The 56,289-nt window shown below is 64.2% G+C and carries 54 protein-coding genes (1 of these 54 only partly in view); 28 read left to right on the forward strand and 26 right to left on the reverse strand.

Translation table 11 applies throughout. From position 1 onward, the window contains the following. Positions 1-365, reverse strand: partial view of a DHA2 family efflux MFS transporter permease subunit gene (locus M2267_RS12230; RefSeq protein ID WP_156134123.1) — the beginning only. 1,225 nt of this gene lie to the left of the window's left edge; 365 of the gene's 1,590 nt are visible here — the first part of the coding sequence; its start codon is at positions 363-365; the stop codon falls past the left edge of the window. Between the two features lie 149 nt (positions 366-514). After that, complete coding sequence (locus tag M2267_RS12235) at positions 515-1,726, reverse strand: HlyD family secretion protein (RefSeq protein WP_043618475.1); 1,212 nt, start codon at positions 1,724-1,726, stop codon at positions 515-517. Between the two features lie 191 nt (positions 1,727-1,917). On the opposite strand from M2267_RS12235, the gene M2267_RS12240 reads away from it, so the two are divergent. The 3 genes from M2267_RS12240 to M2267_RS12250 all read left to right on the forward strand — a co-directional run bounded on the left by M2267_RS12240 (position 1,918) and on the right by M2267_RS12250 (position 4,454). Further along, positions 1,918-2,598 carry a TetR/AcrR family transcriptional regulator gene (locus M2267_RS12240; RefSeq protein WP_429114815.1) on the forward strand — a complete coding sequence of 227 codons (681 nt, stop codon included), beginning with the start codon at positions 1,918-1,920 and terminating at the stop codon, positions 2,596-2,598. A 95-nt stretch (positions 2,599-2,693) separates the two neighbouring features. Further along, positions 2,694-3,533 carry an AraC family transcriptional regulator gene (locus M2267_RS12245; protein ID WP_429114769.1) on the forward strand — a complete coding sequence of 280 codons (840 nt, stop codon included), beginning with the start codon at positions 2,694-2,696 and terminating at the stop codon, positions 3,531-3,533. Between the two features lie 171 nt (positions 3,534-3,704). Continuing rightward, on the forward strand, positions 3,705-4,454 hold the full coding sequence (locus tag M2267_RS12250; RefSeq protein ID WP_043618480.1) for a TerC family protein: 750 nt from the start codon (positions 3,705-3,707) through the stop codon (positions 4,452-4,454). A 236-nt stretch (positions 4,455-4,690) separates the two neighbouring features. Here M2267_RS12250 and M2267_RS12255 read toward each other — a convergent pair whose 3' ends face one another. Both M2267_RS12255 and M2267_RS12260 read right to left on the reverse strand, forming a co-directional pair. Next, a complete protein-coding gene (locus tag M2267_RS12255) occupies positions 4,691-5,071 on the reverse strand; it encodes a VOC family protein (RefSeq protein ID WP_429114770.1) in 381 nt (126 codons plus the stop codon). Between the two features lie 224 nt (positions 5,072-5,295). Continuing rightward, entirely contained in the window at positions 5,296-5,643 is a 348-nt protein-coding gene (locus M2267_RS12260) for an ArsR/SmtB family transcription factor (RefSeq protein WP_043618487.1), read from the reverse strand. A 257-nt stretch (positions 5,644-5,900) separates the two neighbouring features. Between M2267_RS12260 and gltX the strand changes: the two genes are divergently transcribed. Both gltX and lysS read left to right on the forward strand, forming a co-directional pair. Beyond that, complete coding sequence (gene gltX, locus M2267_RS12265) at positions 5,901-7,358, forward strand: glutamate--tRNA ligase (protein WP_429114771.1); 1,458 nt, start codon at positions 5,901-5,903, stop codon at positions 7,356-7,358. Positions 7,359-7,368: 10 nt separating this feature from the next. After that, positions 7,369-8,865: a lysine--tRNA ligase gene (lysS, locus tag M2267_RS12270; protein WP_429114772.1), complete on the forward strand. Its 1,497-nt coding sequence runs from the start codon at positions 7,369-7,371 to the stop codon at positions 8,863-8,865. Between the two features lie 95 nt (positions 8,866-8,960). On the opposite strand, the gene M2267_RS12275 is transcribed toward lysS, so the two are convergent. Together M2267_RS12275 and M2267_RS12280 are read right to left on the reverse strand one after the other, a co-directional pair. After that, the gene (locus M2267_RS12275) at positions 8,961-9,620 is read right to left on the reverse strand and encodes a hypothetical protein (protein ID WP_429114773.1); all 660 of its coding nucleotides are present in this window, start codon (positions 9,618-9,620) and stop codon (positions 8,961-8,963) included. A 199-nt stretch (positions 9,621-9,819) separates the two neighbouring features. Next, positions 9,820-10,143, reverse strand: a complete 324-nt coding sequence (locus tag M2267_RS12280; RefSeq protein ID WP_429114774.1) for a hypothetical protein — start codon at positions 10,141-10,143, stop codon at positions 9,820-9,822. Between the two features lie 205 nt (positions 10,144-10,348). Here M2267_RS12280 and M2267_RS12285 point away from each other — a divergent pair, with 205 nt between their 5' ends. From M2267_RS12285 to mnhG, 11 genes are all read left to right on the forward strand, one after another. After that, the gene (locus M2267_RS12285; protein WP_402325633.1) at positions 10,349-11,302 is read left to right on the forward strand and encodes a nucleoside hydrolase; all 954 of its coding nucleotides are present in this window, start codon (positions 10,349-10,351) and stop codon (positions 11,300-11,302) included. A gap of 88 nt (positions 11,303-11,390) precedes the next feature. Continuing rightward, on the forward strand, positions 11,391-12,401 hold the full coding sequence (locus tag M2267_RS12290; RefSeq protein WP_429114775.1) for a ligase-associated DNA damage response exonuclease: 1,011 nt from the start codon (positions 11,391-11,393) through the stop codon (positions 12,399-12,401). 3 nt (positions 12,402-12,404) lie between these two features. Then, positions 12,405-14,024: a cisplatin damage response ATP-dependent DNA ligase gene (locus M2267_RS12295; protein WP_429114776.1), complete on the forward strand. Its 1,620-nt coding sequence runs from the start codon at positions 12,405-12,407 to the stop codon at positions 14,022-14,024. Positions 14,025-14,087: 63 nt separating this feature from the next. Further along, positions 14,088-14,273, forward strand: coding sequence for a DUF3008 family protein (locus M2267_RS12300; protein WP_043618506.1), 186 nt, complete (start codon positions 14,088-14,090; stop codon positions 14,271-14,273). A 132-nt stretch (positions 14,274-14,405) separates the two neighbouring features. Then, a complete protein-coding gene (locus tag M2267_RS12305) occupies positions 14,406-17,045 on the forward strand; it encodes a bifunctional diguanylate cyclase/phosphodiesterase (RefSeq protein ID WP_429114816.1) in 2,640 nt (879 codons plus the stop codon). A gap of 284 nt (positions 17,046-17,329) precedes the next feature. After that, positions 17,330-20,275, forward strand: coding sequence for a monovalent cation/H+ antiporter subunit A (locus tag M2267_RS12310; RefSeq protein WP_429114777.1), 2,946 nt, complete (start codon positions 17,330-17,332; stop codon positions 20,273-20,275). Continuing rightward, complete coding sequence (locus M2267_RS12315; RefSeq protein ID WP_034787081.1) at positions 20,275-20,622, forward strand: Na+/H+ antiporter subunit C; 348 nt, start codon at positions 20,275-20,277, stop codon at positions 20,620-20,622. Before M2267_RS12310 ends, M2267_RS12315 begins: the two co-directional genes overlap by 1 nt. Further along, positions 20,615-22,231: a monovalent cation/H+ antiporter subunit D gene (locus M2267_RS12320; protein WP_429114778.1), complete on the forward strand. Its 1,617-nt coding sequence runs from the start codon at positions 20,615-20,617 to the stop codon at positions 22,229-22,231. Before M2267_RS12315 ends, M2267_RS12320 begins: the two co-directional genes overlap by 8 nt. A 3-nt stretch (positions 22,232-22,234) precedes the next feature. Next, positions 22,235-22,720 carry a Na+/H+ antiporter subunit E gene (locus tag M2267_RS12325; protein ID WP_043618515.1) on the forward strand — a complete coding sequence of 162 codons (486 nt, stop codon included), beginning with the start codon at positions 22,235-22,237 and terminating at the stop codon, positions 22,718-22,720. After that, positions 22,717-22,998, forward strand: coding sequence for a K+/H+ antiporter subunit F (locus M2267_RS12330; protein ID WP_034787089.1), 282 nt, complete (start codon positions 22,717-22,719; stop codon positions 22,996-22,998). Before M2267_RS12325 ends, M2267_RS12330 begins: the two co-directional genes overlap by 4 nt. Beyond that, positions 22,995-23,366, forward strand: coding sequence for a monovalent cation/H(+) antiporter subunit G (gene mnhG / locus M2267_RS12335; protein WP_043618517.1), 372 nt, complete (start codon positions 22,995-22,997; stop codon positions 23,364-23,366). The genes M2267_RS12330 and mnhG overlap by 4 nt, the downstream gene beginning before the upstream one ends. Before the next feature lie 53 nt (positions 23,367-23,419). Here mnhG and cobM read toward each other — a convergent pair whose 3' ends face one another. Further along, a complete protein-coding gene (cobM, locus tag M2267_RS12340) occupies positions 23,420-24,181 on the reverse strand; it encodes a precorrin-4 C(11)-methyltransferase (protein WP_429114779.1) in 762 nt (253 codons plus the stop codon). Positions 24,182-24,243: 62 nt separating this feature from the next. Beyond that, positions 24,244-25,485 (reverse strand): precorrin-6y C5,15-methyltransferase (decarboxylating) subunit CbiE, encoded by a 1,242-nt coding sequence (cbiE, locus tag M2267_RS12345; RefSeq protein ID WP_429114780.1) that lies wholly within the window; start codon positions 25,483-25,485, stop codon positions 24,244-24,246. Here cbiE and M2267_RS12350 point away from each other — a divergent pair. Then, complete coding sequence (locus M2267_RS12350) at positions 25,454-26,239, forward strand: cobalt-precorrin-6A reductase (protein WP_429114781.1); 786 nt, start codon at positions 25,454-25,456, stop codon at positions 26,237-26,239. The two genes, cbiE and M2267_RS12350, sit on opposite strands and share 32 nt — an antisense overlap. Here the strand turns inward: M2267_RS12350 and M2267_RS12355 are convergent. From M2267_RS12355 to ung, 6 genes are all read right to left on the reverse strand, one after another. Then, positions 26,218-26,982 (reverse strand): precorrin-3B C(17)-methyltransferase, encoded by a 765-nt coding sequence (locus tag M2267_RS12355; RefSeq protein WP_043618525.1) that lies wholly within the window; start codon positions 26,980-26,982, stop codon positions 26,218-26,220. The genes M2267_RS12350 and M2267_RS12355 overlap by 22 nt on opposite strands. Beyond that, the gene (locus M2267_RS12360) at positions 26,979-27,716 is read right to left on the reverse strand and encodes a precorrin-2 C(20)-methyltransferase (RefSeq protein ID WP_043618528.1); all 738 of its coding nucleotides are present in this window, start codon (positions 27,714-27,716) and stop codon (positions 26,979-26,981) included. The genes M2267_RS12355 and M2267_RS12360 overlap by 4 nt, the downstream gene beginning before the upstream one ends. Then, positions 27,713-28,345, reverse strand: a complete 633-nt coding sequence (locus M2267_RS12365; RefSeq protein WP_192450839.1) for a precorrin-8X methylmutase — start codon at positions 28,343-28,345, stop codon at positions 27,713-27,715. Before M2267_RS12365 ends, M2267_RS12360 begins: the two co-directional genes overlap by 4 nt. 2 nt (positions 28,346-28,347) lie before the next feature. Further along, complete coding sequence (gene cobG, locus M2267_RS12370) at positions 28,348-29,715, reverse strand: precorrin-3B synthase (RefSeq protein ID WP_429114817.1); 1,368 nt, start codon at positions 29,713-29,715, stop codon at positions 28,348-28,350. Between the two features lie 110 nt (positions 29,716-29,825). After that, positions 29,826-30,596 carry a precorrin-6A synthase (deacetylating) gene (gene cobF / locus M2267_RS12375; RefSeq protein ID WP_429114782.1) on the reverse strand — a complete coding sequence of 257 codons (771 nt, stop codon included), beginning with the start codon at positions 30,594-30,596 and terminating at the stop codon, positions 29,826-29,828. Positions 30,597-30,693: 97 nt separating this feature from the next. Further along, positions 30,694-31,398, reverse strand: coding sequence for a uracil-DNA glycosylase (gene ung, locus M2267_RS12380; protein WP_429114783.1), 705 nt, complete (start codon positions 31,396-31,398; stop codon positions 30,694-30,696). A 235-nt stretch (positions 31,399-31,633) separates the two neighbouring features. Here ung and modA point away from each other — a divergent pair, with 235 nt between their 5' ends. The 3 genes from modA (at position 31,634) to modC (ending at position 34,364) form a co-directional block, all read left to right on the forward strand. Further along, positions 31,634-32,425, forward strand: a complete 792-nt coding sequence (gene modA / locus M2267_RS12385) for a molybdate ABC transporter substrate-binding protein (RefSeq protein WP_402325650.1) — start codon at positions 31,634-31,636, stop codon at positions 32,423-32,425. 167 nt (positions 32,426-32,592) lie between these two features. Continuing rightward, on the forward strand, positions 32,593-33,294 hold the full coding sequence (modB, locus tag M2267_RS12390) for a molybdate ABC transporter permease subunit (protein ID WP_043618540.1): 702 nt from the start codon (positions 32,593-32,595) through the stop codon (positions 33,292-33,294). Beyond that, complete coding sequence (gene modC / locus M2267_RS12395) at positions 33,291-34,364, forward strand: molybdenum ABC transporter ATP-binding protein (protein ID WP_429114784.1); 1,074 nt, start codon at positions 33,291-33,293, stop codon at positions 34,362-34,364. Before modB ends, modC begins: the two co-directional genes overlap by 4 nt. Before the next feature lie 36 nt (positions 34,365-34,400). Here the strand turns inward: modC and M2267_RS12400 are convergent, their stop codons facing one another. After that, a complete protein-coding gene (locus M2267_RS12400; RefSeq protein ID WP_429114818.1) occupies positions 34,401-34,802 on the reverse strand; it encodes a winged helix-turn-helix domain-containing protein in 402 nt (133 codons plus the stop codon). Positions 34,803-34,988: 186 nt separating this feature from the next. On the opposite strand from M2267_RS12400, the gene M2267_RS12405 reads away from it, so the two are divergent. The 6 genes from M2267_RS12405 to M2267_RS12430 all read left to right on the forward strand — a co-directional run bounded on the left by M2267_RS12405 (position 34,989) and on the right by M2267_RS12430 (position 43,019). Beyond that, positions 34,989-36,320, forward strand: a complete 1,332-nt coding sequence (locus tag M2267_RS12405) for an NAD(P)/FAD-dependent oxidoreductase (protein WP_429114785.1) — start codon at positions 34,989-34,991, stop codon at positions 36,318-36,320. A 419-nt stretch (positions 36,321-36,739) separates the two neighbouring features. Beyond that, positions 36,740-37,972 (forward strand): 3-methyl-2-oxobutanoate dehydrogenase (2-methylpropanoyl-transferring) subunit alpha, encoded by a 1,233-nt coding sequence (locus M2267_RS12410; RefSeq protein WP_043618549.1) that lies wholly within the window; start codon positions 36,740-36,742, stop codon positions 37,970-37,972. Position 37,973: 1 nt separating this feature from the next. After that, a complete protein-coding gene (locus M2267_RS12415) occupies positions 37,974-38,987 on the forward strand; it encodes an alpha-ketoacid dehydrogenase subunit beta (RefSeq protein WP_043618552.1) in 1,014 nt (337 codons plus the stop codon). Position 38,988: 1 nt separating this feature from the next. Next, on the forward strand, positions 38,989-40,287 hold the full coding sequence (locus M2267_RS12420; protein WP_429114786.1) for a dihydrolipoamide acetyltransferase family protein: 1,299 nt from the start codon (positions 38,989-38,991) through the stop codon (positions 40,285-40,287). A 7-nt stretch (positions 40,288-40,294) separates the two neighbouring features. After that, a complete protein-coding gene (lpdA, locus tag M2267_RS12425) occupies positions 40,295-41,689 on the forward strand; it encodes a dihydrolipoyl dehydrogenase (protein WP_429114787.1) in 1,395 nt (464 codons plus the stop codon). 148 nt (positions 41,690-41,837) lie between these two features. Continuing rightward, positions 41,838-43,019, forward strand: coding sequence for an acetyl-CoA C-acyltransferase (locus M2267_RS12430; RefSeq protein ID WP_429114788.1), 1,182 nt, complete (start codon positions 41,838-41,840; stop codon positions 43,017-43,019). A 101-nt stretch (positions 43,020-43,120) separates the two neighbouring features. Here M2267_RS12430 and purU read toward each other — a convergent pair whose 3' ends face one another. From purU to hmgA, 5 genes are all read right to left on the reverse strand, one after another. Next, the gene (gene purU / locus M2267_RS12435; protein WP_043618564.1) at positions 43,121-44,005 is read right to left on the reverse strand and encodes a formyltetrahydrofolate deformylase; all 885 of its coding nucleotides are present in this window, start codon (positions 44,003-44,005) and stop codon (positions 43,121-43,123) included. 195 nt (positions 44,006-44,200) lie between these two features. After that, positions 44,201-44,839, reverse strand: a complete 639-nt coding sequence (maiA, locus tag M2267_RS12440) for a maleylacetoacetate isomerase (protein WP_429114789.1) — start codon at positions 44,837-44,839, stop codon at positions 44,201-44,203. Positions 44,840-44,875: 36 nt separating this feature from the next. Continuing rightward, a complete protein-coding gene (locus M2267_RS12445; RefSeq protein ID WP_429114790.1) occupies positions 44,876-45,892 on the reverse strand; it encodes a fumarylacetoacetate hydrolase family protein in 1,017 nt (338 codons plus the stop codon). Positions 45,893-45,947: 55 nt separating this feature from the next. Further along, positions 45,948-46,817, reverse strand: coding sequence for an MBL fold metallo-hydrolase (locus M2267_RS12450; protein ID WP_429114791.1), 870 nt, complete (start codon positions 46,815-46,817; stop codon positions 45,948-45,950). Continuing rightward, positions 46,814-48,181 carry a homogentisate 1,2-dioxygenase gene (hmgA, locus tag M2267_RS12455; protein WP_043618576.1) on the reverse strand — a complete coding sequence of 456 codons (1,368 nt, stop codon included), beginning with the start codon at positions 48,179-48,181 and terminating at the stop codon, positions 46,814-46,816. The genes M2267_RS12450 and hmgA overlap by 4 nt, the downstream gene beginning before the upstream one ends. A gap of 175 nt (positions 48,182-48,356) precedes the next feature. On the opposite strand from hmgA, the gene M2267_RS12460 reads away from it, so the two are divergent. Next, complete coding sequence (locus M2267_RS12460; protein WP_429114792.1) at positions 48,357-48,821, forward strand: MarR family winged helix-turn-helix transcriptional regulator; 465 nt, start codon at positions 48,357-48,359, stop codon at positions 48,819-48,821. A 4-nt stretch (positions 48,822-48,825) separates the two neighbouring features. On the opposite strand, the gene M2267_RS12465 is transcribed toward M2267_RS12460, so the two are convergent. After that, complete coding sequence (locus M2267_RS12465) at positions 48,826-49,305, reverse strand: Lrp/AsnC family transcriptional regulator (protein WP_034787199.1); 480 nt, start codon at positions 49,303-49,305, stop codon at positions 48,826-48,828. A gap of 131 nt (positions 49,306-49,436) precedes the next feature. On the opposite strand from M2267_RS12465, the gene hppD reads away from it, so the two are divergent. Beyond that, positions 49,437-50,549 carry a 4-hydroxyphenylpyruvate dioxygenase gene (gene hppD / locus M2267_RS12470; protein ID WP_043618583.1) on the forward strand — a complete coding sequence of 371 codons (1,113 nt, stop codon included), beginning with the start codon at positions 49,437-49,439 and terminating at the stop codon, positions 50,547-50,549. 171 nt (positions 50,550-50,720) lie between these two features. Here the strand turns inward: hppD and M2267_RS12475 are convergent, their stop codons facing one another. The 5 genes from M2267_RS12475 to M2267_RS12495 form a co-directional block, all read right to left on the reverse strand. After that, the gene (locus M2267_RS12475) at positions 50,721-51,677 is read right to left on the reverse strand and encodes a glycoside hydrolase family 26 protein (RefSeq protein ID WP_429114793.1); all 957 of its coding nucleotides are present in this window, start codon (positions 51,675-51,677) and stop codon (positions 50,721-50,723) included. Positions 51,678-51,700: 23 nt separating this feature from the next. Then, positions 51,701-52,204, reverse strand: coding sequence for a DUF995 domain-containing protein (locus M2267_RS12480; protein WP_429114794.1), 504 nt, complete (start codon positions 52,202-52,204; stop codon positions 51,701-51,703). A gap of 62 nt (positions 52,205-52,266) precedes the next feature. Further along, positions 52,267-54,231, reverse strand: a complete 1,965-nt coding sequence (locus M2267_RS12485; protein WP_429114795.1) for a glycosyltransferase family 2 protein — start codon at positions 54,229-54,231, stop codon at positions 52,267-52,269. Next, positions 54,228-55,211, reverse strand: coding sequence for a UDP-glucose 4-epimerase GalE (gene galE / locus M2267_RS12490; protein WP_429114796.1), 984 nt, complete (start codon positions 55,209-55,211; stop codon positions 54,228-54,230). The genes M2267_RS12485 and galE overlap by 4 nt, the downstream gene beginning before the upstream one ends. Before the next feature lies 1 nt (position 55,212). Beyond that, positions 55,213-56,253: a UDP-glucuronic acid decarboxylase family protein gene (locus tag M2267_RS12495; RefSeq protein ID WP_429114797.1), complete on the reverse strand. Its 1,041-nt coding sequence runs from the start codon at positions 56,251-56,253 to the stop codon at positions 55,213-55,215. Between the last annotated feature and the right edge of the window lie 36 nt (positions 56,254-56,289).

Consider the following 56,289-nt stretch of genomic DNA (forward strand, 5'->3'; position numbering starts at 1 on the left):
CGGTAGACGATCATCTGGTCGATGTTCGTCGCGGTCGCCGCCAGCGCGCTTGCCGCAGTGAAGCCGGCCGCCGAAACCGAGAACAGCACGCGCGTCGAGACGATGCGCGCAAGCGTGCCCGAGAGCGGGATCATGATGACTTCGGCAATGAGGTAGGATGTCTGCACCCAGCCGATCTCGTCCGAACCGGCGGAAAGGCCGGCCTGGATTTCAGCAAGGGAGGCCGAGACGATCTGGATGTCGAGGATGGCCATGAACATGCCGACGACCATGGCGAAGAAGGCGATCAGCCTCTTCGGGTCCATATGTTCCTCGACCTTCGGTGCGGCGGCCGCCACCGAGCCTGCTGTTGCCGTTGCGGCCATCTCAGCCACTCCTTGCATGGGCGCGCTTGGGCGCCAGCGTTCTGGACATGCGCATTTCGCCGCGCCGGCGTTCCGGACTTCACCCGCGCTCCATGGCGCCGGGGTCTCGGCAAAAGGCGCGCCCAAGGGCGCGCCGGCATTGCGTCCGCTTACTTGGTCGCGGCAACCTTGGTCTGGTCCGGCGCCGTGCGCGTGTCGACATCGACGACGACGCTCAAGCCCGCGCGCAGGTGCCCTTCGGCCAGCACGTCAGCCGGCAGGGTGATGCGCACCGGCACGCGCTGGATCACCTTTGTGAAGTTGCCGGTGGCGTTTTCCGCCGGCAGCAGCGAGAAGACCGAACCGGAAGCCGGCGAGATCGAGGCGACCGTGCCTTCGATCGCGTGGTCCTCATAGGCGTCGACATGCACCTTCACCTTGGAGCCCGGCACCAGATGGGCGATCTGGGTCTCCTTGAAGTTGGCGTCGATATAGAGCTGATCGACCGGAACAAGGGCGGCAAGCCGCTGGCCGGCCGACACGAGATCGCCGACCTGGACTGCGACGTTGCCGACGATGCCGTCATAGGGCGCCTTCAGCACGGTGAAGCCGAGGTCGCGGTTGGCCTTGTCGCGCGCAAGCTCCAGTGAACGGATCTCGCTTTCGGCTTCCGTGCGCTGCGCTTCGAGAACAGTGATGCTGGCATTGGCAGCGGCAATGTTGGCGTCCGCTCCGGCAAGGTTTGCCCGTGCCTGGTCGAGCGCCACATCGGCGTTGTCGAGCGAAGCGACGGTGCCAACGGCCTTGGACTGGAGGTCGCTCGCGCGCTTCTGCGCGAGTTCGGCGCCGCGCACCGTCGCTTCGAGAGCCTTCTTCTGCGCTTCGGTCTGGGCAAGGCTCGCCTTGGCGCCGGCAATCTGCGCATCGAAGCGGCTGAGCGCCAGCTTCTGGGTGGCGATCTTCGCCTCGGCCTGCTCGGCGGCTATGCGATAGTCGCCATCGTCCAGCGTGACCAGTGGATCGCCGGCCTTCACCTTCTGGTTGGCGACAGCGTCGACCTTGGCGACATAGCCGGAAACCTTCGGCGAGATCGTCGCGATGTCGCCTTCGATATAGGCGTCGTCGGTGGAGATCATGAAGCGGCCATTGGTCCACCAGTCGTAGCCATACCAGCCGCCGGCAGCCAGGAGCGCCAAGCCGAGCACCGGAAGGATGGGCTTGCGCGCCTTCTTCTGCGGCGCGGCGGCTTCCTTTGCCGGAGCCGGCGCGACCGCCTGCTCTGCAGCGGGGGCCTTCGCCTCGAGCGCGGTTTCCTGCTGCACTTCGAAAGTCTCGTCGACGGGACGGACGCGGGCAGCGCTGGACGTGTTGGATGCGGACATTGGGCACCGGCCTGGTTAAAGATTGCTGAACGAACTGAACCGTTCGGTTCGATTGGAACTTGACATAAGCCCTTTCTGGTCGCATATCAAGAGGAAATCGAACCACGCGGTTCGATGACTAAAATTTAATATGAGCAGGACGGAAACAAGCGACCATCATGAGCGGGGCAAAGAGCGGAACCCAGGACATCATGCAGCCGGCAGTCGGCATGGATGAGGATCTCTGTTCGGGCGGCGGCCGACACGCTGCCGGCGAGGATCCCGCCAAGCGTGAGCAGATCCTCGAAGGCGCGCGACGCGCGTTCCTGAGCCAGGGCTTCGACGCCGCCAGCATGAACGACATCACCCGCGAGGCCGGCGTCTCCAAGGGCACGCTCTACGTTTATTTTGAGAACAAGGAAGACCTTTTCAAGGCGCTGATCGTCAAGGGCAAGACCCGGGTGGTCCAGACCGCCAAACACGCGCTCAACGATCATGACGACGTGGAAGAGTCGCTCTACGATTTCGGTGTGACGCTGACGACCAGCATGACGGCGGAAGAGACGATCCGCTCCATGCGCATGGTGATCGGCGTGATCGACCGCATGCCGCATCTGGCCGAACGCTTCTTCAGCGAGGCACCGGAAAACGGCTACACCGTTCTCAAATCCTATCTCGACCGCCAGATTGCCGCCGGCACCCTCGACATCGAGAATACCGAGATGGCCGCCCGGCAGTTCATCGAAATGGCGCAGGCCGGGCTCTTCAAGCATCGGCTGTTCGGCGGCATGTGCTCGGCACCGCCGAAGGAACAGATCGAGGCGACGGTCACCGCGGCTGTGCGCGTCTTCATGTCCGCCTACGGACCGAAGAAACAGGCCGAGCAAGGCTGAACTCTTCCGGCAGCCCGGCGTTACAATCCAGCAATTGCGATCAAGCGCGCCTTGCGGCAACACCCTATCACCGGGGCGTTGCCAAGGGAGTGATGATGAGTGCCATCGGACGGGCGGTCTGGTTCATCGAAAGCCATTTCGCCAAGGACATATCGCTGGAGGAAATCGCCGGAGCCGCAGGGCTCTCGCGCTACCACCTGTCGCGCGTCTTCGGGCTGGTCACCGGCCGCTCGATCAGCGCCTATATCCGCGGCCGGCGGCTGAGCGATGCCGCCCGGGCGCTTTCCGACGGTTCCATCAGCATTCTCTCGGTGGCGCTCGATGCGGGCTACGGTTCGCACGAGGCTTTCACCCGTGCCTTTCGCGACCAGTTCGGCGTCACACCCGAAACGGTGCGCAAGCAGAGGCACATTCGAAACATCGAACTGATGGAGCCTTTAAGGATGGACGATAACCGCCTCTTGAAAATCGACCCGCCGCGCTTCGAAGACAGCCCGCCGTTGCTTTTGGCGGGCCTTTCGGAAACCTACGCCTACGGCCGCACCCAGGGCATCCCGTCGCTCTGGCAACGATTCAACCGCCATTTCGGGTCGATACCCGGGCAGAGGGGCGACATCGCCTATGGTGTGTGCAGTGACAGCGACGGCGAGGCCGGCACCTTCCGCTACATGGCGGCGGCCGAAATCAGCGACGCCGACGACCTGGCCGAGGGCTTTTCGACAGTGAGGTTGCCGAAACAGCGCTACGCTGTCTTTCTGCATCGTGGCCACATCTCCGCGATCGCCAAAACCGCCGACTACGTCTTCGGAACATGGCTGCCGGAATCCGGGCTGCAGCACGGAGAAACACCTGACCTCATCGAACGCTATGACGAGCGTTTTGACCCGCATTCGGGCATGGGCGTCGTCGAAATGTGGATTCCGGTCAAATCGTAAACGGTAAAGCGCCGCCACAATAAGGCGGCGGCGCTTGTCTCTTCCGCAATGTTTCTTAAATACTTTCGGCGATTCTTGCGCGACGACGCGCCACCACTCGCAGCGCCGCACGTCCATCGGACGCGCTAGGCCGCTGCGGAACTTTAAAGTGCTGAAAGAGAAAGATCGCCGATGCAGGACCTCCTGTTGCTTGCCCAAGACCCCGCCGCCTGGGTCGCCCTCATCACCCTCGTCGTCATGGAGGTGGTTCTCGGCATCGACAACCTGATCTTCATCTCGATCCTCACCAACAAGCTGCCGCCCGAACACCGGGAAAAGGCCCGCCGCATCGGCATCGGCCTTGCGCTCGTCATGCGCCTGGCGCTGCTTGGCACCGTCGCCTGGATCGTCAAGCTGACGACGCCCGTGTTCGAGGCCTTCGGCCACGGCTTCTCCTGGAAGGACATGATCCTGATCGCCGGCGGCCTGTTCCTCGTCTGGAAGGCGACCAAGGAAATCCACCACAACGTCGATCCGAGCGATCACGGCGAGGACTTCATCGCCTCCTCGGCGATCAACAGCTTCGGCGCCGCGATCGGCCAGATCCTTCTGCTCGACCTCGTCTTCTCCGTCGACAGCATCATCACCGCGGTCGGCATGACCCCGCACCTGCCGATCATGGTCATCGCCGTGGTTGCCGCCGTCACCGTCATGCTCGTTGCCGCCAACCCGCTTGCCAACTTCATCGAGAAGAACCCGACGATCGTCATGCTGGCGCTCGCCTTCCTCCTGATGATAGGCACGACGCTGATTGCCGAAGGCATGGGCCTGCATGTGCCGAAGGGTTACATCTACGCCGCCATGGCCTTCTCGGCGCTGGTCGAAATCCTCAACATGGTGGCGCGCAATGCGCGCCTGAGGAAGGCCGGAAAGCTCGACTGACGAGCCGGCTGAAAAACAATCCCGTCATGAGAAAGGCCCGCATCCAAGATGCGGGCCTTCTGCTTGCGGGAGTTCTGGAAGACGCGGAGCCCGAAACCGGCCGTCAACCGCGAGCCATCGGCGGCAAGACAAACGGCGTCGTTTCCCCTTGCCGTCGAGCCTGCCGGGCCGGTCTCCACGCCTTCTGGTTGGACAACGCATCTCTTCAGGAAACGTTCCGATCCGGTTTCAACCCGTCAAACATCCGGACGATGGCCGACCTCGACCAGGATGTTGCCAGGGATCGTTGCGTAAAAGACGTAGGCGCCGTGCCGGTCGGCAGGCGGGATCACCCGGACACCGGCTTCGCGCACCCGCTGGTAGACGTCGTCGACCTCGGCCCGCACCGGCAGCAGAAAGCCGATGTGGTAGGTCTGGGCCCCGAGGCTGACCTGGTCGCCGCCGCCGAGCGCGGTGATCGGCGGGCTGACGACAAGCACCAGGCCGGAACCGTCCGTCAGGCGATAGAAGGCATCCTTGCCGCGTTTTTCGACCAGCGTCAGGCCGAAGTGATCGATGAGGAAGGACGCCGTTTCGGCAACGACAGCGCTATGGAGGTCGATATGGTTCAGTCGCATGTTACAGTCTCCGTGTTCGAGAAACGCGGCGGACTGCGTCGATTGCATACACCCCGCCGCGGACCGATGCGATTGCATCGGAACCACGTCGTGGGTTCGAACGGGACGTTCGAGCAGAGCTTCGTTTAGAAAACCGAAGGGACCGGGCTTACCTTATCCGGTCCTGCCTTTTTCGACGTCCCCTGCTTAGCGCAGAATGGCCAGGGACGGAAGACGGGCGGCGATCAGTTCTTGCCGGCGCCGGGATCGATATGCTGGAGTTCCTGCAGATAGGCGTCGAGACGGTCGAACTTCTGCTCCCAGAAGCGGCGGTAGCCGTCGAGCCAGCTGTTGACGTCCTTCAGCGGAGCAGCTTCAAGCTTGCATGGCCGCCACTGCGCTTCGCGGCCGCGGCTGATCAGCCCGGCGCGCTCGAGAACCTTGAGATGCTTGGAGACTGCCGGCAGGCTCATTTCGAAGGGCTCCGCCAGCTCGCCGACCGAGGCCTCGCCAAGTGCGAGGCGGGCGAGAATGGCCCTTCGCGTTGGATCGGCCAGGGCTGAGAGCGTCGTCGACAAGCGATCTTCCGGCATTTTCTAAAAAACCTTTCAGTTAAATAACCTTTTGGTTCATTAACGCCCGCGGGCGGCAGTGTCAACAAAAACCGGCGTGATCGGGTTTCCGTTGACATGATCGGCGTTCTATGGTCTCACGCGAGCCTATTGGAATAGCCTGCCGATACCGTTGTTGCGGCACCCTTGCGGGCCTTTCCTTCCCATAAAATGCGCGCCCCCGGCGGCCGGTTTCTTCTCCGGCAAGGGGCGAAAAGCACGTCAGACGGGCAAAGACCATGGCAAATTCAGCAGTCCGGGTACGCATCGCACCCTCCCCCACCGGCGAGCCGCATGTCGGCACCGCCTACATCGCTCTGTTCAACTACCTCTTCGCAAAAAAGCATGGTGGCGAGTTCATCCTGCGCATCGAGGACACCGATGCGACCCGCTCGACGCCGGAGTTCGAACAGAAGGTGCTGGACGCGCTGAAATGGTGCGGGCTCGAATGGTCGGAAGGTCCTGATATCGGCGGCCCTTACGGTCCCTACCGCCAAAGCGACCGCAAGGACATGTACCGCCCCTACGTCGAAAAGATCGTCGAGAACGGTCACGGCTTCCGTTGCTTCTGCACGCCCGAGCGGCTCGAGCAGATGCGCGAGAGCCAGCGCGCCGCCGGCAAGCCGTCGAAGTATGACGGCCTGTGTCTCCACCTGTCCGCCGAGGAAGTGACGTCGCGCGTTGCCGCCGGCGAACCGCACGTCGTGCGCATGAAGATCCCGACCGAGGGCTCGTGCAAGTTTACCGACGGCGTCTATGGCGACGTGGAAATTCCGTGGGATGCCGTCGACATGCAGGTCCTGCTCAAGGCCGACGGCATGCCGACCTACCACATGGCCAACGTGGTCGACGACCACCTGATGAAGATCACCCACGTCGCCCGTGGCGAGGAGTGGCTGGCCTCCGTGCCGAAGCACATCCTGATCTACCGCTATCTCGGCCTCGAACCGCCGGTCTTCATGCACCTGTCGCTGATGCGCAATGCCGACAAGTCGAAGCTGTCGAAGCGCAAGAACCCGACGTCGATCTCCTACTACACCGCTCTTGGCTACCTGCCGGAAGCGCTGATGAACTTCCTCGGCCTGTTCTTCATCCAGATCGCCGAAGGCGAGGAGCTGCTGACGATCGAGGAACTGGCTGCAAAGTTCGACTCGGAGAACCTCTCCAAGGCCGGCGCGATCTTCGACATCCAGAAGCTCGACTGGCTGAACGCCCGCTGGATCCGCGAGAAGCTTTCGGAAGAAGAATTCGCTGCCCGCGTCCTTGCCTGGGCCATGGAAAACGACCGCCTGAAACAGGGCCTGAAGCTCAGCCAGTCGCGTATTTCCAAGCTCGGCGAACTGCCCGATCTCGCAGGCTTCCTTCTGAAGTCGGACCTTGGCCTCAAGCCCGAAGCCTTCGCCGGCGTCAAGTCGACGCCCGAAGAGCTGCTCGAGATCCTCAACACGGTTCAGCCGGACCTTGAAAAGATCCTCGAATGGAACAAGGAATCGATCGAGGCCGAACTGCGTGCGATCGCCGAGCGCATGGGCAAGAAGCTGAAGGTGATCCTGGCGCCGCTCTTCGTGTCCGTCTCCGGCTCGCAGCGCTCGCTGCCGCTGTTCGACAGCATGGAAATCCTCGGCCGCGCCGTGGTCCGCCAACGCCTCAAGGTCGCGTCTCAGGTGGTCGCCTCCATGGTCGGCAGCGGAAAGTAAGGAGAGCACGATGAACGACAAGACCGAGACCACTGGCCTCTCCTCCGACGCCACGGAAGTGCGCGCACAGAAGCTGAAGCTTTTGCGCGAGCAGATCGGCGACGTCTATCCGGCGCATTTCCACCGGACGATGAGCAATGCTGAGCTGACCGCCAAGTACGAGAGCCTGGAGCCGGATACCGAGACGCAGGATGTCGCGACCGTCGCCGGCCGCGTCTACTCCTCGCGCAATTCCGGCATGTTCATGGACATCCATGACGCGTCGGGCAAGATCCAGATCTTCAGCCACAAGGACGTGACGAGCGAGGAAGCCCGCGGACTGCTGCCGATGATCGACATCGGCGACATCATCGGCGTCACCGGCGTCGTGCGCCGCACCAAGCGTGGCGAGCTGACGATCAACGCACAGTCGATCACGATGCTGACGAAGTCGCTGCTGCCGATGCCCGAGAAGTGGCACGGTCTCTCCGACATCGAGATCCGCTACCGCAAGCGCCACCTCGACATCATGACCAACGAGGAATCGAAGCTGCGCTTCCAGCAGCGCAGCAAGATCGTCTCGGGCATCCGTCGCTTCATGGAAAACGACGGCTTCATGGAAGTCGAGACTCCGATGCTGCATTCGGTCTATGGCGGCGCCACCGCCGAGCCGTTCAAGACGCATCACAACACGCTGAAGCTCGACATGTTCCTGCGCATCGCGCCGGAACTGTACCTGAAGCGCACGTTGGTTTCGGGTCTGACCGACAAGGTCTTCGAGATCAACCGCAATTTCCGCAACGAAGGCGTCTCCACCCGGCACAATCCGGAATTCACCATGATGGAGTGCTACTGGGCCTATGCCGACTACGAGGACATCATGGACCTCGTCGAGCGGCTGTTCGGTGAGCTTGCGATGGCGATCCACGGCTCGACCGAGTTTGCCTATGGCGACAAGGAAATCTCCTTCAAGGGTCCGTTCCGTCGCGTGCCGATGCCCGACGCCGTCAAGGAAGCGACCGGTATCGACTTCCTGGCGATGAAGACCGACGAGGAAGCCCGCGCTGCCGCCAAGGCTGCCGGCTTCGAGGTCGAGAAGGACTGGACCTGGGGCGAGTGCCTCGCCTTCATCTTCGAAGAGAAGGTCGAAGGTACGCTGATCCAGCCGGCCCACGTCACGCATTTCCCGAAGGACATCTCGCCCTTTGCCAAGGAAGTGCCGGGCGAGCCGCGCCTCGTCGAGCGTTTCGAGACCTATTGCAACGCCTGGGAACTGGGCAACGCCTTCTCCGAACTGAACGACCCGGAAGAGCAGCGCGCCCGCATGGTCGAGCAGCTGGAGCAGGCGCATGCGCGCGGCGAAAAGGCCAAGCAGCTCGACGACGAGTTCCTTGACGCGATCGACCAGGGCATGCCGCCGGCCGGTGGCCTCGGCATCGGCGTCGACCGCCTGATCATGCTTTTGACCAACGCACCGTCGATCCGCGACGTCATCCTCTTCCCGGCCCGCCGGCAGAAGGCTGACTGATCAAGGTCGCATCGCCACGAACACAAAGGCCCGCCGCTCACGCGCCGGGCCTTTTTCTGTTTCAGAGCGATCGGATAGCCGGACGTGACCCGGGCCTAGTGGCCTGCGGGAGCCTCGGCGGTCTCGGCCGGCTTGGCCTCGTGTTCACCGGCGCCGCCCTCGGCGGTCGCGCCATCGGCCGGTGCGGCCGACGGATCGATGCATGGCGAATGGTCGTCCATGGCCGCCATCATCGTGCGGATGTCATCCATCGAAAGATCGACGGTCTTGCCATGGAAGACGCCGACAGAATTGGCCGTGCCGTCATTGTAGAACGCCCGAAACGTCTCGCTCATGCCCGGAACGCTCTGCGGGCCGGGGGCGAAGAGCACCTCCGCACCGATCGCGGCACCGCGCACATCGGCCCGGTTTTCAGGGCCGGCGGCATCGAGCACGACGACCTGATAGAGATCTGCCCGTTCGGCCTTGGCTAGGGCGCCGACGACGCGCAACGCCGTGCGCATGCGCGCCTGGCCGTCGGCGCGGTCGGTCTTGACGTGCATGCGGATCCAGCGTTGGCCGTTGTGGCTGAGCTTCAGCGTGCGAATGGTCGTGCATTCGAGGCCCGACACCTTCGGTTTGGAAAGTTCCGCCATCAGCGCGTCGCGGCTGACATAGACGGCAGCCCCGCCCGAAGCGGCGGAAACACCGAAGGCCGCCGTGAGAATGACGAGCAGTCTCTTCGATGGCCTGATCTTGCCGAGGATAGCCTTCACGAGGGTGGACTCCGCCGTCATATCCAGAAATTGCAAAAAGCCCGGAACGGGCAGCACAACATTAGGCGCGCGACCTTTCGGAAAGTTTAAATTGCGGTAGCGATCTGCCGGCAACCCGCAGGAGACCGGCGGCAGGGGATCAACAAAAAAGGGAGGCGGGCGATTGCGCGCCCGTCTCCCTCTCAAAGCTCTACGTCGATCAGTCCACGGCGATATCGATGCGGTCACGGCACTCGCGGTAAGGCGAAAAATGCGCCTTGCCCGAGGCGTCGACCCATCGGCGGTTTTCGACGCAATAGGCACCCGACTTCGTCAGGATGACCTTGGGGCGCCGCCGGTTGTAGCTGTCGTTGGAATGGGTGAAGGAACCGATGCCGGCATACCAGTCGCTGCTGTCGGAAGAACCGTTGCCGCCCCCACCGCCGCCACGGCTTTTGCCGCCGACGCTTTGGGCAAAGGCGGGAGCGGCAAACGACGTTGCCGCGGTGACGACGATCATGGAAACAAGAACCAGCCTATGCATGACATTACCTCCCGGTTGACTGGATGAGCCGTTCCCATCCACACGCGGAGCTTGCCATGCTCACCCGGTTGGCGATGTTCCCATGGAAACCGGCCAGGGCGCGGCCGCCCGCCCGCCAAAGCCTCCGGGAGGGTGATTGACATTCGTGGCCATCTTGCCTCCATTGCGAGCCGTCAAACACAAGAACAAGAAAAGAAGAACGAGAATGCATAAAGTTATCTTTGATACGGATCCGGGCATCGACGATGCAATGGCGCTGCTCTTCCTGCACCGTCACCCGGCCATCGACCTGATCGGCATCACCACCGTTTTCGGCAATGCCTCGGTCGAAACCACGACGCGCAACGCGCTGTTCCTGAAGCGTGAGTGGGGCATCGGCGCGCCCGTGGCCAAGGGCCTCGACAAGACCTTCAATCCCGACCGTCCGCATGTCGGCTGGCCGACCTTCATCCACGGTGACGACGGCCTCGGCAATATCGACGTGCCCGAGACGATCGACCTGCCGGTCGACCCGCGCCCTGCGCACCGCTTCATCATCGACACCGTTCGCGCCCATCCCGGCGAAGTGACGCTGATCGCCGTCGGCCGCATGACCAACCTGGCGCTGGCGCTGCGCGAGGATCCCGAGTTCGCAGCGCTCGTGCGCGAAGTCGTCATCATGGGCGGCGCTTTCGACGTCAACGGCAACATCACGCCGGCTGCCGAAGCCAACATCCACGGCGACCCGGAAGCCGCCGACGTTGTCATGACGGCGCCCTGGCCGGTCACCGTCGTCGGTCTCGACGTCACCACCCAGACCGTGATGACCAAGGCGATGATCGCCGATGTCGCCGAACGCGGCGGCGACGCCGGCAAGCTGCTCGCCGACATCTCGAAGTTCTACGTCACCTTCTACGAGCAGCACGTGCCCGATGGCATGGTCGTGCACGACAGCTGCGCCTGCGCCTATGTCGTGGCGCCCGACCTGTTCACCGTCAGAAGCGGCGCCATCCGCGTCGTCTGCGGCGGCATTGCCGATGGCCAGACGATCCAGAGCCCCGACACCAGGCTGTTCCCGCCGAGCCCCTGGGACGATCTGCCGAGCCAGAAGGCCTGCATCGACATCGATGCCGCCCGCACGCTGAAGCTGATCATCGACACGCTGGTTCTGCCGGGTTGAAGCTGAACGAGGCGCAGCAAATGTTGCGCCTCGAAAAACTTGAACAACACGGCTGGCGAATGTGCATTCGCCGGCTATCTTTCAGTCCATGAAACCGGACGCCCTGCTCTACCCCGCCCCCAAAGGCCTCTATTGCCCGATCGGTGACTTCTACATCGACCCGGTTCAACCGGTCGAAAGGGCTCTGATCACCCATGGTCATTCCGACCATGCCCGCTCCGGCCACGGCCAGGTGCTCGCCACCCGCGAAACCCTCGACATCATGCGCATCCGCTACGGCGAGGACTTCTGCGGAACGAGCCAGCCGGTCGCCCTTGGCGAAACGCTCTCCGTCGACGGCGTCGAGGTGAGCTTCCACCCGGCCGGCCACGTGCTCGGCTCGGCACAGATTTCGGTCCGCGCGAACGGCACCCGCATCGTCGTCTCGGGCGACTACAAGCGACGGCGGGACCCGACCTGCGCCGGCTTCGAGCCGGTTTCCTGCGACGTCTTCATCACCGAGGCGACCTTCGGCCTTCCGGTCTTCCATCATCCCGATGACCGAGCAGAGACACGCAAGCTTTTGACATCGCTCGCGCAATTCCCCGAGCGCACCCACGTGGTCGGCGCCTATGCGCTCGGCAAGGCGCAGCGGGTGATCGCGCTGCTGCGCGAAGAGGGGTATCACCAGCCGATCTTCATCCATGGCGCCCTGCAACGGCTGTGCGACTACTATCAGAGCCAGGGCATCGACCTCGGCGACCTGCGCCCGGCAACGCTTGCAGCCGACGACAAGCAGGATTTCAGGGGCACGATCGTTGTCGGCCCGCCCGCCGCCTTCGCCGATCGCTGGTCGCGGCGCTTTGCCGACCCGATCGCCAGCTTCGCTTCCGGCTGGATGCTGATCCGGCAACGGGCGAAACAGCGCGGCGTCGAGCTGCCCTTGATCATCTCCGACCATTGCGATTGGGCCGAACTGACAGCGACGATCACCGAGATCGCACCGGCCGAGGTCTGGGTCACGCACGGGCGGGAGGAGGCACTGGTGCGCTGGTGCGAGCTCAAGGGCATCGCCGCCCGTCCGCTGCATCTCGTCGGCTACGACGACGAGGGAGAGTGACGGATGCGAGCCTTCGCCGAACTGCTCGACCGTCTCGTCCTCAGCCCGCAGCGCAACGCCAAGATCCGCCTGCTTGTCGATTACTTCCGCACCGCGCCGGACCCCGATCGCGGCTATGCGCTTGCCGCGATCGCCGGCACGCTGTCGCTCAACACGGTCAAGCCGGCAATGATCCGCGACCTCCTGCTCGAACGCATGGACGCGGTGCTCTTCCAGTATTCCTACGATTATGTCGGCGACCTCGCCGAAACGGTTTCGCTCGTCTGGGAGCCGCCTGCCGGCACCGTGGAGGCGGACATTCCGCTTGGCGAGGCCATCGAGCGCCTGCAAAGGACCGGACGCGCCGATGTGCGCGGCGTCGTTCGCGACATGCTCGACCGATTGGATACCTCGGCGCGCTTCGCCTTCCTAAAACTTGTGACGGGCGGCCTTCGCATCGGCGTATCGGCGAAGCTCGCCAAGCAGGCGCTCGCGGACATGGGCGGCAAGGACGTCGCCGAGATTGAGACCCTCTGGCACGGCCTGTCGCCGCCTTACCTGCCGCTCTTCCGCTGGCTTTCGGGAGAGGCGGAAAAGCCCGCGCTTTCGACGCCGGCGGTCTTCCATTCGGTCATGCTCGCCAATCCCGTCGGCGACGGCGATCTCGACGGGCTCGACCCCAAGGATTTTGCCGCCGAATGGAAGTGGGACGGCATTCGCGTTCAGCTTGCCAACGTCGGCGGCGTGCGCCGGCTCTATTCCCGCAGCGGCGACGAGATTTCCGGCGCCTTTCCCGATGTACTTGAAGCCGCCGACTTTACCGGAGTGATCGACGGCGAACTGCTGGTCGGCGGCACCGCGCGCACCAATCGTGCCACGCGCACCTTCGCCGACCTGCAGCAACGGCTGAACCGCAAGACGGTCAGCCACAAGCTCATCGAGACCTACCCCGCTTTCGTCCGCGCCTATGACATTCTCTTCTCAGGCGAGGAGGACGTTCGCCCGCTGGACTTCGCCGCAAGGAGAGCAATGCTCGCCGGCCTCGTCGAGCGCGCCTCGCCGCAGCATTTCGACCTCTCGCCGCTGGTGCCCTTCTCGTCCTGGGAAGAACTCGACCGGCTGCGCGCCGATCCGCCGGATCCCGTCATCGAAGGCATCATGCTGAAACGGCTGGATTCGCCCTATACGCCGGGCCGCGCCAAAGGCCCGTGGTTCAAGTGGAAGCGCGCGCCCTTCAATATCGACGCGGTGCTGATGTATGCCCAGCGCGGCCACGGCAAGCGCTCGAGCTATTACTCCGACTACACCTTCGGCGTCTGGACCGACATCGAGGGCAAGGAAACGCTGGTGCCCGTCGGCAAGGCCTATTTCGGCTTCACCGATGCGGAACTCGAAATCCTCGACCGCTTCGTCCGGGACAACACGACCGAACGCTTCGGCCCGGTGCGGGCCGTGAGGGCGGAACCCGATTTCGGTTTCGTCGTCGAGGTCGCCTTCGAGGGCATCAACCGCTCGAGCCGGCACAAGTCGGGCGTCGCCATGCGCTTCCCGCGCATCGCACGCCTGAGACAGGACAAGCTGCCGCGTGACGCCGACCGGCTGGAGACGCTGCAGGCGATGATCGAAGCGCGGGAGAATACCTAGCTTCGCGGAACATCCGGCGCTGCCTCGCGTTGGCCAGGGCAACCAACCGAAAGGCGATGTGCCATGCCAGCCAAATCGAAAGCCCAGCAGCGTGCAGCCGGCGCTGCCCTTGCCGCCAAGCGCGGCGACGTCAAGAAATCCAGCCTCAAAGGCGCGTCGCGCGAAATGGAAAAATCCATGAGCGAAGGTGAACTCGAAGAGCTTGCAGAAACCAAGCACAAGAAGCTGCCCGAGCGCAAAGGTGACTGAGACGCGAAGGAATAAAAGCGGAACCTAAAACAAGGTTTATTAAGACCCTTTTGGGATTATCCGGCTCAAGACATAGCCATTCGCGTGCCGCCGGGGTGTTTCGTGCCTGCCAGACATGCTTTCAACCTCGGAATGAAGAGGCTCTCCAGGGTTTTGACGCCGAGCTATCTTCCGGCGATCATCGCCGCCTTCGTGGTTCTGGTCGCCGGCATCCTTGCGGACAACCAGAACCAGGTGGTCGACGAGGCGCGCCAGCGCGCCCGCGTCGCCGAGGAACTCAACCCCATCCGCTCCAAGCTCGAGGCCAACGTCAATGGCAACATCCAGCTCGTTCGCGGGCTGATCGGCACGCTGGTCACCGAGCCGGCGATGGACCAGCAGCGTTTCGCCGCTCTGGCGCGCAGTGTCTTCACCGAGCGCTCGCAATTGCGCAGCATCGCCGCTGCGCCCAATCTGATCGTCTCGCTCGTCTATCCGCTCGAACAAAATCGCCGCGCACTCGGCCTCGACTATCGCAAGAACGAGGCGCAGCGCGCCGCCGTCATGCGCGTAAAGGACACCGGCCAGATGGTACTTGCCGGGCCTGTCGATCTCGTCCAGGGCGGCAAGGGCCTGATCGGCCGCTTCCCCGTGTCGATCGATGCGGGCGGCGGCAGCAACCGCTTCTGGGGCATCGTCTCGGCCATCATCGACGTGGACCGGCTCTATCGCGACAGCGGCCTTTCTTCCGACGAACTCGGCATCGACGTCGCTATTGCCGGTCGGGACGGCACGGGCGCGCAGGGTCCGGTCTTTTACGGCGACGCGAACATTTTCCGCGATGCACCGGTCGAAATGACCGTGCTTCTGCCCGGTGGCTCCTGGCATATCGCCGCCGTTCCGAAGGGCGGCTGGCCGACGACGGCTGGCAATGCCTGGCTCATTCGCGGCCTCATCGTCATCGGCGGCCTGATGATCATCCTGCCGATGGTGTTGACCGGGCGCCTCCTGACCGAGCGGCAAGGCAACATTCGTGCCCTCAGGCACAGCAAGGCGCAGCTCCAGGAGCTCTCCCATCGGCTGAAGATCGCGCTCGACTCCTCCCAGATCGGCATCTGGGAACTCGACGTCGCCAGCAGGAAGCTGCTCTGGGACGATCGGACCAAGGAGCTCTATGGACGGACGGCATCGTTGCGCCAGGCCTATGACGACTGGAAAGACACGCTGCACCCTGATGATCTCGACCGCGCCGAACGGGAATTTGCCGAGGCGCTGGAATCCGGGCTCGCCTACAACTCCGATTTCCGCGTCCGCCTGCCCGACGGCGGCACGCGCCACATCCGGGCCAACGGTTCCTTCTATATCGGCGCCGACGGCCACCGGAAGATCGTCGGGGTCAACTGGGACGTGACCGCCGACTTCGAGACCCGCGAAACGCTTTTCGAAGCCAAACGCACGGCCGAGGCGCACAGCGTCGAGCTCGAAGCGGCGCGTCATCGCATGGAGTTCAACGCGCTGCACGATCCGCTGACCGGCCTGCCGAACCGCCGCTTCCTCGACCAGGTCCTGGCTGAGCGCGACCGGCATTTCGCGCGCGAGGCGAAGCTCAGCATCTTCCACATGGATCTCGACCGGTTCAAGCAGATCAACGATACGCTCGGCCACGCGGCCGGCGACGAGATCCTCAGGCATGCAGCCGAACTGCTGCGTGGCAATGCCGACGAAAAGGACTTCGTCGCCCGCATTGGCGGCGACGAATTCGTCCTCGTCCGCCAGGACGGCGGCATGGAGCCGGACGCCCGGCTGGCGTCGCGCATCATCGAGGCGATGAGCGTGCCCGTCCGCTACAAGGACCAGGAGTGCCGCATCGGCGTCAGCATCGGCATCGCCGCCCAGAGCCAGGCGAACGAAGAGCTGTCGCACGTGCTCGTCAATGCCGACATCGCGCTCTATGAGGCCAAGCGCCGCGGCCGCAACCGGCACGAGATCTTCACCGGCGAACTGAAGACGGCAGTCTTCAAGACCAAACAGACCGCCGACGAGATCCTGCGCGGGCTCGAGCACAACGAGTTCATCGCGCATTTCCAGCCGCAGTTCTGTCCGCGCTCGCTGGATATCATCGGTGTCGAGGCGCTGGCGCGCTGGGATCATCCGACCAAGGGCCTGCTTGGTCCGCACACGTTCCTGAAGACGGCCGAAGACATCAACGTCGTGGCCTCGATCGACCAGGCGATCCTGGAGCAGGCGCTGTTCCAGATCTACCGCTGGGAAGCGAGCGGCATTCATATCCCCAAGGTCTCGGTCAATCTCTCCTATGCGCGGCTTCATGACGAAAATCTGATCGAGCGCCTAGAACAGTTGCAGATCCCGGCGGGCCGCCTGTCGTTCGAACTGTTGGAATCGATCTCCTTCGACGAGAGCGACATGACGGTTCTGTCGAACATCCGTCGGATCAAGGAACTCGGCATCGACATCGAGATCGACGATTTCGGCACCGGCTATGCATCCATCGTCAGCCTCTTGAAGCTGACGCCGCGGCGCTTGAAGATCGACCGCCAGCTCGTCCTGCCGATCCTGAAGTCGCCGGCCGAAAAACGCCTGGTCGAGTCCATCATCGATATCGGCACATCGCTCGGCATCGAGGTGATCGCCGAAGGCGTCGAGACCCTCGAACACGCAGCCATCCTGAAGGAACTCGGCTGCCACGGGCTGCAGGGTTATGCCTTCGCGCGGCCCATGAGCGCCAACGACCTTGCGACCTTCGCCTTCGAGCGCCGGTGGCTGGCAGCCTGAGATAGGCTTCGGCGCCTGTTAAAAACGCAGGTGCGTGCATTTTTCGCAGGCTTGAGGCTTGGCAGCCCTGCCGCGAATCGCCATAAAAACAATTGCCTGCCTCCGCTTCATGGGAATGGCGGCATCACCTGCGGCAGTCGCTGATGCGACCGCCCTTTCGGGCCTCTAGAGTGTCCCGCTTCAAGTGGAACCACTGAAAGCGGAAAAGATGCTCTAGAATCAAAATCCTGGTGCGTTTCCTGTGCATTCTTTCGGAAAGCACGGCGCTCGGGTGCCCGCTCTCCATGAACCCGAACGAAGGGAACGGTACGATCGAATACGCGGGAAAATTGCTTTCTGTCTTCATTCTCGCCCCATTTGCGGGAAGCCTCCTTGCAATCTTCTTTCCGCCCGATCAGCGCGGTGCGACGGCCTGGTTTGCAGGAGCGATCGCGCTCCTGTGTTTCCTCGTCGCCGCCGGTCTCTATCCCTTCGTCACCTCAGGCGGCGTCCTGCGCTACGACATCGCCTGGCTTCCGGAACTCGGCCTCAACTTCACGCTCCGGATGGACGGCTTCGCCTGGCTCTTCACGGTTCTGGTGACCGCGATCGGCGTGCTCGTGGTGCTTTACGCCCGCTACTACATGGCGGCGGAAGACCCTGTGCCGCGCTTCCTGTCGCTGTTCCTCGCCTTCATGGGCTCGATGCTCGGCGTCGTGCTTTCAGGCAATCTCATCCTGCTCGCCGTCTTCTGGGAACTGACGAGCATCGTCTCCTTCCTATTGATCGGCTACTGGCACCATAATGCGCACGCCCGCGACGGCGCACGCATGGCGCTGACGGTGACCGGCACCGGCGGCCTCTGCATGCTCGTCGGCCTGCTTCTGATGGGCCGCATCGTCGGCAGCTACGATCTCGACGTCGTGCTCGCCTCCGGCGACCTCATCCGCAACTCTCCGCTCTACATGCCGGTCTTGATCCTGGTGCTGCTCGGTGCGTTGACGAAGAGCGCGCAGTTCCCGTTCCATTTCTGGCTGCCGCACGCCATGTCGGCGCCGACGCCGGTCTCGGCCTATCTGCACTCGGCAACCATGGTGAAGGCCGGCGTCTTCCTGCTGGCGCGCCTCTGGCCGGTCATGGCCGGCACCGAGGCCTGGTTCTGGATCGTCGGCCTCGCCGGTCTTTCGACGCTGCTGCTCGGCGCCTATTTCGCCATCTTCCAGCAGGACCTCAAAGGCCTGCTCGCCTATTCCACCATCAGCCATCTCGGCCTGATCACTGTGCTCCTGAGCCTCGGCAGCCCATTGGCCGCGGTCGCCGCGGTGTTCCACATCGTCAACCACGCGACCTTCAAGGCGTCGCTGTTCATGGCGGCCGGCATCATCGACCACGAGACCGGAACGCGCGACATGCGCAAGCTCGGAGGGCTGATCAGGTACATGCCTGGAACGGCGGTGCTCGCCATGGTCGCGAGCGCGGCCATGGCCGGCGTGCCGCTCTTGAACGGCTTCATCTCCAAGGAAATGTTCTTCGCCGAAGCGATCGAAACGCACCAGGCCAACATTCTCGACACGATGACGCCCTATGTCGCGACGCTCGCCGGCATGTTCGCGGTCACCTATTCGCTGCGCTTCATCCACAGCGTCTTCTTCGGCAAGACGCCGGAGGACCTGCCGAAGGTGCCGCACGAGCCGCCGCGCTGGATGCGCGTGCCGATCGAGTTCCTGGTGCTTGCCTGCCTCGTCGTCGGCATCATCCCGGCGATCACCATCGGCCCATTCCTGCACACGGCGGTCGTCTCCATTCTCGGCGCCAACACGCCCTATTACAGCCTTTCCGTCTGGCACGGCTGGAACCTGCCGCTGATCATGAGCTTCGTGGCGCTTCTCGGCGGCATTGGCCTCTACTTCCTGATGCGCAACTACCTCGCGACCAGCGTCGAAGGGCCGCCGGTCTTCCGCCTGCTGCATGGCCAGCGCATCTTCGAGCGCGTGCTGGTAACGCTCTCCTGGAAATGGGCGCGCTTTCTCGAGCAACGCCTCGGCACGCGGCGGCTGCAGCCGCAGATGCGCTTCCTCGTCTTCATCGCGATCGCCGCCGGCGCGCTGCCACTGCTTCTCAATCATTTCGAGCTGCCGCCGCTTCTCGTGCGCAGCATCGATCCGGCCTTCGCCCTGCTCTGGGCGATCGGCATCGCCTGCGCCATCGGTGCGGCGATCCTGGCAAAGTTCCACCGGCTGGCAGCGCTCGTGCTGCTCGGCGGCGCCGGGCTCACCACCTGCCTGACCTTCGTCTGGCTTTCCGCGCCGGATCTGGCGGTAACCCAGCTTCTTGTCGAGATCGTCACCACGGTGCTGATCCTGCTCGGCTTGCGGTGGCTGCCGAAGCGCATCGAGGACACCGAGGAAACCGAACTGTTGTCGCTGAAGGTCCGCTTCCGGCGCCTGCGTGACTTCCTGCTGGCGGTCGTCGCCGGCGGCGGTGTGGCGCTGATCGCCTATACGATGATGACCCGGCCCATGCCCGACACGATCGCAAGCTACTTCCTCGAGCGCGCCTACAAGGAAGGCGGCGGCACCAATGTCGTCAACGTCATCCTCGTCGACTTCCGCGGCTTCGACACGCTTGGCGAGATCGCGGTGCTGGCGATCGTCGCGCTCACCGTCTTCGCCCTGCTGCTGCGCTTCCGCCCGCAGGCCGACAGCCTGGAGGCGCCGGAACAGCAGCGCGTCCAGAACGCCTTCGACGACGATCATCCAGACCGCAACAAGGGTGACAGCGTCGCCGAATACCTGTTCGTGCCGTCGGTGATCATGCGCTGGATGTTCCCGGTCATCGGCATGCTCGCAGCCTACCTGTTCCTGCGTGGCCATGACCTGCCCGGCGGCGGCTTTGCCGCCGGCATCGCCATGTCGATCGGCTTCATCCTGCAATACATGTCCGGCGGAACCCGCTGGGTCGAGGAACGGCTGCGCATTCACCCGCTGCGCTGGATGAGCATCGGCCTTCTGGTGGCGGCGGCAACCGGCATCGGTTCCTGGTTCTTCGGCTATCCGTTCCTGACGTCCCATGCGCAATATGTGACGCTGCCGATCATCGGCAAGTTCCCGCTGGCGAGCGCCCTGTTCTTCGATCTCGGCGTGTTCTCGCTGGTGCTCGGCGCAACCGTGCTGATCCTGATCGCGCTTGCCCACCAGTCGATCCGCGCGCCGCGTGCCCATGCGCGCGCCATGCGAAAGGAGGCACGCTGATGGAGATCATTCTGTCTGCTGCAATCGGCGTGCTGACGGCATCCGGCGTCTACCTGCTTTTGCGTCCGCGTACCTATCAGGTGATCATCGGCCTCTCGCTGCTCTCCTATGCCGTCAACCTCTTCATCTTCGGCATGGGGCGCCTTCGCGTGAACGCGCCACCGGTGCTGGAACCCGGTGGCGTCGGCGATCTCAGCCGTTTCACCGATCCGGTACCGCAGGCGCTCGTCCTGACGGCCATCGTCATCGGCTTTGCCATGACCGCGCTCTTCCTCGTCGTGCTGCTCGCCTCGCGCGGCTTCACCGGCACCGACCATGTCGACGGCAGGGAGCAGCGCCATGACTAACTGGATGCACCACCTGCTGATCCTGCCGATCCTGCTGCCGCTGATGGTCGGCGCCGCAATGATCCCGATCGACGAGCGCAACCGCTCGCTCAAGGGCGTGATGAGCTTCGTCTCGACGCTCGCGCTCTTCGTCCTCTCGATCGTGCTGATGCGGATCGCCTCGATGGACGGAGCGCCCGCGGGCAATGGCGTCTATCAGCTCGGCAACTGGCCCGCCCCCTTCGGCATCGTGCTCGTTCTCGACCGTCTGTCGGCGCTGATGCTGTGCCTGACGAGCGGCCTGGCGCTGGCCGCCCAGGCCTATTCGATCGCGCGCTGGCACACCGCCGGCCATCACTTCCATTCGCTGTTCCAGTTGCTGATCGCCGGCCTCAACGGCTCGTTCCTGACCGGCGACCTCTTCAACCTCTTCGTCTTCTTCGAGATCATGCTGGCGGCGTCCTACGGGCTGCTGCTGCACGGCTCCGGGCCGCTGCGCGTCAAGGCAGGCCTGCACTATGTCGCGATCAACCTTGCCGCGTCTTCGCTCTTCCTGATCGGCGTCAGCCTGATCTACGGCGCGACCGGCACGCTCAACATGGCCGATCTCTCGATGAAGCTGGCAACGCTCTCGCCGGAGGATCGCCAGATGGTCGAGGTCGGCGCCGGCGTGCTCGGTGTCGCCTTCCTGGTGAAGGCCGGCATGTGGCCCTTGAGCTTCTGGCTGCCGACGGCCTATTCGGCCGCGACGCCGCCGGTCGCCGCCGTCTTTGCGATCCTCACCAAGGTCGGCATCTATGTCATTCTCAGGCTTTCCCTGCTGGTCTTCGGTGCGAGCGCCGGCGCGTCTGCCGGTTTCGGCCAGCCAGTCCTGCTTGCAGGCGGCCTGCTGACGATCGCCTTTGGCGCCATCGGCGTGCTCGCGTCGCAGGCCATGGGGCGCCTCGCCGCCTACTCGGTGCTGGTCTCCTCCGGCACGCTGCTCGCCGCCATCGGCCTCGGCCATCCGAGCATGATCGCCGGTGCGCTCTTCTATCTTGTCAGCTCGACGCTGACGATCGGCGCTTTCTTCCTGCTGATCGAACTGGTCGAGCGCGGCCGTGACGCCGGCGCCGACGTTCTGGCGGTGACGATGGAAGCCTATGGCGACGCCGACGAGGACGAAGAGGAAGAAGAAGTCGGAGCCGCGATCCCCGGCACGATGGCAATCCTCGGCCTTTGCTTCTGCCTTTGCGCCCTCTTGCTTGCGGGCCTGCCGCCGCTCTCCGGCTTCGTCGCCAAGTTCGCCATCCTCGGTGGTCTCTTCGGCCTGTCGGGGGCGGAAGCCGCGCCGGCGATTTCCGCCGCCGACTGGACCTATGTCACGCTGCTGATCCTTTCCGGTCTCGCCGCGATGATCGCGATGAACCGCGTCGGCATCCGTACCTTCTGGGCCTCGATCGAAAACACCGTGCCACGCGTCGTCGTCATCGAGATCACCCCCGTCGTCGTGCTGCTCGCGGCCTGCATCTTCTTGAGCGTGCAGGCCGGGCCGGCCATGCGCTACATGCAGGCAACGGCGGATTCGCTGTTCGATCCCACGGGGTACACGGAACGGGTGCTCACGGCGCCCCGGGCGGGAGGGCAGTAGACGATGCGCACCTGGCTCCCCTATCCGCTTCTCTCCGTCGGGCTGCTCGTCATCTGGCTCCTGCTCAATCAGTCTGTCGCGCCCGGCACCTTCCTCATGGGGACGATACTGGCAACCGGTCTCGGCTGGGTGACGCTGAAGCTCGGCCTCATGCGATCGCATCCGCGCCGGATCCTGTTGATCGTGCGCTTCGGCTTTGCCGTCGCCCTCGATGTGATCCGCTCGAACATCGCGGTCATCGCCGTCATCCTGCGTGGCCAGCGCCGCCCACCGAACTCGGGCTTCCTGACCATCGATCTCGATCTGGAAGACGAAAACGCCCTGGCGCTGCTTGCCTGTGTCATGACCGCGACGCCGGGAACGGCCTGGCTCGAATACGATCGCGGCCGCAAGTCGCTGCTCTTCCACGTGCTCGACATGGAAAACGAGGACATCTGGCTCGATACGGTCAGGCGCTACGAGACCGCCCTGAAGGAGATATTCGGATGATGGAACTTTCAATCATCTGGTCGATCCTGATTGCCCAGATCATGCTCGGCCTGGCGATGGCCTTTGCCTTCTATCGCATGGTGCGAGGACCGCGCGCCCAGGACCGCATCCTCGGCCTCGACACGCTCTACATCAACGCCATGCTGATGCTCTTGACCTTCGGCATCCGCACGGCCAACTCGCTCTATTTCGAGTCCGCCCTGATCGTGGCTTTGATCGGCTTCGTCTCGTCGATCGCCTTCGGCAAGTTCCTGATGCGCGGGGAGATCATCGAATGAGCCATCTCACCGATCTTCCTGTCTGGGCAGCCGTGCTCGTCTGCGGGCTGACCGTTCTCGGCGCCGCGGTGGCGCTGATCGGCTCCGTCGGCCTGCTCCGGTTTACGAGCTTCTACGAGCGCCTGCACGCGCCGACGCTCGCGACCAGCGGCGGCGTGCTGATGATCTGCACCGCCTCGATCATCTGCTTTGCCGTGCTGCAGAGCCGCTGGGTGTTCCACGAGATCCTGATCATCGTCTTCGTCGTCGTTACCACGCCGGTGACGCTGATGCTGCTCGGTCAGGCGGCGCTCTACCGCGACCGCGTCGAGGAAAAGCGCGGCGTCCCGCTCAAGCAGCGACCGCCCCGCGAAGAACCGGCGGAATAGGTTTCAAAAGCCTCTCAGCGGGAAACTTAGGCCGACCCCCGAGGGAGTGCGGCCTATTCGCCGCGCCCTCTGAAGCGCCGCTGATAGGCGGGATCGTAGAGCGAGCTTTCGCGGAAATCGGAGGCTTCGAGCCCCGGACCGACGAAGATCAGCGCCGTGCGCTCGATCGGCTCTTCCGCCACCTTGGCGGCGATATCACCGAGCGTGCCGCGCACCACCCGTTCGTCCGGCCAGGAGGCCTTGACGACGATGGCGACCGGGCAGTCGGCGCCGTAGAGCGGCTTCAGTTCCTCGACGACCTGCCCGAGCGCATGGATGGCAAGGTGGATCGCCAGCGTCGATCCCGTCGCGCCGAAGGCGGCAAGCGTTTCGCTGTTCGGCATCGGTGAGGCGCGGCCGGAAACGCGGGTCAGCACCAGGCTCTGGGCCACCGCCGGAATGGTCAGTTCACGCCCAAGCGCTGCGGCAGCCGCCGCAAAAGAGGGAACGCCCGGCGTCATCGTATAGCCGATGCCGTGCTTTTCCAGCCGGCGGATCTGCTCGGCCACGGCACTCCAGACCGAGAGGTCGCCGGAATGCAGACGGGCCACGTCCAGACCATCAGCTTCGGCTCTGAGATACTCCGCCTCGATTTCGTCGAGCGACATTGGTGCCGTATCGATTATGCGCGCGCCCGGCGGGCAATATTGCAGCAGTTCCGGCGAGACGATCGAGCCGGCATAGAGGCAGACCGGGCAGCGCCCGATCAGATCGCGACCGCGCACCGTGATCAGGTCTGCAGCGCCCGGGCCGGCGCCGATGAAATGTACCGTCATTGGTTGCTCTTTCTTTTTCTTACGCAGTCCTGACGCAAGACCGCGTCATGCTTTTCTGGGCTTTAGCCCTTCGTCCAAGACCATTGGGTGACCGGCATGGCCGGCTTCCAGCCGGTCATTGCACCGATCGGTCCTGCCCGCGCGATATCGATGCGGATCAACGAACCGCCGAACCGCGCGTGATGTTCGAGCAGAACCGCCTCCATGTCCGTCGTCACCGCATTGGCAACCAGCCGTCCGCCTGACTTGAGCGCGTCGATCGCCGCTTCCATCACGCCGTCTTCGCTGCCACCGCCACCGATGAAGATCGCGTCCGGCTGCGGCAGGCCGGCAAGCGCCGCCGGCGCCTCGCCTTCGACCACGGTCAGCCCGGGCACGCCGAACATCGTTGCGTTGCGGCCGATACGCGCTGCCCGCTCCGGCTCCACCTCGATGGTGATCGCCTGCATGGTCGGGTCGGCCAGCATCCATTCGATACCGATCGACCCGGAGCCGCCGCCGATATCCCAGAGCAGTTCGCCCTTGCGCGGCGCAAGCGCCGAGAGCGTCAGCGCCCGCACCTCCCGCTTGGTGATCTGCCCGTCATGTTCGAACAGCGCGTCGTCGCGGCCAGCGGCAAGCGGCAGCACGCGCGCGCCCTCGTCGGCCGTCACTTCGATGGCGCAAACGTTCAAAGGATGCACGAGGCCGAGCATGAAGCGCGAGGCAATCTGCGTCGTCACCCGTTCGCCGGCGCCACCAAGCGCCTCCAGCACCGTCAGCCGCGACTGACCGAAGCCGCTTGAAACCAGCAGTTCGGCCAGGTCCCTCGGACCCGCACCGTCCGACGTCAGCGTCAACACCTTGGCGCCGGGATGCAGGTGCGGCCGCACCAGATCGAGCGGTCGGCCATGCACGGAAACGAGCGTCGCGTCCTGCAGCGCCCAGCCGAGGCGCGAGGCGGCAAGGCTGATCGACGAGGGTGCCGGAAGCGTGCGGATTTCGGCCGACGCGATCCGGCGCGCCAGCGTCACGCCGACGCCGAAGAAGAACGGGTCGCCCGAGGCGAGCACCACCACCGGGCTGCCGCGGCGCGCGACGATCTCGACGACCGAGCGCTCCAGCGGGCTTTGCCAATTGTGCGCTTCGCCGGTGATGAGGGAGGCCGCAAGTTCCAGATGGCGATGGCCGCCGTAGACAACCGGTGCCTCGGCGATCAGCCGCTTGGCCTCGTCGCCGAGACCCGCTACACCATCCTCACCGATACCGATGACGGTCAGCCAGGGGGAGACGATGGCGGGTTCGCTGTTCGACACGTCAGCCATGGAAAAACCTCGTATTCTGATTCTGGGTGGGACCACCGAGGCACGCGAGCTCGCACGCCGTCTGGCCGAAGATGCCCGCTTTGATACCGCTATCTCGCTCGCCGGCCGCACGGCCGACCCACGGCCGCAACCAGTCAAGACCCGCATCGGCGGCTTCGGCGGCGCCGAAGGACTGGCGCATTTCCTGCGCGACGAAAAGATCGCGCTGCTGGTCGATGCGACGCACCCCTTTGCCGCGCGCATTTCGCACAATGCCGCCGAGGCGGTGCAAGGAATTGGCGTGCCGCTGCTCGCCCTTCGCCGACCGGAATGGTTGCCCCTGCCCGGCGACCGCTGGACCCTGGTCGATAGCGTTGTCGAGGCGGTCAGTGCGCTTGGCGATCGAAGGCGCCGCGTCTTCCTTGCCATCGGCCGGCAGGAGGCGTTCCATTTCGAAGTCGCGCCTCAGCACAGCTACGTCATCCGCAGCGTCGATCCGGTCACGCCGCCGCTCGATCTTCCCGACCAGGAGGCGATTCTTGCAACCGGTCCTTTTAAGGAAGCCGACGAAGCCGAGCTGCTCAAGAGCCGGAAGATCGACGTCATCGTCGCCAAGAACAGCGGCGGCAGCGCCACCTACGGCAAGATCGCCGCAGCGCGCGGGCTCGGCATCGAGGTGATCATGGTCGAGCGGCGCAAGCCCGCGGACGTGCCGACGGTGGGCAATTGCGACGAGGCGCTCGACCGCATCGCTCACTGGCTCGCCCCTGCATAGAAGCGCGGCGTGTAGACGAGGTCCGGCTGGCCGTCGCGCTCGACGATGCGCGTTTCCGGCGAGCCGATGATGACGCACGTCGCCATGTCGGCGCGGTTGGCATCGGCCTCACCGAGCGGCATCACAGCGATCCGCTCGTCCGGCCGCCCGGCCGCGCGGCCGAAGATCACCGGAACCGTTGCCGGCAAGACGCCGCGCAGAAGCTCGAAGGCTTCGCCCAGTTGCCACGGCCGCGCCTTGCTGATCGGATTGTAGAGCGCAATGACGAAGCCCGCTTCCGCCGCCAGCCTGAGCCGCCTTGTGATGACTTCCCAGGGCTTCAGATTGTCGGAAAGCGAGATCGCGCAGAAATCATGGCCGAGCGGCGCCCCGATACGGGCGGCAACGGCAAGCATCGCTGTGACGCCGGGCGTGATTACCAGTTCGACCGACTTCCATTCCTCTGGGCCCTTGTCGATCGCCTCGCAAACGGCCGCCGCCATGGCAAAGACGCCGGGATCGCCACCGGAGACCATACAGACCTTCACGCCTGCCGCCGCCCGCGTCAGCGCGACCTGCGCCCGGTCGAGTTCCTCGCGGTTGTCGGAGGCGACGCGGACCTGATCAGGACGGAGGTTCAGCCGGTCGAGATAGGGAAAGTAACCGTAGAATTCCTGGGCGGCCGCCACGGCTTCCGCCGTTTCCGGCGTCATCTGCTTGGCGCTGCCCGGTCCGGTGCCGACGACATAGAGCGTGCCGGTCATGGCCGGTCCTTCCAGCCGGGAACGAGCACCAGCGAGAAATAGGGCGCATCGTCATCTGCCTTCTCGGCGAGCGCCGTCATCGCCGCGTTCTTCATCGTGCCGCGTTCGACATAGACGGCCTGAGCGAGGCGGCCGGAGGCGGCAAGCGCCCGGCGGATCTTCGGCAGGTTGCGCCCCACCTTCATGATCACGGCCGCTTCGGTATCCTTCAGCCTGCGGCCAAGCTCGGCTTCGGCCATGGTGCCCGGAAGCACGGAGAGCACGTCATCGCCCTGTACCAGCGGCAGGCCGGCAAGCGACCAGCAACCGGACATGGCGGTAATGCCGGGGATCACCTCGACCGGGAACCGGTTTGCGAGCCGCACATGCAGGTGCATGTAGGAGCCATAAAACAGCGGATCGCCTTCGCTGAGCACGGCGACCGTACGACCGGCGAGAAGATGTGCTGCCACGGCTTCGGCCGACGCATTGTAGAAATCGGTGATCTGGCTCTTGTAGGCGCCGTCGTCCTTGTCGATCTCGGTCGTCACCGGATAGTAGAGCGGCAGTTCCACGAGATCCGGCTTCAGCAGTCCCTCGACCACGGCGCGACCGTTGCCGCTGCGCCCGGCCTTGGCGAAATAGGCAAGCACATCGGCTTGCCCCAGCGCTTTGACCGCCTTGACCGTCAGAAGCTCCGGATCGCCGGGGCCGGTTCCAACGCCGATCAGGCGTCCCACACCTGCGCCGCTCACAGGCCCGGCCTCGCGAGGGAGTTGAGCGCCGCGGCCGTCATGGCGCTGCCACCGAGGCGGCCGCGCACGATGGCGAAGGGAACGCCGTAGGAATTCTCGGCGAGCGCATCCTTCGATTCCGCCGCACCGACGAAACCGACGGGCATGCCGAGGATCGCTGCCGGCTTCGGCGCGCCGTCTCGCAGCATTTCCAAGAGGAAGAACAGCGCCGTCGGTGCGTTGCCGATGGCGACCACCGACCCGGCCAGACGCTCGCTCCAGAGCTTCAGGGCTGCGGCGGAGCGCGTGTTGCCGATCTCGGCGGCGATCTCGGGCGTGCGCGGATCGCGCAGCGTGCAGATCACCTCGTTGCCGGCCGGAAGACGTGCGCGGGTCACACCATGCGCAACCATCTCGGCATCGCAGAGGATCGGCGCACCGGCCTTCAACGCCGTACGGGCGGAGCTTACGAAATCGGGAGAAAACACGAACTGCCTGGTCGCCTCGACGGAGCCGCAGGCATGCACCATGCGCACCGCCAGATCCGCTTCCTCTTCGGAGAAGCGCGAAAGATCGGCCTCGGCGCGAATGATGGCGAAGGAACGCTCGTAGATGGCGTTGCCATCGCGAATGTAATCATACTCAGGCATGTCTATCCCTGTTCGAACGCTGCCGAGACGCGTGCAGCTCCGAGCCGTGTAAGACAGGACTGCGCCGATTCGCCAGCGTCTTTGTTTTGCCGCACCAGCCGACCGAGCCGGGCAAGTGCGGATCCCATTCCATTCTCATCGGTGTAGGCGCTTGGCAAGCCATTGGCAGCCCCATTTACGACAAGCCCGTATCCTGATGGCGCACCGACCAGCGTCAGTTCGGACGGCTTCGGCCGGGCGCAGCCCTTGGCGCAACCGGAGAGATGCACGGTCAGCGACCCGTCGAGCAACTCCGGCGCCGCCTCGACGAGCCGCTCAGCCATGCCCTTGGTCTCCATCCGCGCCGACGCGCAGCCCTTGCTGCCGGCGCAGGTGGCGATCGCGTTGCGCGGGTCCTCTTCGGCTATGCGAAAACCGTGTGCCTTCGCCAGGCTCTGCGCCATCGCCGCCGCCTCGGGGCGAAGGCCGAGCACGAAGAAGGCGTGCCCCGGCGCAAGCCGGATGGCATCGGCACCAAGCGCCTGAACCTGATGGAGGTAGGATGCCAGCGCGGCAGCCTCCACTTGAGCAAAGGCCAGACCGAGACCAAGAACGGTGTCGGCGCTACCCAGCGCGTGAATGCCGGGTATGGCGGCCGAACGCGGAACGACCGGGCGTACGCTCGATGTCTCACAACGACAGAGCGCGCGGATGTCCGCCGGGTCCAGATCACGCCCGCGCGCCGTCGTGCCGAGGCTCGCCAGTTTCTCGAGAATGGTGACTAGGGCCGGGACGACCGCGTCGCCGGTAAACGTCCCGACGATCGATGCCTTCGCAGCCGTGCCGCCAAGCGACAGAACCCAGGCCGCGCTCCCGGCAGTCGAGACCGCCTGAAGGCGAATGTCCGCAACCACGGCGCCAAGATCGAAGCGGCCGCCACTATCGATGACGACGGATAGTTTGGGTGCAAGCTTCAACGGCACCTGGTGCGCGCGAAGCGCGTCACGAAGTTCAATGGCAATCGGCCGGGGATCGGCGATCTCGTCCGGGTCGATGCCGGCGAGAGGCGGCACCTCGATCGCGGGGCCCTCGGCTATCGTGATCTCCGCATCGCCGATCGCCTGCGCCAGCATCGGCACGGACGCCGCGCTCAGGCCGCGAAGCTGCAGGTTTCCCCGCGCCGTGATCTCGATGATGCCGTTGCCGAAGCGCTCGGCAGCAGTTGCAAGTGCAATGACCTTCGGCAGTGTCAGACTGTCGTCCGTCGGCCTCAGCCTGACAAGCAGGCCGTCGCCGGTCTGCATCGGCTCTGCCAAGGAAGGGCAGGCACCGCGGCGCATCGAAGCGACGGTACCGGCAACTCCGGTCGATGGAAGGGCGCAGCTGGTCATCAAATCCGTCATCACGTGAGGCTCTCCTCCCTGAAGAAACCTCTTAAGACGCTATAACACAGCCGCAAACCTTGAGTGAGATCAAACACGACGCGGATCGGTCCTAGCCGTCACTCGTCGAAGTCGGCGCCCTTGCGCAGGAGATAGATGTCCATGATCCATCCCATCTTCGCGCGTGCCGCCGCCCGGGTTTCAAGGATCCGGTCCTTCACCTCGGCCAAGCGGCCGGTAATGACGATCTCATCTGGCGTGCCGAGATAGGCGCCCCAGAAGATCTCAGCGTCCGGATCGTCGATCCGTTGGAACGCCTGTTCGCCATCGAGCATGACGACCGAGGTCTGGCTCTTCTGCGGAAAACTCTCGTGCAGCCGGCGCCCGGTGGTGATCTCCACCGGCTTGCCGACCAGGTTCAGCGGAATGCGGTGACTGGCGCAAAGCGCCTGCAGGCTGGTGATCCCGGGAATGACGTCGTAATCGAAGGCGACCTGCCCCCGCGCCTTGACCCGCTCGACGATGCGAATGGTGCTGTCATAGAGCATCGGGTCGCCCCAGACGAGAAACGCGCCGGTTCCCTCGTCGCCCAATTCCTTTGACAGAAGCCCTTCATAGATCGCGGCGATCTGGGCGTGCCAGTCGTCGACGCTGCCGTCGTAACTGACGCCCTCGGTGCGGCGCACAGGCACTGCGAACTCGACGGTGCGGCTGTCCTTGCGCGTGACGTAGCGGGCGCAGATGTCGCGACGCACGTCGGCAAGCTCGGTCTTCTTGGCGCCCTTGGTCGGAATGAAGAGCACGTCGGCGCGGTTGAGCGCATTGATCGCCTGCACGGTCATGTGTTCGGGATTGCCCGAGCCGATGCCGATGATCAGAATTTTGCGCATGCCCGCCTCCGCCATTTCGTTCCGGCGTCTTAGGCGGATCGCCGCCGCCAAGGCAAGACCTCAGGGCGACGACAAAGCCGTCATTCGCGCCACGCCGTCAGTTGATGTCCGCAGCCGGATTCTCAGGCAGCCGCCAGTCGATCGGATCGAAGCCCTTGCTTTCAAGAAAGGCGTTGGCCTGGGAAAAATGCCGGCAGCCGAGAAAGCCGGAATGCGCCGAAAGCGGCGACGGATGCGGCGCCCTCAAGACCAGATGGCGTGAGCGGTCGACGAAGGCCGCCTTCTTCTGCGCATAGGAGCCCCAGAGCATGAAGACGACGGGATGCTCGGCCTCGTTGACCGCGCGGATGATCGCATCCGTGAACTTTTCCCAGCCGCGTCCCTGGTGTGACGCCGCATTGCCGCGCTCCACCGTCAGCACGCTGTTCAAAAGCAGCACGCCCTGTTTCGCCCAGCTTTCGAGGAAACCATGCCGCGCCGGCGGAATGCCGAGATCGGTGTTCAGTTCCTTGTAGATGTTGACGAGCGACGGCGGCGTCCGAACGCCGGGGCGCACACTGAAGCAGAGCCCATGCGCCTGGCCATCGCCGTGATAGGGATCCTGGCCGAGGATGACGACACGGACCTTGTCGAGCGGCGTCAGGTCGAGCGCGCGAAAATACTCAGGTCCCCGAGGGAAAATCTGCCGGCCCTCGTTTTTCTGGACCACCAGGAACTGCTTGAGGTCAGCCATGTAACCGCTGGCGAATTCCGGTGCCAACGCTTCCTTCCAGCTTTCTTCAAGCTTCACTGCCGTTTCCATCGCACGTCCGCTCCATGTCAGAGGATCGAGGCCGCAATTTAGGCCGCTCGGACATCACCGCAAGCCCAATCGCGCCCGCCACGAGAATGCTGCACCGGTTTTGCCGGGCGGCCACAAGCTCACGGGTATTACGCTAGCCCTTTTGAGGAGCATTGTATTTCAACAGATACAACGGTAATCAGGAGGCGATATCGTTGTATCCTAAGAGATATCACGCATCGTTGGAGGGAAATCGATGATCAAGAGAAGAGACTGGCTGAAGGGCCTGGTGCTGACGCTCGGCCTCGCCTGGGTCGGCGCAAACGTTCTGCCGGCGTCCGCGCAGGCCGAAGAGAAGGTGACGGTCTTTGCGGCTGCGAGCCTGAAGAACGCGCTCGATGCGATCAATGCCGAGTGGCAGAAGGAAAGCGGCAAGGAAACGACCGTTTCCTACGCGGCAAGCTCCGCGCTTGCCAAGCAGGTGGAACAGGGCGCGCCCGCCGACGTCTTCATCTCTGCCGACCTCGCCTGGATGGACTATCTCACTGAAAAGAAGCTGATCAAGGACGACACCCGCGCAAACCTGCTTGGCAACCGTATCGTGCTCGTCTCCGGCAAAAAGGACGCTGGCCCGGTCGAGATCAAGCAGGGCTTCGATCTCGCTGGTATTCTCGGTGACGGTCGCCTGGCCATGGGTGCGGTCGATTCCGTTCCGGCCGGCAAGTACGGCAAGGCAGCACTCGAAAAGCTCGACGCCTGGAAGGCCGTAGAGCCGAAGGTCGCCGGCGCCGAAAGCGTGCGTGCCGCCCTCCTGCTCGTCTCGCGCGGGGAGGCACCCTACGGCATCGTCTACCAGACCGACGCCGCAGCAGACCCGGGCGTCAAGGTCGTCGGCACCTTCCCGGAAGACAGCCATCCGCCGATCATCTACCCGATCGCCATCACGGCCGAGAGCAAGAGCCCCGATGCCGCCGCCTATGTCGACTTCGTCAAGTCGGCCAAGGCTGCAGAACTCTTCGAAAAGCAGGGCTTCACGGTCCTGAAGTAACCGACCTGAAATCGCGTCGGATCTCGGCTGTCCAGAGGCAGGCGAAGCATCTATCGTGACACGTCGCCCGCGCCCAAACGCGGGCGACATTATCGTGTTTGAGAGGCAGCGGTGGCCTGAAGCGTACAGCTAAGTCTGACCGGCCTGGCATCGGGGAGCGACATCTGTTGGACTGGCTTGCAGTGAGCGAAGCGGAGTGGACGGCGATCCTCTTGAGCCTGCGCGTCGCAACCGTCGCGATGATCTGCAGCCTGCCTTTCGCCCTCGCTGTCGCCATGCTGCTTGCCCGCGGACGCTTCTGGGGCAAGACGCTGCTGAACGGCCTTGTCCATCTGCCGCTGATCCTGCCGCCCGTCGTCACCGGCTTCTTGCTGCTTCTGCTCTTCGGCCGCCGTGGCCCGCTCGGCGCCTTCTTCGCCGAGTATTTCGGCCTGGTCTTTTCCTTCCGTTGGACCGGCGCGGCGCTCGCCTGCGCCGTCATGGCCTTCCCGCTGATGGTGCGCAGCATCCGCCTGTCGATCGAGGCGGTCGACCGCAAGCTCGAGGACGCGGCCACGACACTCGGCGCGAGCCCGCTCTGGGTCTTTGCCACCATCACCCTGCCGCTGATCATCCCCGGCATCATCGCTGGCATGATCATCGCCTTTGCCAAGGCGATGGGCGAATTCGGTGCAACGATCACCTTCGTCTCCAACATTCCCGGCGAGACGCAGACGCTCTCGGCCGCGATCTATACCTTCACCCAGGTGCCGGGCGGCGACGCCGGCGCCATGCGGCTGACGATCATTTCCGTCATCATCTCCATGGCCGCGCTGATCTTCTCGGAACTTCTGGCGACCTTCGCCGCGCGCCGGGTGGCGGCCCAATGAGCCTCACCGTCGAAGCCCGCCACCAGCTCGGCAATTTCGCGCTCGATGCCGCCTTTACTTCGGATGGCGGCGTGACCGCATTGTTCGGCCGGTCCGGCTCGGGCAAGACCTCGCTGATCAACATCATCGCCGGGCTTCTGAAGCCGGAAAGCGGCCGCGTGCTGCTTGACGGCGACGTCATCGCCGACAGCGAGAACAGGATCTTCACGTCCGTCCATCGCCGCCGTTTCGGCTATGTCTTCCAGGAGGCGAGGCTCTTCCCGCACTTGAGCGTGCGCCGCAATCTCGCCTATGGCCGCTGGTTTGCGGGCAAAGGCGGCTCAGGCGGAGACTTTGCCCGCATCGTCGAGATGCTCGGCATCGGCCATCTGCTCGATCGCAGCCCGTCGGCCCTATCCGGTGGCGAGCGGCAGCGCGTGGCGATCGGCCGGGCCTTGCTTGCGGCACCGAGGCTGCTGCTGATGGACGAACCGCTCGCGGCCCTCGACGAGGCGCGCAAGGCCGAGATCCTGCCCTATCTCGAACGGCTGCGCGATGATGCCGGCATCCCAATCGTCTATGTCAGCCACTCCGTCAGCGAAGTCTCCCGGCTGGCACGGCGAGTCGTGGTACTCGAAAACGGCCGGGTGACCGCGTCCGGTGCAGCGGCCGAAGTGTTGAGCGCACCCGCCGCCACGCTTGCCACCGGCCGGCGCGAGGCCGGCGTCCTCTTGGAGGGCGAGGTCGAGGGAACCGATCCGGCCCACGAGCTGACGACGGTGCGCGTCGGACGGGAACGGCTGCGCATCGCCGGTGTCAGCGCCACGCCGGGAGGCAGGCTCCGCCTGCACATCGCCGCCCGCGACGTCATGCTGGCGACGTCGAGACCAGTGGAGATCAGCGCGCTCAATGTGCTCGAAGGACGCATTCTGACGCTGACATCGGAGGACGATGGCAGCGTCGATGTCCGGGTGACTTGCGGCGATGCGACCATTGCCGCCCGCATCACCCGCTTTTCGCGGGACGTGCTGCAGCTTGTTCCCGGCAAGACCGTCTATGCCGTCATCAAGTCGGTGGCAATCGATCACTAGAGCGTGGTGCGTTCATGGGAACGCACGAAGGACGCTCTAGGCTTTTTGGGAAATAGCAGGTGCCGTATCGGACGGTGGTGTATCGCTGCTCCGAACACTTTCGAGCCAGGCGAGATCATCGGCAATCACCGCCTGCGCCTTCTCTTCCATTTCGCGGTAGCGACGGATGAGCTCTTCGCCGAACGCCGTCAGCGCCGCCCCACCACCCTGCTTGCCGCCTCGCTGCGATTCCACCGAAGGCTCGCGGAACATCCGGTTCAAGGCATCGACCAGCAGCCAGGCGCGGCGGTACGACATGTCCATCGCCCGCCCGGCAGCGGAGATGGAGCCGGTCTCGCGGATCAGTTCGAGCAACAGGATCTTGCCGCGGCCGAGCCGGTCGGCGGGCGGAAAATCGATGCGCAGGACGGTGCGAAGATCGGGGCGGCTCTCACTCATGCGGGCGAGCATAGAAGCTCCAGGCGGAAACCGGAAGTCCACCCGGTGGCGAGGCGAACCGGCTTTCCCAAACAAAGTGAGCCGGCAAACCACGCGCTTTCGATCATTAGCCAGATTGCAGGTCTTGATCTCGCGGCGGCGGCATGCACCGATGACTGCGATACTTCCCTGCCCGAAAGTACCCCCATGCCCGGTCCGACGCTCGATCCCATTGCCACAGACACCACCCTGCCCGCCAAGGCCGACGTCGTCATCGTCGGTGGCGGCATCATCGGCGTCAGCACCGCGCTCTTCCTCGCCGAACGCGGCATCAATGTCGTGCTCTGCGAGAAAGGCACGCCCGGTGCCGAGCAATCGAGCCGCAATTGGGGCTGGGTGCGGGTGATGGGGCGCGACGAGCGCGAAATCCCGCTGGCGATCGAGGCGCTGAAGATCTGGGATACGCTCGACGCCCGCATCAGCGGCGAGACCGGCTTTCGCCGCAGCGGCATTCTCTACATCTCCGAGAACGAGCGCGACGTCGCCAACCGAGACGCCTGGCTTGCCATGGCAAGGCCCTACGGTGTCGATAGCGTGCAACTTAGCTCCGACACGACAGAAGCGATGATGCCGGGTGCAGCGATCCGCTACCCAGGCGGGCTCTTCACGCCGAGCGACGGCCGGGCCGAACCGCAAAAGGCCGTGCCCGCCATCGTCGCTGGCGCCCGCCGCGCCGGTGCCCGTATCCTCAACGGCTGCGCCGTGCGCGGTGTCGAAAAAGCAGCCGGGCGGATTTCCGCCGTCGTGACCGAGAGGGGCCGCATCGAGACGTCGACCGTCATCGTCGCCGGTGGCGCCTGGTCGAGGCTGTTCCTCAAAGGCCTCGGCATAAGATTGCCGCAGCTGAAAGTTCGCAACACGGTGTTGAGAACCGGCCCGGTCTCCGGCGGGCCGGAAGGGGCCGGCGCAACCGCGACCTATGCCTATCGCAAGCGCCTCGACGGCGGCTACACGATTGCCGATGGCGCCGCCAATCTGCACGCGATCGTGCCCGACAGCTTTGCCTTCTTCCGCGATTTCCAGCCGGCACGAAAAGCCGAGGGCGATACCGTGCAGGTAGGCCTGAGCGCCCAGAGCTGGAACGAGCTATTCGAGATCGGCACCGTCCCGCTCGATCGGCCCGGCGCCTTCGAACGTCACCGCGTGCTCGATCCCGATCCGGATTCGCGCCGCGCCCTGCATGCGCTCGATGCGGCCGCCAAGGCCTTGCCCTTGCTCCGCCAAACCAAGGTGCAGCAGATCTGGGCCGGCCTGATCGACGTGACGCCCGATGCCGTGCCCGTCATCTCGCCCACAGAAACCGTTCCGGGCCTCATCATCGCGACGGGCTTTTCCGGCCACGGCTTCGGCATTGGCCCCGGTGCCGGCCACCTCGTCGCCGACCTCGTGACCGGAGCAAAACCGATCGTTGATCCGGCGCCGTTCCGGCTCTCGCGCTTCCTCGACGGCACGCCGATCACCATCGCCCCGCCGGTCTGACCGCCGTCGCCGGTGGCGAGCCGCGAAAGAAAATTACCGGCAACGACCAGCAGGAAGATGTCCGACACAACGCGTGGGCGCACTCCCGGCAGGATTCTATCTTTCTTCGCCTGCCCCTGCCCCGCGACACGGAAAGACCTTCATAAGCCCCGGAACTCGTGGCAGTCTGTGAGCATTCCCGTCGGGAGAGCGGGGGCTTTTAGGAGGAGTCTGTGCAGACCTTAGGCGGAGGAGCCTTGCCGGTCACATTGCACGTCCTCGTACACCTCAGGCCCATCGTTGTCCCGACCCAGAGCATTTCCAGCAAGGGTCCCAGCGCCCCTGCGTTCGGAAATGCGTGAGAACAGAAATGAGGAGTGGTTCGACTGGGACCGCTCTTGACTGGTGCACTGCGCACTCCGGAGGAGGCCGGAAACCGCATGAGCGATCTCGATCGACTTAGCCTGCATGTCCCCGAACCCGCCGTTCGGCCCGGTGGTCAGCCGGATTTCTCCAACGTCAAAATCCCGAAGGCCGGCTCCGTGCCGCGCCCGGAGGTGGACGTCGCGCCGGAAGAGATGCGCGACCTCGCCTATTCGATCATCCGTGTGCTGAACCGCGATGGCGAAGCGGTCGGTCCCTGGGCCGGGCTTCTCTCCGACGAGGAGCTGCTCGCAGGCCTCAGGCACATGATGCTGCTGCGCGCCTTCGATGCGCGCATGGTCATGGCGCAACGCCAGGGCAAGACCTCCTTCTACATGCAGCACCTGGGCGAAGAGGCCGTCAGCTGCGCCTTCCGCAAGGCGCTGGTGAAGGGCGACATGAACTTCCCGACCTATCGACAGGCCGGGCTTCTGATCGCCGACGGCTACCCGATGGTCGAGATGATGAACCAGATCTTCTCGAACGAGAGCGACCCGTTGCGCGGCCGGCAGCTGCCGATCATGTATTCCTCCAAGGAGCATGGCTTCTTCACCATCTCCGGCAACCTCGCGACCCAATATGTCCAGGCGGTCGGCTGGGCGATGGCGTCGGCCATCAAGCGCGACACCAAGATCGCTGCCGCCTGGATCGGCGACGGCTCGACGGCGGAATCCGACTTCCATTCGGCGCTCGTCTTTGCCTCCACCTACAAGGCGCCGGTCATTCTCAACATCGTCAACAATCAGTGGGCGATCTCCACCTTCCAGGGCATTGCCCGCGGCGGCTCCGGCACCTTTGCCGCCCGCGGTCTCGGCTTCGGCATCCCGGCACTTCGCGTCGACGGCAACGACTATCTCGCCGTCTATGCGGTCGCCAAATGGGCGGCCGAGCGCGCCCGTCGCAACCTCGGCCCGACGCTGATCGAATACGTGACCTACCGCGTCGGCGCCCATTCGACCTCCGACGATCCGAGCGCCTATCGCCCGAAGACGGAATCGGAGGCCTGGCCGCTCGGCGATCCGGTCCTCAGGTTGAAGAAGCACCTGATCCTGCGCGGCGCCTGGTCGGAGGAGCGCCACACCCAGGCGGAAGCCGAGATCCTCGACGAAGTGATCCAGGCGCAGAAGCAGGCCGAGGGCCACGGCACGCTGCATGCCGGCGGCAAGCCGTCGGTGCGCGATATCTTCGAGGGCGTCTATGCCGAAATGCCGCCGCACATTCGCCGCCAGCGGCAGAAGGCAGGATACTGATATGGCCAGAATGACAATGATCGAAGCCGTGCGCAGCGCCATGGACGTGTCCATGGAGCGCGACGACAATGTCGTCGTCTTCGGCGAGGACGTCGGCTATTTCGGCGGCGTCTTCCGCTGCACGCAAGGCCTCCAGGCGAAATACGGCAAGACCCGCTGTTTCGACGCGCCTATCAGCGAAAGCGGCATCGTCGGCACGGCGATCGGCATGGCCGCCTATGGGCTCAAACCCTGCGTCGAGATCCAATTCGCCGACTACATGTACCCGGCCTACGACCAGATCACCCAGGAAGCCGCCCGCATCCGCTACCGCTCCAACGGCGACTTCACCTGCCCGATCGTCCTGCGCATGCCGACCGGTGGCGGCATCTTCGGCGGCCAGACGCACAGCCAGAGCCCGGAAGCGCTCTTCACCCATGTCTGCGGCCTGAAAGTCGTCGTTCCCTCCAATCCCTATGACGCCAAGGGCCTTTTGATCGCCTCGATCGAGGATCCCGACCCGGTCATGTTCCTGGAGCCGAAGCGGCTCTATAACGGCCCCTTCGACGGCCACCACGACCGCCCGGTCATTCCGTGGTCGAAGCACGATCTCGGCGAAGTGCCGGAAGGCCACTACACTGTTCCGATCGGCAAGGCGGAAGTCCGCCGCGAGGGCTCCGCCGTCACCGTCGTTGCCTATGGCACCATGGTGCATGTGGCGCTGGCAGCTGCCGAAGAGACCGGCATCGACGCCGAGGTGATCGACCTGCGCAGCCTGTTGCCGCTCGATCTCGACACGATCGTCAAGTCGGTGGAAAAGACCGGCCGCTGCGTCGTCGTGCACGAGGCGACGCTGACCTCCGGCTTCGGCGGCGAAGTGGCGTCTCTCGTCCAGGAGCATTGCTTCTACCATCTCGAGGCCCCCGTCGTGCGCGTCGCCGGCTGGGATACGCCCTACCCGCACGCCCAGGAATGGGACTATTTCCCCGGCCCCGCACGCGTCGGACGCGCGCTCGTCGAAGTGATGGAGGCCTGACATGGGCGAATTCGTAATCAAGATGCCCGATGTCGGCGAAGGCGTGGCCGAGGCGGAACTCGTCGAATGGCATGTGAAGCCGGGTGACCCCGTGCGCGAGGACATGGTGCTCGCCGCGGTGATGACAGACAAGGCAACCGTCGAAATCCCCTCGCCCGTTACCGGCACGGTGCTCTGGCTCGGCGCCGAAGTGGGCGACACCGTCGCGGTGAAGGCGCCGCTTGTGCGCATCGAAATCGCAGGCGAAGGCGGAGCCGCTGCTCCCGCGGAAGAAAAGCCGGCCGCCAAGGCGGAGGAAGTGCCCGCAGCAAAGGTCGAGGCGCCCGCCCCGGTCGCCAAGCCGGCCCAGCCCGCCAAGGTGGAGGTCAAGGCACCGGCCGCAAACGGCGTCCACGCCAACGGCGCACATGCCGCCGGTGAACGGCTGGAGAAAGCGCTGGCCTCGCCGGCCGTGCGCCTGCGCGCCAAGGAAAGCGGCGTCGATCTGCGCCAGGTGACCGGCACAGGCCCCGCCGGCCGCATCACCCATGACGATCTCGACCAGTTCATCGCCCGCGGCGCCCAGCCGGCGCTGGCGCCCGCAGGCCTGCAGCGCAAGACCGCCGTCGACGAAATCAAGGTGACCGGCCTTCGCCGCCGCATCGCCGAGAAGATGTCGCTTTCGACCTCGCGCATTCCCCACATCACCTATGTGGAAGAGGTCGACATGACCGCGCTCGAAGACCTGCGCGCGACCATGAACCGCGACCGCAAGCCGGACCAGCCGAAGCTGACGATCCTGCCCTACCTGATGCGGGCGCTCGTGCGCACCATCGCCGAGCAGCCGGCCGTCAACGCGATCTTCGACGACGGCCCCGGCATCATCCATCGCCACCACGCCGTCCATATCGGCATCGCCACCCAGACGCCGGCCGGTCTCACCGTTCCAGTCGTGCGCCATGCCGAAGCCCGCGGCATCTGGGATTGCGCCAACGAGCTCAATCGCCTGGCGGAAGCTGCCCGCACCGGCACCGCCACCCGCGACGAGCTCACGGGCTCAACGATCACGATTTCGTCGCTCGGCGCCCTCGGTGGCATCGTCTCCACGCCTGTCATCAACCATCCGGAGGTGGCGATCATCGGCGTCAACAAGCTGGCCGTCCGCCCGGTCTGGGACGGCACGCAGTTCGTGCCGCGCAAGATCATGAACCTGTCCTCGAGCTTCGATCACCGCGTCATCGACGGCTGGGATGCGGCCGTGTTCGTACAGCGGCTGAAGACCCTGCTCGAAACGCCGGCGCTTATTTTCGTGGAGGCTTGAGGCGATCATGAAGGAAATTTCCTGCAAGCTGCTCGTGATCGGCGCCGGCCCCGGTGGCTATATTTGCGCCATCCGCGCCGGCCAGCTCGGCATCGACACGGTCATCGTCGAGAAGGCGAAAGCCGGCGGCACCTGCCTGAATGTCGGCTGTATTCCCTCAAAGGCCCTCATCCACGCGGCGGAAGAGTTTCACAAGCTGCGCGCGGCCGCTTCCGGCCGCAACCCGCTCGGCCTGTCGCTGGCCAACCCCTCGATCGATCTCGCCCATACCATCGCCTGGAAGGACGGTATCGTCGGCCGGCTGAACGGCGGCGTCATCGGGCTTCTGAAGAAGGCCGGCGTCAAGGCGGTCGTCGGGGCGGCCCGCTTCATCGACGGCAAGACGGTCGATGTCGAGACCGAGACCGGACTGCAGCGCATCCGCGCCGAAGCGATCGTCATTGCCACCGGCTCCGCACCGGTTGAGCTTCCGGACCTGCCCTTCGGCGGGCCGATCATTTCCTCGACCGAGGCCCTGTCCTTGAAGAGCGTGCCAAAGAGCCTCGCCGTCATCGGCGGCGGCTATATCGGCCTCGAACTCGGCACCGCCTTTGCCAAGCTCGGCAGCCACGTCACCGTGCTCGAAGCGCAACCGCGCATCCTGCCGCTCTATGACGCAGACCTGACGAAGCCGATCGGCAAGCGCCTTGGCGAACTCGGCATCGAGGTCTTCACCCAGACGGTCGCCAAGGCTTACTCCACGGAGACCGGCAGCCTGCAAGCCGAACACAACGGCCGCGCCATCAATGTCGCTGCCGAAAAGGTGCTCGTCACCGTCGGCCGAAAGCCGGTGACCGAAGGCTTCGGCCTCGAAGAAATCGACCTCGACCGCACCGGCCGCTTCATCCGCGTCGACGACCAGTGCCGCACTTCGATGCGCGGCATCTACGCGATCGGCGATGTCACCGGCGAGCCGATGCTGGCACACCGCGCCATGGCGCAGGGCGAGATGGTCGCGGAGATCGTCGCCGGCCACAAGCGCAGCTGGGACAAGCGCTGCATCCCCGCCGTCTGCTTCACCGACCCGGAAATCGTCACCGCCGGACTGTCGCCCGACGAGGCACGTGCCAGCGGCATCGAGATCAAGATCGGCCAGTTCCCTTTCCAGGCGAACGGCCGCGCCATGACGACGCTTGCCGAGGACGGTTTCGTGCGCATCGTCGCGCGCGCCGACAACCATCTGGTGCTCGGCATCCAGGCGGTCGGCCACGGCGTCTCGGAACTCTCGGCAAGCTTCAGCCTGGCGATCGAAATGGGCGCGCGCCTCGAAGACATCGCCGGCACGATCCATGCGCATCCGACGCAGTCCGAGGCTTTCCAGGAATCGGCGCTGAAGGCGCTGGGACACGCGCTGCATATCTGAGGTTGAGGTTGGGGGTAGCCCCTCATCCGCGCGGTGAGGCCTGCCCCTCATCCGGCCTGCCGGCCACCTTCTCCCCGCATACGGGGAGAAGGCAACATGGGGCGCCCGCCCGCACCAAACATTGCCTCTTGCCCAATGGGAGAAAGTCATGAGCAGAACGGATCCGATCGTCATCGTTTCGGCGGCACGCACACCGATGGGCGCCTTTCAGGGCAGCCTCAAGGATCTGACCGCGCCGGAAATCGGCGCCATCGCGCTCAAGGCAGCGCTCGAACGCGCCGGTCTTGATGCTGTCGACGAAGTGCTGATGGGCAATGTGCTGCCGGCCGGCGTCGGCCAGAACCCGGCGCGCCAGGCAGCCCTTGGCGCCGGCCTCGGCAAGGAAACACCGTCGACGACCATCTCCAAGGTCTGCGGCTCCGGCATGAAGGCGCTGATGCTTGGCCACGATGCACTGCTGTCCGGTAGCGCGTCGGTGCTTGCGGTCGGCGGCATGGAGTCGATGACCAACGCCCCCTATCTGCTGCCGAAGGCGCGCGGTGGCTTCCGCCTGGGTCATGGCGAGGTCAAGGACCACATGTTCCTCGACGGCCTCGAAGACGCCTATTCCGGCCGGCTGATGGGCACCTATGCCGAGGACACGGCCGAGCACTACCAGTTCTCGCGTGCCGATCAGGACGGCTTCGCTTTGCGTTCCCTGGAGCGCGCCAACCGGGCGGCCGAAGATGGTTCCTTTGCCGCGGAAATCGTGGCGGTCGCTGACGCGGGCAAGCGTCAGACCGCCAATCTCGACCGCGACGAGCAGCCGACCAAATCCGATCCGGCCAAGATCGCGAAGCTGAAACCCGCCTTCCGCGACGGCGGCAGCGTGACCGCCGCCAATTCCTCGTCGATATCCGACGGCGCTGCCGCACTGATCCTGATGCGGGCAAGCGAGGGGGAAAAGCGCGGGCTGACGCCGCTTGCAATCGTCGCGGGGCATGCGGGCCATGCCCAGGAGCCGGCCTGGTTTACGACAGCCCCGATCGGCGCGATCGACAAGCTGATGGCCAAGCTTGCCTGGGAGAAGGGCAGCGTCGGCCTCTACGAAATCAACGAGGCCTTCGCCGTGGTGGCGATGGCGGCGATCCGCGACCTCGGTCTGTCGGACGATATCGTCAACATCAACGGCGGCGCCTGCGCACTCGGCCACCCGATCGGCGCATCCGGCGCCCGCATCATCGTGACCCTGCTGCACACCATGCGCGCCAAAAGTGTCAAGCGCGGCATTGCCTCGCTCTGCATTGGCGGCGGTGAGGCAACTGCGGTCGGGCTGGAGCTGTTGCAATAACTTAGCGCGGTCGTCCGGCCGTCTCCAACTCCAACAAATGAAAAACGCCGCCGGTCGAACCGGCGGCGTTTCTGTTTTTCGCAGGCGATTGCCCTCGCTCCTCAGCCCATGCGCTCGGAAGCGTAGGAGCCCGGGCTCGGCGGGAAGACGACGACGCGGTTGCCGTTGATGAAACAGCGGTTGTGGATATGGGCGTGCACGGCACGGGCCAGCACCTGGCTTTCCACGTCGCGGCCGATCGACACGTAGTCCTCGGCGCTCTGGGCGTGGGTGATGCGGGCGATGTCCTGCTCGATGATCGGGCCTTCGTCGAGGTCGGCGGTGACATAGTGCGCCGTCGCACCAATCAGCTTCACGCCACGCTCATAGGCCTGCTTGTAGGGGTTGGCGCCCTTGAACGACGGCAGGAAGGAGTGGTGGATGTTGATGATTCGGCCCGACATCTTCTTGCAGAGCGCGTCCGAAAGCACCTGCATGTAGCGGGCGAGTACGATCAGCTCGGCGCCGGTCTGGTCGACGAGCTCGAGCAGCTGGGCCTCGGCCTTCGGCTTGTTCTCCTTCGTCACCTTGATGCAGTGGAAGGGAATGTCGTGGTTGACGACCACCTTCTGGTAATCGAAGTGGTTGGAGACGACGCCGACGATGTCGATCGGCAGCGCGCCGATCTTCCAGCGATAAAGCAGGTCGTTGAGGCAATGGCCGAAACGCGACACCATCAGCAGCACCTTCATGCGCTCTTCGCTGTCGCGGATCTCGGCGTTCATGTCGAAGCGCTTCACCACCGCTTCGAAGCCGGCCTTCAACTCGTCGAGCGTGGCGCCTTCCTGGCTGATGAAGCTGAGACGCATGAAGAACAGGCCGGTTTCGAGGTCGTCGAACTGCGAACTGTCGGAGATGTAACAGCCTTTTTCGGCGAGATAGCCGGTGATCGCGGCGACGATGCCACGGGTGGTCTTGCAGCTGACGTTCAGCACATAGCTTTTCATCGGTAGGTCTCTCGCTCCAGAGGTTTTTCCGGCCCCCCTTATACGGCCAGTCACACAAAAACTAGCGCGGCCTTTTCGCCGCCGTCGATCCATTCGCGACATTCGCTTGACGGAACCGGCCAGACGAGGCGGCCGCATCACGCAGGCTCGCCCGAAGGTGCAAGGAGAAAGGATCAAGCGGCAAGCTGCGTGGCCTCAGCGCGGCGTGCGGTCCGGGTGCGCGCGGGCGAAAGCCTCGATCTCGGCACAGTTCTGGTCGACCGCGACGAGCCGCGGACAGGCCGAAAGATCGACGTCCCATCGGCGGGCATTGTAGACCTGCGGCACCAGGCAGAAATCCGCCATGGTCGGACTGTCGCCATGGCAGAAGCGCCCGGTCGCGGGATGGTCGAGCAAGCGCTCGAATGCGGCAAGCCCCTCGCCGATGAACTTGCGCATCCAGTTCCGCCGCGCCGCCTCGCCATCCTCGGCATTGGCCATGACGTGGGACACGACGCTGAGATTGCAGACGGGGTGGATGTCCATGGCGATCGCGTAGGACAGCATGCGCACCCGCTGCCGTCCTACGGCGTCGGATGGCAGGAAGCTGGAATCGGCCCGCGTCTCCGAGAGATATTCGATGATGGCGAGCGATTGCGTGAAGCGCTCGCCATCGATCTCAAGCACAGGCACCAGCCCTTGCGGGTTACGGGCCAGATGCTCCGGCGCCTTGTGTGCCTTGGCAAGCAGGTCGACCGGCGCCGAACGATAGCTTTCGCCGAGGCTGTTGAGCGCGATGCGCACCCGATAGCTCGCCGACGAACGCCAGTAATCGTAAAGGACGGTCTCGCTCATGCCTTTGCCCGTTTTCTTGTTCTTACAGGTCTGCCGTCAGGCCTTGGTGTAGGCTTCGACGGTCTGCTCGATCGCGCCGAAGATCGAATGACCGGTCTTGTCCTTCATCTCGATGCGCACGACATCGCCGACCCGGAGGAACTGCGTCTTCGGCGCGCCGCCGGCGATCGTCTCGATCATCCGGACTTCCGCGATGCAGGAATAACCGGCGCCACCTTCGGCAACTGGCTTGCCCGGCCCGCCGTCGAGCTTGTTGGAAACTGTGCCCGAGCCGATGATCGTGCCGGCCACGAGCGGCCGGGTTTTGGCAGCATGTGCGATCAGTTGGGCGAAATCGAAGGTCATATCGATGCCGGCGTTCGCGCGGCCGAAGGGCTTGCCGTTGAGATCGACGTTGAGCGGCAGATGCAGCTTGCCGCCATCCCACGCGTCACCCAGCTCATCCGGCGAAACGGCAACCGGCGAGAAGGCCGATGACGGTTTCGACTGGAAGAAGCCGAAGCCCTTGGCAAGCTCGGCGGGGATGAGGCCGCGCAGCGACACGTCGTTGACGAGCATGACGAGACGGATCGCCGACCTAGCCTCGTCGATGGTGGCGCCCATCGGCACGTCATCGACGACGACGGCGACTTCGCCCTCCATGTCGACGCCGAAGCTTTCGTCGGCAAGCGGGATCGAATCACGCGGCGCGATGAAGCTGTCGGACCCGCCCTGGTACATCAAGGGATCGGTCCAGAAGCTTGCCGGCATCTCGGCATTGCGGGCCTTGCGCACCAGCTCGACGTGGTTGACGTAGGCCGAGCCATCGGCCCATTGGTAAGCCCGCGGCAACGGCGACAGTGCATCATGTTCGTGGAAGCGGATCGTCGGCTGCGAGCCGGTCTCGATCCCTTCAGCCACACGCGCAAGCCGCGGACCGGCATGCGCCCAATCGTCGAGCGCTGCCTGCAACGAGCGGGCGATGTGCCCGACTTCCGAGCAGCGGGTGAGATCGCGAGAGACGACCACGAGCTTTCCGTCGCGCGTACTGTCCTTGAGTGTCGCCAGTTTCATGCAGTCCTCCCTCTCAATCTTTTCATTGTTCACGCAATTTCGGACGAAACCGCGCTTAGACGGACGAATCGTCCGTTATCTTCACAACAAGGCCGTCGGTGGCGATCGTCAAGGCGCCCGCCCAGTTTTTGCGAGCCGCCGTAGTCCAATGGTTTTCCGTAATTTCCGGATCGTCGGCCGGGATCAGATGATGCAGCACCAGCCGCCCGACGCCGGCGGCGGTTGCGATCGCTGCCGCCTCTCCGGCGAAACTGTGGCTTGCCAGCAGATGCTCTCTCAGCCGCGCGCCATTGCCGGTGCGCGCCACCAACCGGTCGACGCCTTCGGCAAGCATCGCCTCGTGCACGAGAATGTCGGCCCCTTTGGCGAAATCGGCAAGCGGCGGGAAATAGGCGGTATCGGACGAAAATACGACCGAGCCTTCCGCATGGTCGAAGCGGAGCGCAAAACAGTCAGTCACCGGCGGATGATCGACGCGCAGCGCCGAAAGCGTCAGGCCGTTCTCGGAGAAGATTTCGCCTTCGGCGAACTCGATGACCTCGACCAGTGCGCGCAGGTCCGGCCGGCCTTCGTCGACGATGCGGATGTCGATGTCGAAGGCCATCGACTGCAGGAAACCGTGCCAATAGGCGTGGGTGCCTGCAGGTCCGAAGACCCGCACCGGCTGTGATAACCCGGCGGTCCAGGCCGTGTGAATGAGCGGGCCAAGTTCCAGCACATGATCCGAATGCAGGTGGGTAATGACGATCAGGTCCAGCGTCTTCAGTGTGACACCGGCATCGGTCAAACCTCGGGTGACGCCGAGGCCGCAATCGACGACGACAGTCCGGCCGCCGATTTCAAGCAGCGACGAGGTCGGCCACGGGCCGCCCGGCCGGATCGCCGGACCACCCTTGCTGCCGAGCAAAACCAGGCGTGAACTCAAGACCAATCGCCTTCCGGCGTCCCGTTGAACCGCTTCTTGAGATCCGTCCAGCAGTCGATGTAGTTGTCCTGCAACGTCTCCAGTTCGGCGGCGTAGCGGGTCAGCTGCTGCGGGAAGCGGGTCTCGAACATGAAGGCCATCGTATGGTCGAGCTTCACCGGTTTCAACTCGCTATTCGTCGCTTTGTCGTAGCCCGAGGCATCCGGACCGTGCGCCAGCATCATGTTGTGCAGGCTCATGCCGCCGGGCACGAAGCCCTCTTCCTTGGCGTCGTAGCGGCCGTAGATCAGCCCCATGAATTCGCTCATGATGTTGCGGTGGTACCAGGGCGGCCGGAAGGTGTGCTCGGCCACCATCCAGCGCGGCGGGAAGATGACGAAATCGATGTTCGCCGTGCCCTCTTCGCCCGAGGGCGCGGTCAGCACCGTGAAGATCGACGGGTCCGGATGGTCAAACAGGATCGCGCCAACAGGCGAATAGGTCTTGAGGTCGTACTTGTAGGGCGCGTAATTGCCGTGCCAGGCGACGACATCGAGCGGCGAGTGGCCTATCTCGGTCACGTGGAAGCCACCGCACCACTTCACATGCACGCGGCAAGGCGTCTCCTTCTCTTCGAAGGCGGCGACCGGCGTCTTGAAATCGCGCGGGTTGGCGAGGCAATTGGCGCCGATCGGGCCGCGGTCGGGCAGCGTGAACTTGGCACCGTAATTCTCGCAGATATAGCCGCGCCAGACCTTCTCTTCGCCAAGCCGTGTGACCTTGAACATGGTGCCGCGCGGCACAATGCAGATCTCGGATGGTTCGACGTCCATCTTGCCGAGCTCGGTAAAGACCTGGATCGCGCCCATTTCCGGAACGATCAGCAGCTCGCCGTCGGCATCGAAGAAATAGTCGTCGACCATGTCGTCGTTGAAGGCATAGGCATGCGCCGCCATGCCCGAATGCGTCGGCGCATCACCCGCCGTCGTCATCGTGCGGATGCCCTGAAGGAAATTCAGCTTTTCCGTCGGCGCCGGAAGCGGGTTCCAGCGCAACTGGCCGAGCGCCAGCGAATGGTCGGCGACATGCGGTGCCGTCTTCCAGTGCGGATAGTCGATCTTGCTGAAGCGGCCGGTGTGGCGGACGCTCGGGCGGATGCGATAGAGCCACGAGCGCTCGTTGGTGCCGCGAGGCGCGGTAAAGGGCGAGCCCGAGAGCTGCTCGGCATAGAGGCCATAGGCGCATTTCTGCGGGCTGTTCTGACCCTGCGGCAGCGCGCCGGGCAGGCTCTCGGTCTCGAAATCATTGCCGAAGCCGGGCATGTAGTTGAGCGCTTCGTTGGCCTTCACCTGTGCCTCGGCCTGTTTTCCTGCCTTGTCCAGCATCGTCGATCCTCCTCCTCTTGGGCGCCCTGCTTCGGCTTCGCGAAGCGACCTTGAAAGGTCCGGCGCAATCCCAAATACCGCGACGACGACCGTTTCCCAGGGTGGACGCAGGCGTGGCCTTCGGCATATTAGTTGCAATCGTAACTATCGATTTTGTAACTATCAAGGATGCGCGATGGCCGCCGATGGCTTCGAACTCAATACCTTCCTGCCCTATCGCCTGAACCGCGCCGCCGAGTTCGTCGCGCTGCGCTTTGCCGCCCAGTACAAGGCGCGCTACCAGCTCACCCGCCCGGAATGGCGCACGCTCGCAGCCCTCGGCAGCACCGGCCGCGCGATGACCGCCACCGAAGTCGGCACCCACTCGGCCATGCACAAGACGAAGGTCAGCCGCGCCGTCGCCTTGCTCGAAAAGCGCCGCTGGCTGACACGGCGCGAAGACGAGAACGACCGCCGCATCGAGCACCTGGAACTGACGAAGACGGGCATCCGGGCCTATGGCGAACTGACGGAACTTGCCGCCCGCTATCAGGCGGAACTCGATACGCTGATCGGTGCGACCGGCATGCAGGCGCTCGCTATCGGGCTGGAAGCGGTAGAGCGCGCCATCGGCAGGTTCGAACCTCCGCCGTCTGCCTGAGGCTTCAGCCCTTCATCCGCTCCGGGATCGGCACGCCCTCGAAGCTCTTCAAGGTTTCGAGCACGATCGACGTCTTCACATGCTGCACGCTGTCATGCGGCAGAAGCACGTCGTTGACGAAGCGCGACAGGCCCGCGAGATCCGGCGTCACCACCCGCATGTGGTAGTCCATCTCGCCCGTGAGCGCGTAGGCCTCCAGCACCTCGGGCAGCCCTGAAATGAGCTTGCCGAAACGCTTGGCATTGTCGCGATTGTGGGTGGCGAGTGTGACAGAGATCACCACCATCAGGTCGAGCCCGAGCTTCTGCCGGTCGATCTGCGCCTGGTAGCCGGTGATGTAGCCTTCCGCTTCAAGCCGGGTGCGCCGGCGCGAGCATTGCGACGGCGAAAGTGCGATGCGCTCGGACAGCTCATTGTTGGTCAAATGCCCGTCGCGCTGCAATTCGCTGAGGATCTTGAGATCGAACCCGTCAAGCTGCTCCATTCGTGCATCCTAATTGAGTATTTCGCATGTTTCGTGCGCCATCCGGTCTAAACCGCGCAAGAATACAAGCATCATGCATGGGAATTGCGTCATACTCCAGCAAAGTTTGGAAGAACAAGAGGAGACTTCCGATGGGCCCCTTCCCGCATGACGCCCCGCCGGCAACGATTACCGCTGACAACCCCGCCGGCACCGACGGCTTCGAGTTCGTCGAATTCGCCCATCCGGAACCGGAAAAGCTGGCCGAGCTCTTTACGCGCATGGGCTACAGCCCGGTCGCCAAGCACAAAAGCAAGAACATTACCGTCTGGCGCCAGGGCGACATCAACTACATCCTGAACGCCGAACCCGGTTCCCACGCCATGCGCTTCGTTGACGAGCACGGCCCCTGCGCGCCGTCGATGGCTTGGCGCGTCGTCGACGCCAAGCACGCCTTCGACCATGCAGTCTCGAAGGGCGCGATCCCCTATGAAGGCACGGACAAGTGTCTCGATGTCCCGGCGATCGTCGGCATCGGCGGTTCGCTGCTCTATTTCGTCGAGACCTACGGCGCCAAGGGCTCAGCCTACGAGGCCGAATTCGAGTGGACCGGCGAGCGCAACCCGAAGCCTGAGGGCGTCGGCTTCTATTATCTCGACCACCTGACCCACAACGTCTATCGCGGCAACATGGACAAGTGGTGGGCGTTCTACCGCGAACTCTTCAACTTCACCCAGATCCACTTCTTCGACATCGACGGCCGCATCACCGGCCTCGTCAGCCGTGCGATCACCTCGCCCTGCGGCAAGATCCGTATCCCCTTGAACGAATCCAAGGACGATACGAGCCAGATCGAGGAATATCTGCGCAAGTACAAGGGCGAAGGCATCCAGCACATCGCGGTCGGCACGGAAGGCATCTACGACGCCACCGACAAGCTGTCGGACAACGGCTTGAAGTTCATGCCCGGCCCGCCGGACACCTACTACGACATGTCGCATGACCGCGTGCACGGCCATGACGAGCCGATCGAGCGCATGAAGAAACACGGCATCCTGATCGACGGCGAAGGCGTCGTGAACGGTGGCATGACGAAGATCCTCTTACAGATCTTCTCGAAAACCGTGATCGGCCCGATCTTCTTCGAGTTCATCCAGCGCAAGGGTGACGAAGGTTTTGGCGAGGGCAACTTCCGCGCTCTGTTCGAATCGATCGAAGCCGACCAGATCCGTCGCGGCGAACTGGGACCGCAGGCAGCCGAATAAGCAAGGGGCCGACATCGGCCGGACGGCAGGACCCGACCACTACAGCCTCTCGCCTCAAGCGAGGGGCTTTTTACTTTGGAGACCTTGCGGCTGCTGCAAGGCAGCCACGTCAGCGCCCCCCAAACGTCCGCACCCAACGTACCCCCAAAGGGGCACGCATCGGCGAGAGCCTCAGTTCGTGGCGTCGTTGACCACCCGCCAGTTCGGCCGGCCAAGGTCGTGCGGCCAATCGATGACGTCGCGGTCGTTGAAGTAGACGACCTCGGCGAGATTGGGGAACTGCGCATCCGCTTGCGTTGCGGCGTTCATCCAGGGCTGCATATAGGCCTGGCTGCCTTCCCATCCGAGCTCCGCCACCCAGATCGGCTTGTTGTATTTGGAGACCAGGTCGTAGCCGGGTTTCAGCGCCTCGGTGAAGGTTTTCGGCGCGCCGTATTCGATCTTGTCGAACGGCTCGAGCCCGAAGACCGAGAGGCCAACGAGATCGACGTAGTCATCGCCCGGGTAGTAGTCGACGAGGTTCGGCAGCCCCTTGGGCGACCACATGATCTGCGCCTTTGGCGCCTTCGCCCGCACGATGTCCATCGCGTGCCGGTAGGCCTTGATCCAGTCCTGAGGCTCCCAGCCGGCCCAGGAGAAGCGCCCGGAGGTATCTTCCATTTCCTGGCCCCAGCGCACGATGACCGGGCTCTTCAGCTCGGCGATCGTGTTGGCGATCGCTTCCATGTTGGCGTCATACTCGCCTCTGAGCATGCGGTCGCGCAGCTGCGTCGGCGTCAGTTTCCAGTCGAGCGACCAGGACCAGGGCTCGATGGTGATCAGCAGGTTGCGGTTGCGCTGGAGCGCGTATTCGTCGGCGGCCTGCAGGGAGGCGAGGTCCACGTCTTCCCAGGGCAGGAACAGGGCCTCGGTCGAGACATCGTTCTGTTCGCCGAAATCACCGTGGGGGTCATAGGCGCCGAATTTCGTTCCGCCCGGGTGAATGACCGGACGTTTATCGCTCATCGTCTGTTCTGCACTGGTCGCAGGATTGGCTTGTTCCTGCGCCAACGCGGATACCAAGCTTGCACTGAGATCCAACTGGAGAGCCAGAGCCGTGCATAGCGCGAATGCCAATTTGCGTTTCATTTCATCCTCCTGCGGCAGAACGTCTATTTCTTGGCCAGGAACTGTTCCTTCAGCCGGAGTGCCTTGGCCGTGATGTTGTCGTGGGCGACGAAGCGCTTGTACTCGTCACCGGCGCGGGGCTTGGCATGGCTGAAGACGTACCACTTCCCATTGGGCACCTTGCGTTGATAGACCGTGTCGCCGATCCGGGCGTGACCGAAGCAGCTGCGGGCGTTGCCGGCATTGGCCGACGTCGTCCAGGTGGCCTGCATGCACATCATGCCGAGGTCGCTGACATACCAGTTGCCTTCGGCAAAGGAGCGATCGCCCTTGCCCTTGTCGACGAACGCGACGAGCTTGCGCCCATGGGCTTCGAACCGGGCACCGCCCGTCGACCATTCCCAGGTCTTGTTGCGGTAGAGCGAATAGACCTCATAGGCGCTGAGCGGTGTCGGCTTGACTTCCATCTTCGCCTTGACCGGCTCGGCGCCGAAATAAGCCGCGGCCGCTGCCAAAGGCACCAGCAGCGGAAGAGCTACAACTTTCAACGACCCTTTCATTGCATTTCTCCTCGCATTGGAGACCACACACACTCGACTGCTTGCCGTCGTCATGACGGCACATGAAACCGACCGACCTTCCTGGTCGTTATCGTTTCCCTGTTCCTTGGTTGGCTGACATTCGATGCACTGATTTCGCCGCGCGCGGGCCCGTCGGAGGGCTGTGAAAACCCTCTCCATTTCAGGCGGAAGCGAACGGTTTTGAGATTGGTGCCGCTGCCGGCACCAGCAACCGTGTATCTCGTTTCGGTGAAGCTCACGAATTGCAGGCCGTGTGACAACGCCTGCGTGGCCTCGGCCCCGTGGCGCACGGCCGATTGGGCAGAGAGCACCGAGACCAGCACCAGGCACCCGGCCGTCGCCGCCGTCATCGTCGAGCGCGGGATCAGGCCCAGCCGGTTTTCACGTGCATGGCAAATGAGGATTACCGCGACCAGCCCCGCATAGATCAGCGCATTGATGCCGGCAAAGACGTAAAACCCGCGTGCCGTGCCGGCATCGGAGATGCCCCAGGCAACCAGTGCCGACGCCAGGGCGAGCACGAGATAGGGCATCAGCACCCGTAGCGGCAAGGGCCCAGCGGCACCGCCGCCCTTCGGCGTGATGCGGAAGTCGACGAAGTTGCCGGTCAGGTGATCGCGCACTGCCGCAAGGCAACCGAGCAGCGACCAGGGCCAGCGCGCAAACAGGAACAGCGTGCCTTCCCAACTCAGGACGCGCGCGTCATAGGGCCGGAACGTGCCCGTCGAGCGCCAGAAATAGGCAAGCGCGATCAAGACCAGCGAGAGCGGCACAAAGTGCAGCAGGAAGTCCGGATAGGTGACGGCGACGAAGGTTCGCCCGGCGGCGAGCGCCACGATCGGCATCAGGAACATCAGCGCCATGAAGGACGAAAACAGCGGATACCAGAGCTGCGAGAACAGGAACTGGAACTTCAGCCGCGGCGACAGCTTCGGCACGTAGACAGGCGAGTATTTCAACAGGATCGTGACGAGGCTTCGCGACCATTGGAACTCCTGGACCACCAGATCGGCGAAGTTGGCCGGTCCGTCGCCGTGGGCGATCGCGTTCAGCGCATGCACGCCGCGCCAGCCATGGGCATTCATAATCAGCGTCGTCGAATGGTCTTCGGCAAGTTCGGGCCCCAGTCCGCCGATCTGCTTCAGCGCCTTGGTCCGCACGGCATAGTGCGAGCCGATGCACAGCGGCGCCCAGCCGTTGTTGTAGCCGGCCTGCAGCGAGCCGTGCATGCTGGCTTCCGCATGGAGCCGCCCGCGCGCCGCCCAGCTGATGGCGGCATTGGCGTCGCAAATGCTCGGCGCTGAGACATAGCCGACCGACGGGTCGTTGAACGGACGCAGCACCTCGACGAGATAGGTCGTCTCCGGCACATGGTCGGCATCGAACTGGGCGACGAAATCATAGCGCTCGTAGCCATAGTGATCGTAGAAATAGGCGAGGTTTCCCTCCTTGCAGCGGGTCCGGCGCGGCCAGGAGGAGCGGTGGTAGTCCGCGACACCCTTTCGCGTCGAGATCAGCACCCCGCGCGCCGCGCACCAGGCGATCGTATCCGGCGACGGATCTTCGTCGGCGAGCCATACGTCGAATTCGCAGCCGGTCTGGTCGAGCATGGCGAGCAGCGTCTTGCGCACCACGGAAAAGGGTTCCGAAGGCGCCTTGGTCACCACCATCGCAACCCGCCCCCGCGGCACCGGGGCGGCGGTTGCCGCCATCACCTTCGCGCCGGAAAAGATCACGATGAAATAGACCGGCAGCAGGGTGATCCACCCGACGACGACCGTGATCAGCACATAGGACGGCCAGTCGACGACGTGGGCGGGATCAAGCCACCACTGCCAGAAATACAGGAGGGCGCCAAACCATGCGGCAATGCCGAGGAGATGGAGCAGTTGCAGCCGGCCCGAAAACAGGGCGGTCGGCGCGAAAGCCGCCTTCCGGCTCTTCTCGAGGGCGACGGTCTCATTCGGTTTCGCAGTTGCCGGCGACCAGCTCATGAGCGCACCTCCAGGCCGAAGCTCGGCGCGGCGGTCGCGATGATCGTGTCGATGTCCGACAGCTGCGGGCTGAAGCCCAGCCTCTGGCGCGCCCAGTTCGTGTCGGCATAGAGAACCGGCGGGTCTCCGGGCCGGCGCGGCAGCATCTGCACCGGCACCGGCCGCCCGGTCACCCGGTCGATGGCCGACAGCACCTGCCGGATCGACGTACCGTGGCCAGAACCGAGATTGGCGTGCAGCACCTCGCCGCCGTCGCGTAGGTAATTCACGGACACCACATGCGCATCGGCAAGATCGGTCACGTGGATATAGTCGCGGATGCAGGTGCCATCCGGTGTCGCATAGTCGTCGCCGAAGACGTCGAGCCTGTCGATGCGGCCGGCCGCCGCCATCAGCGCACGGGGAATGAGATGCGTTTCCGGATCGTGCTTTTCGGTCAGCTGCCCTTCCGGATCGGCGCCTGCCGCATTGAAGTAGCGCAGCGCCACCGAGCGGATGCCGTAGGCGCGGGCATAGTCGCCAAGCATCAGTTCGATCATCAGCTTTGTGCGGCCATAGGGATTGATCGGCAGCTGAACCATGTCCTCGGTAATCGGCAGCTGCGGCGGGATGCCGTAGGTGGCGCAGGAGCTGGAAAAGACGATACGTTCCAGTCCGGTCGCCCGGCAGGCTTCCAGAAGCGCGATGCTGCCAGCGACATTGTTGGTGTAATATTTTCCGGGATCCTCGACCGATTCCCCGACATAGGCGGACGCTGCAAAATGAATGAGGCATTCGGGCGAATGGGTCCGGATTGCCGCCGCCAGCCGTTCCTTGTCCTCGATCGCTCCCTCCACGAGGGGGCCCCATTTCACGTTGGCCCGATGCCCCGTCGACAGATTGTCGTAGACGACGGGAACGATGCCCTGCTCAGCCAGGCGCTTGCAGGTGTGGCTGCCTATGAAGCCGGCTCCGCCGGTGACCAGTGCGACGCGAGACATGTCATACCGCCTCTCCGGCCACTGCGCGGTCGGCCGCACTGAGGCGCTCGTCGAAATGGGCGATAGTGCGCTCGAGGCCTTCGCGCAGCATCACTTTCGGTTCCCATGCGAGCTCGCCACGCGCCTGCGTGATATCGGGCCGCCGCTGGCGGGGATCGTCGGTGGCTGCCGCCAGATGCACGATGCGCGAGCGCGAGCCCGTCATCGAAATCACCATCTGCGCGAGCTCGAGAACCGTGAACTCACCGGGATTGCCGAGATTGATCGGCCCGGTGCACGGGTCGGCCGAGACCGAAAGGCGGAGGAAGCCGTCGATCAGGTCGTCGACATAGCAGAAGGACCGGGTCTGGTAGCCGTCGCCATAGATCGTCAGATCGTTGCCCCGGAGAGCCTGGACGACAAAGTTGGATATTACCCGCCCGTCGTCGGGGCGCATGCGCGGACCATAGGTGTTGAAGATACGCGCGACCTTGATCTTCACGCCGTGGGTCCGGTGGTAATCGAAGAACAGCGTCTCGGCCGACCGTTTGCCTTCGTCATAGCAGGCCCGCGGACCGATCGTGTTGACGTTGCCGAAATAGGTTTCCCGCTGCGGACTGGTCAGCGGATCACCATAGACTTCCGACGTCGAGGACTGGATAACCGTGGCGCCGGTGGCCTTGGCGTTTTCGAGCGCGTGCAGCGCGCCGAGAACGTTCGTCATCAGGGTTCCGACCGGGTCGGCCTGATAGTCCGGAGGGGATGCTGGAGAGGCAAAGTTGAAGATGACATCCGCATCGATCAGGTAAGGCTTTCGAACGTCGTGATCGATGATGTGGAGATGGGGGTCCTGCGCCAGATGAGAGAGATTTTCGCGCCGGCCGGTCGAAAAGTTGTCAAGACAGATGACCGTATGCCCCAGGGAAAGAAGTCTTTCGCAAATATGAGATCCAAGAAAACCGCTTCCACCCGTTACTAGTATTCTCTTCGGTATTCCTGCGATCTTCTTAAGAAACTCCCGCTGTCCGACCACGGACAGCGGTCCCGTGACGACCTTTCGCATGCGCACCTCCAATTATTAAGCTCACCATTTTCGTTG

It is taken from the genome of Ensifer sp. KUDG1 (assembly GCF_050434285.1).
Classification (GTDB): Bacteria; Pseudomonadota; Alphaproteobacteria; order Rhizobiales; family Rhizobiaceae; genus Ensifer.

Bases quoted from the DNA above. Each gene is read 5' to 3' on its own strand.
- M2267_RS12235 (WP_043618475.1), bottom strand. From the start codon at position 1,726: ATGTCCGCATCCAACACGTCCAGCGCTGCCCGCGTCCGTCCCGTCGAC.
- M2267_RS12240 (WP_429114815.1), top strand. From the start codon at position 1,918: ATGCAGCCGGCAGTCGGCATGGATGAGGATCTCTGTTCGGGCGGCGGC.
- M2267_RS12245 (WP_429114769.1), top strand. From the start codon at position 2,694: ATGAGTGCCATCGGACGGGCGGTCTGGTTCATCGAAAGCCATTTCGCC.
- M2267_RS12250 (WP_043618480.1), top strand. From the start codon at position 3,705: ATGCAGGACCTCCTGTTGCTTGCCCAAGACCCCGCCGCCTGGGTCGCC.
- M2267_RS12255 (WP_429114770.1), bottom strand. From the start codon at position 5,071: ATGCGACTGAACCATATCGACCTCCATAGCGCTGTCGTTGCCGAAACG.
- M2267_RS12260 (WP_043618487.1), bottom strand. From the start codon at position 5,643: ATGCCGGAAGATCGCTTGTCGACGACGCTCTCAGCCCTGGCCGATCCA.
- gltX (WP_429114771.1), top strand. From the start codon at position 5,901: ATGGCAAATTCAGCAGTCCGGGTACGCATCGCACCCTCCCCCACCGGC.
- lysS (WP_429114772.1), top strand. From the start codon at position 7,369: ATGAACGACAAGACCGAGACCACTGGCCTCTCCTCCGACGCCACGGAA.
- M2267_RS12280 (WP_429114774.1), bottom strand. From the start codon at position 10,143: ATGCATAGGCTGGTTCTTGTTTCCATGATCGTCGTCACCGCGGCAACG.
- M2267_RS12285 (WP_402325633.1), top strand. From the start codon at position 10,349: ATGCATAAAGTTATCTTTGATACGGATCCGGGCATCGACGATGCAATG.
- M2267_RS12290 (WP_429114775.1), top strand. From the start codon at position 11,391: ATGAAACCGGACGCCCTGCTCTACCCCGCCCCCAAAGGCCTCTATTGC.
- M2267_RS12295 (WP_429114776.1), top strand. From the start codon at position 12,405: ATGCGAGCCTTCGCCGAACTGCTCGACCGTCTCGTCCTCAGCCCGCAG.
- M2267_RS12300 (WP_043618506.1), top strand. From the start codon at position 14,088: ATGCCAGCCAAATCGAAAGCCCAGCAGCGTGCAGCCGGCGCTGCCCTT.
- M2267_RS12305 (WP_429114816.1), top strand. From the start codon at position 14,406: ATGAAGAGGCTCTCCAGGGTTTTGACGCCGAGCTATCTTCCGGCGATC.
- M2267_RS12310 (WP_429114777.1), top strand. From the start codon at position 17,330: ATGAACCCGAACGAAGGGAACGGTACGATCGAATACGCGGGAAAATTG.
- M2267_RS12315 (WP_034787081.1), top strand. From the start codon at position 20,275: ATGGAGATCATTCTGTCTGCTGCAATCGGCGTGCTGACGGCATCCGGC.
- M2267_RS12320 (WP_429114778.1), top strand. From the start codon at position 20,615: ATGACTAACTGGATGCACCACCTGCTGATCCTGCCGATCCTGCTGCCG.
- M2267_RS12325 (WP_043618515.1), top strand. From the start codon at position 22,235: ATGCGCACCTGGCTCCCCTATCCGCTTCTCTCCGTCGGGCTGCTCGTC.
- M2267_RS12330 (WP_034787089.1), top strand. From the start codon at position 22,717: ATGATGGAACTTTCAATCATCTGGTCGATCCTGATTGCCCAGATCATG.
- mnhG (WP_043618517.1), top strand. From the start codon at position 22,995: ATGAGCCATCTCACCGATCTTCCTGTCTGGGCAGCCGTGCTCGTCTGC.
- cobM (WP_429114779.1), bottom strand. From the start codon at position 24,181: ATGACGGTACATTTCATCGGCGCCGGCCCGGGCGCTGCAGACCTGATC.
- M2267_RS12350 (WP_429114781.1), top strand. From the start codon at position 25,454: ATGGCGGGTTCGCTGTTCGACACGTCAGCCATGGAAAAACCTCGTATT.
- cbiE (WP_429114780.1), bottom strand. From the start codon at position 25,485: ATGGCTGACGTGTCGAACAGCGAACCCGCCATCGTCTCCCCCTGGCTG.
- M2267_RS12355 (WP_043618525.1), bottom strand. From the start codon at position 26,982: ATGACCGGCACGCTCTATGTCGTCGGCACCGGACCGGGCAGCGCCAAG.
- M2267_RS12365 (WP_192450839.1), bottom strand. From the start codon at position 28,345: ATGCCTGAGTATGATTACATTCGCGATGGCAACGCCATCTACGAGCGT.
- cobG (WP_429114817.1), bottom strand. From the start codon at position 29,715: ATGACCAGCTGCGCCCTTCCATCGACCGGAGTTGCCGGTACCGTCGCT.
- cobF (WP_429114782.1), bottom strand. From the start codon at position 30,596: ATGCGCAAAATTCTGATCATCGGCATCGGCTCGGGCAATCCCGAACAC.
- ung (WP_429114783.1), bottom strand. From the start codon at position 31,398: ATGGAAACGGCAGTGAAGCTTGAAGAAAGCTGGAAGGAAGCGTTGGCA.
- modA (WP_402325650.1), top strand. From the start codon at position 31,634: ATGATCAAGAGAAGAGACTGGCTGAAGGGCCTGGTGCTGACGCTCGGC.
- modC (WP_429114784.1), top strand. From the start codon at position 33,291: ATGAGCCTCACCGTCGAAGCCCGCCACCAGCTCGGCAATTTCGCGCTC.
- M2267_RS12400 (WP_429114818.1), bottom strand. From the start codon at position 34,802: ATGAGTGAGAGCCGCCCCGATCTTCGCACCGTCCTGCGCATCGATTTT.
- M2267_RS12405 (WP_429114785.1), top strand. From the start codon at position 34,989: ATGCCCGGTCCGACGCTCGATCCCATTGCCACAGACACCACCCTGCCC.
- M2267_RS12410 (WP_043618549.1), top strand. From the start codon at position 36,740: ATGAGCGATCTCGATCGACTTAGCCTGCATGTCCCCGAACCCGCCGTT.
- M2267_RS12415 (WP_043618552.1), top strand. From the start codon at position 37,974: ATGGCCAGAATGACAATGATCGAAGCCGTGCGCAGCGCCATGGACGTG.
- M2267_RS12420 (WP_429114786.1), top strand. From the start codon at position 38,989: ATGGGCGAATTCGTAATCAAGATGCCCGATGTCGGCGAAGGCGTGGCC.
- lpdA (WP_429114787.1), top strand. From the start codon at position 40,295: ATGAAGGAAATTTCCTGCAAGCTGCTCGTGATCGGCGCCGGCCCCGGT.
- M2267_RS12430 (WP_429114788.1), top strand. From the start codon at position 41,838: ATGAGCAGAACGGATCCGATCGTCATCGTTTCGGCGGCACGCACACCG.
- purU (WP_043618564.1), bottom strand. From the start codon at position 44,005: ATGAAAAGCTATGTGCTGAACGTCAGCTGCAAGACCACCCGTGGCATC.
- maiA (WP_429114789.1), bottom strand. From the start codon at position 44,839: ATGAGCGAGACCGTCCTTTACGATTACTGGCGTTCGTCGGCGAGCTAT.
- M2267_RS12445 (WP_429114790.1), bottom strand. From the start codon at position 45,892: ATGAAACTGGCGACACTCAAGGACAGTACGCGCGACGGAAAGCTCGTG.
- hmgA (WP_043618576.1), bottom strand. From the start codon at position 48,181: ATGCTGGACAAGGCAGGAAAACAGGCCGAGGCACAGGTGAAGGCCAAC.
- M2267_RS12460 (WP_429114792.1), top strand. From the start codon at position 48,357: ATGGCCGCCGATGGCTTCGAACTCAATACCTTCCTGCCCTATCGCCTG.
- M2267_RS12465 (WP_034787199.1), bottom strand. From the start codon at position 49,305: ATGGAGCAGCTTGACGGGTTCGATCTCAAGATCCTCAGCGAATTGCAG.
- hppD (WP_043618583.1), top strand. From the start codon at position 49,437: ATGGGCCCCTTCCCGCATGACGCCCCGCCGGCAACGATTACCGCTGAC.
- M2267_RS12475 (WP_429114793.1), bottom strand. From the start codon at position 51,677: ATGAAACGCAAATTGGCATTCGCGCTATGCACGGCTCTGGCTCTCCAG.
- M2267_RS12485 (WP_429114795.1), bottom strand. From the start codon at position 54,231: ATGAGCTGGTCGCCGGCAACTGCGAAACCGAATGAGACCGTCGCCCTC.
- galE (WP_429114796.1), bottom strand. From the start codon at position 55,211: ATGTCTCGCGTCGCACTGGTCACCGGCGGAGCCGGCTTCATAGGCAGC.
- M2267_RS12495 (WP_429114797.1), bottom strand. From the start codon at position 56,253: ATGCGAAAGGTCGTCACGGGACCGCTGTCCGTGGTCGGACAGCGGGAG.